The 56,229-nt window shown below is 63.3% G+C and carries 49 protein-coding genes, 1 pseudogene and 1 riboswitch (2 of these 51 cut by a window edge); of the genes and pseudogenes, 32 read left to right on the top strand and 18 right to left on the bottom strand.

The window, feature by feature from the left end; all coding sequences use genetic code 11:
• Positions 1–77 carry the beginning of a vanillin reductase gene (gene calA / locus ACLEJW_RS04570; RefSeq protein WP_440777050.1) on the bottom strand. 976 nt of this gene lie to the left of the window's left edge, so only the first 77 of its 1,053 coding nucleotides appear in the window; it begins with the start codon at positions 75–77; the stop codon falls past the left edge of the window.
• Between the two features lie 180 nt (positions 78–257).
• On the opposite strand from calA, the gene ACLEJW_RS04575 reads away from it, so the two are divergent.
• Positions 258–1,163, top strand: coding sequence for an AraC family transcriptional regulator (locus tag ACLEJW_RS04575; RefSeq protein ID WP_313455447.1), 906 nt, complete (start codon positions 258–260; stop codon positions 1,161–1,163).
• 6 nt (positions 1,164–1,169) lie between these two features.
• On the opposite strand, the gene thpR is transcribed toward ACLEJW_RS04575, so the two are convergent.
• Positions 1,170–1,718, bottom strand: a complete 549-nt coding sequence (thpR, locus tag ACLEJW_RS04580) for an RNA 2',3'-cyclic phosphodiesterase (RefSeq protein ID WP_313299553.1) — start codon at positions 1,716–1,718, stop codon at positions 1,170–1,172.
• Positions 1,719–1,875: 157 nt separating this feature from the next.
• Here thpR and lpxO point away from each other — a divergent pair, with 157 nt between their 5' ends.
• Both lpxO and ACLEJW_RS04590 read left to right on the top strand, forming a co-directional pair.
• Positions 1,876–2,775 (top strand): lipid A hydroxylase LpxO, encoded by a 900-nt coding sequence (gene lpxO, locus ACLEJW_RS04585; protein ID WP_145187108.1) that lies wholly within the window; start codon positions 1,876–1,878, stop codon positions 2,773–2,775.
• 17 nt (positions 2,776–2,792) lie between these two features.
• Positions 2,793–3,362 (top strand): GNAT family N-acetyltransferase, encoded by a 570-nt coding sequence (locus ACLEJW_RS04590; protein ID WP_313299531.1) that lies wholly within the window; start codon positions 2,793–2,795, stop codon positions 3,360–3,362.
• Positions 3,363–3,437: 75 nt separating this feature from the next.
• Here ACLEJW_RS04590 and ACLEJW_RS04595 read toward each other — a convergent pair whose 3' ends face one another.
• On the bottom strand, positions 3,438–4,184 hold the full coding sequence (locus tag ACLEJW_RS04595; protein WP_440777051.1) for an outer membrane beta-barrel protein: 747 nt from the start codon (positions 4,182–4,184) through the stop codon (positions 3,438–3,440).
• A 240-nt stretch (positions 4,185–4,424) separates the two neighbouring features.
• Between ACLEJW_RS04595 and ACLEJW_RS04600 the strand changes: the two genes are divergently transcribed.
• The 4 genes from ACLEJW_RS04600 (at position 4,425) to ACLEJW_RS04615 (ending at position 9,131) form a co-directional block, all read left to right on the top strand.
• Complete coding sequence (locus ACLEJW_RS04600; protein WP_440777052.1) at positions 4,425–5,591, top strand: DUF1624 domain-containing protein; 1,167 nt, start codon at positions 4,425–4,427, stop codon at positions 5,589–5,591.
• Between the two features lie 28 nt (positions 5,592–5,619).
• Positions 5,620–5,819: riboswitch (cobalamin riboswitch) on the top strand.
• Between the two features lie 147 nt (positions 5,820–5,966).
• Positions 5,967–6,980 (top strand): FecCD family ABC transporter permease, encoded by a 1,014-nt coding sequence (locus ACLEJW_RS04605; RefSeq protein WP_313299511.1) that lies wholly within the window; start codon positions 5,967–5,969, stop codon positions 6,978–6,980.
• Positions 6,977–7,765 carry an ABC transporter ATP-binding protein gene (locus ACLEJW_RS04610; protein WP_145187125.1) on the top strand — a complete coding sequence of 263 codons (789 nt, stop codon included), beginning with the start codon at positions 6,977–6,979 and terminating at the stop codon, positions 7,763–7,765. Before ACLEJW_RS04605 ends, ACLEJW_RS04610 begins: the two co-directional genes overlap by 4 nt.
• Before the next feature lie 16 nt (positions 7,766–7,781).
• On the top strand, positions 7,782–9,131 hold the full coding sequence (locus ACLEJW_RS04615; protein ID WP_313299501.1) for an OprD family porin: 1,350 nt from the start codon (positions 7,782–7,784) through the stop codon (positions 9,129–9,131).
• Here the strand turns inward: ACLEJW_RS04615 and ACLEJW_RS04620 are convergent.
• Positions 9,117–9,428 (bottom strand): hypothetical protein, encoded by a 312-nt coding sequence (locus ACLEJW_RS04620; RefSeq protein WP_440777053.1) that lies wholly within the window; start codon positions 9,426–9,428, stop codon positions 9,117–9,119. The two genes, ACLEJW_RS04615 and ACLEJW_RS04620, sit on opposite strands and share 15 nt — an antisense overlap.
• A gap of 105 nt (positions 9,429–9,533) precedes the next feature.
• Positions 9,534–10,034, bottom strand: coding sequence for a GNAT family N-acetyltransferase (locus tag ACLEJW_RS04625; RefSeq protein WP_145187134.1), 501 nt, complete (start codon positions 10,032–10,034; stop codon positions 9,534–9,536).
• 110 nt (positions 10,035–10,144) lie between these two features.
• On the opposite strand from ACLEJW_RS04625, the gene ACLEJW_RS04630 reads away from it, so the two are divergent.
• The 7 genes from ACLEJW_RS04630 to ACLEJW_RS04660 all read left to right on the top strand — a co-directional run bounded on the left by ACLEJW_RS04630 (position 10,145) and on the right by ACLEJW_RS04660 (position 17,670).
• Positions 10,145–10,624 (top strand): hypothetical protein, encoded by a 480-nt coding sequence (locus ACLEJW_RS04630; RefSeq protein ID WP_145187137.1) that lies wholly within the window; start codon positions 10,145–10,147, stop codon positions 10,622–10,624.
• A gap of 97 nt (positions 10,625–10,721) precedes the next feature.
• Positions 10,722–11,744, top strand: coding sequence for a UV DNA damage repair endonuclease UvsE (gene uvsE, locus ACLEJW_RS04635; protein WP_313299491.1), 1,023 nt, complete (start codon positions 10,722–10,724; stop codon positions 11,742–11,744).
• Positions 11,745–11,790: 46 nt separating this feature from the next.
• Positions 11,791–12,201 (top strand): DUF2946 family protein, encoded by a 411-nt coding sequence (locus ACLEJW_RS04640; RefSeq protein WP_440777054.1) that lies wholly within the window; start codon positions 11,791–11,793, stop codon positions 12,199–12,201.
• 69 nt (positions 12,202–12,270) lie between these two features.
• The gene (locus ACLEJW_RS04645) at positions 12,271–14,421 is read left to right on the top strand and encodes a TonB-dependent receptor (RefSeq protein ID WP_440777055.1); all 2,151 of its coding nucleotides are present in this window, start codon (positions 12,271–12,273) and stop codon (positions 14,419–14,421) included.
• 422 nt (positions 14,422–14,843) lie between these two features.
• The gene (locus ACLEJW_RS04650) at positions 14,844–16,178 is read left to right on the top strand and encodes an MFS transporter (protein WP_313299482.1); all 1,335 of its coding nucleotides are present in this window, start codon (positions 14,844–14,846) and stop codon (positions 16,176–16,178) included.
• Positions 16,179–16,375: 197 nt separating this feature from the next.
• Complete coding sequence (gene aroQ / locus ACLEJW_RS04655) at positions 16,376–16,825, top strand: type II 3-dehydroquinate dehydratase (RefSeq protein WP_145187156.1); 450 nt, start codon at positions 16,376–16,378, stop codon at positions 16,823–16,825.
• Positions 16,822–17,670: a shikimate dehydrogenase gene (locus tag ACLEJW_RS04660; RefSeq protein ID WP_145187159.1), complete on the top strand. Its 849-nt coding sequence runs from the start codon at positions 16,822–16,824 to the stop codon at positions 17,668–17,670. The genes aroQ and ACLEJW_RS04660 overlap by 4 nt, the downstream gene beginning before the upstream one ends.
• A gap of 15 nt (positions 17,671–17,685) precedes the next feature.
• Here the strand turns inward: ACLEJW_RS04660 and ACLEJW_RS04665 are convergent, their stop codons facing one another.
• The 5 genes from ACLEJW_RS04665 to ACLEJW_RS04685 all read right to left on the bottom strand — a co-directional run bounded on the left by ACLEJW_RS04665 (position 17,686) and on the right by ACLEJW_RS04685 (position 31,018).
• Entirely contained in the window at positions 17,686–18,237 is a 552-nt protein-coding gene (locus tag ACLEJW_RS04665; RefSeq protein WP_440777056.1) for a DUF4174 domain-containing protein, read from the bottom strand.
• Positions 18,238–18,432: 195 nt separating this feature from the next.
• Complete coding sequence (locus tag ACLEJW_RS04670; protein ID WP_440777057.1) at positions 18,433–22,965, bottom strand: NEL-type E3 ubiquitin ligase domain-containing protein; 4,533 nt, start codon at positions 22,963–22,965, stop codon at positions 18,433–18,435.
• Positions 22,966–23,055: 90 nt separating this feature from the next.
• The gene (locus ACLEJW_RS04675; RefSeq protein WP_440777058.1) at positions 23,056–27,600 is read right to left on the bottom strand and encodes an NEL-type E3 ubiquitin ligase domain-containing protein; all 4,545 of its coding nucleotides are present in this window, start codon (positions 27,598–27,600) and stop codon (positions 23,056–23,058) included.
• Positions 27,601–27,680: 80 nt separating this feature from the next.
• On the bottom strand, positions 27,681–30,041 hold the full coding sequence (locus ACLEJW_RS04680) for a DNA polymerase II (RefSeq protein ID WP_440777059.1): 2,361 nt from the start codon (positions 30,039–30,041) through the stop codon (positions 27,681–27,683).
• A 56-nt stretch (positions 30,042–30,097) separates the two neighbouring features.
• Positions 30,098–31,018 carry a LysR substrate-binding domain-containing protein gene (locus ACLEJW_RS04685; RefSeq protein WP_440777060.1) on the bottom strand — a complete coding sequence of 307 codons (921 nt, stop codon included), beginning with the start codon at positions 31,016–31,018 and terminating at the stop codon, positions 30,098–30,100.
• Between the two features lie 160 nt (positions 31,019–31,178).
• Between ACLEJW_RS04685 and ACLEJW_RS04690 the strand changes: the two genes are divergently transcribed.
• The 8 genes from ACLEJW_RS04690 (at position 31,179) to ACLEJW_RS04725 (ending at position 36,809) form a co-directional block, all read left to right on the top strand.
• The gene (locus ACLEJW_RS04690) at positions 31,179–31,955 is read left to right on the top strand and encodes a YqcI/YcgG family protein (protein WP_145187177.1); all 777 of its coding nucleotides are present in this window, start codon (positions 31,179–31,181) and stop codon (positions 31,953–31,955) included.
• A 2-nt stretch (positions 31,956–31,957) separates the two neighbouring features.
• A complete protein-coding gene (locus tag ACLEJW_RS04695; protein WP_145187180.1) occupies positions 31,958–32,584 on the top strand; it encodes a LysE family translocator in 627 nt (208 codons plus the stop codon).
• A gap of 39 nt (positions 32,585–32,623) precedes the next feature.
• Positions 32,624–33,718, top strand: a complete 1,095-nt coding sequence (locus tag ACLEJW_RS04700; protein ID WP_313455479.1) for a hypothetical protein — start codon at positions 32,624–32,626, stop codon at positions 33,716–33,718.
• Positions 33,719–33,886: 168 nt separating this feature from the next.
• Complete coding sequence (locus ACLEJW_RS04705; RefSeq protein ID WP_145187186.1) at positions 33,887–34,567, top strand: sel1 repeat family protein; 681 nt, start codon at positions 33,887–33,889, stop codon at positions 34,565–34,567.
• A 97-nt stretch (positions 34,568–34,664) separates the two neighbouring features.
• On the top strand, positions 34,665–35,363 hold the full coding sequence (locus tag ACLEJW_RS04710) for an AzlC family ABC transporter permease (protein WP_440777061.1): 699 nt from the start codon (positions 34,665–34,667) through the stop codon (positions 35,361–35,363).
• Positions 35,363–35,677, top strand: a complete 315-nt coding sequence (locus ACLEJW_RS04715) for an AzlD domain-containing protein (protein ID WP_145187192.1) — start codon at positions 35,363–35,365, stop codon at positions 35,675–35,677. The genes ACLEJW_RS04710 and ACLEJW_RS04715 overlap by 1 nt, the downstream gene beginning before the upstream one ends.
• Positions 35,674–36,507 carry an AraC family transcriptional regulator gene (locus ACLEJW_RS04720; RefSeq protein ID WP_440777062.1) on the top strand — a complete coding sequence of 278 codons (834 nt, stop codon included), beginning with the start codon at positions 35,674–35,676 and terminating at the stop codon, positions 36,505–36,507. Before ACLEJW_RS04715 ends, ACLEJW_RS04720 begins: the two co-directional genes overlap by 4 nt.
• A 74-nt stretch (positions 36,508–36,581) precedes the next feature.
• Positions 36,582–36,809, top strand: coding sequence for a hypothetical protein (locus ACLEJW_RS04725; RefSeq protein WP_145187198.1), 228 nt, complete (start codon positions 36,582–36,584; stop codon positions 36,807–36,809).
• Between the two features lie 44 nt (positions 36,810–36,853).
• On the opposite strand, the gene ACLEJW_RS04730 is transcribed toward ACLEJW_RS04725, so the two are convergent.
• The 5 genes from ACLEJW_RS04730 to ACLEJW_RS04750 all read right to left on the bottom strand — a co-directional run bounded on the left by ACLEJW_RS04730 (position 36,854) and on the right by ACLEJW_RS04750 (position 42,296).
• The gene (locus tag ACLEJW_RS04730; RefSeq protein WP_145187201.1) at positions 36,854–37,342 is read right to left on the bottom strand and encodes a copper chaperone PCu(A)C; all 489 of its coding nucleotides are present in this window, start codon (positions 37,340–37,342) and stop codon (positions 36,854–36,856) included.
• Positions 37,342–37,950 carry an SCO family protein gene (locus ACLEJW_RS04735; protein WP_145187204.1) on the bottom strand — a complete coding sequence of 203 codons (609 nt, stop codon included), beginning with the start codon at positions 37,948–37,950 and terminating at the stop codon, positions 37,342–37,344. The genes ACLEJW_RS04730 and ACLEJW_RS04735 overlap by 1 nt, the downstream gene beginning before the upstream one ends.
• A 195-nt stretch (positions 37,951–38,145) precedes the next feature.
• Positions 38,146–38,730, bottom strand: coding sequence for a Fe-S biogenesis protein NfuA (gene nfuA / locus ACLEJW_RS04740; protein WP_138217419.1), 585 nt, complete (start codon positions 38,728–38,730; stop codon positions 38,146–38,148).
• Positions 38,731–38,788: 58 nt separating this feature from the next.
• Positions 38,789–39,820 (bottom strand): acyltransferase family protein, encoded by a 1,032-nt coding sequence (locus ACLEJW_RS04745; RefSeq protein ID WP_313303127.1) that lies wholly within the window; start codon positions 39,818–39,820, stop codon positions 38,789–38,791.
• Between the two features lie 175 nt (positions 39,821–39,995).
• The gene (locus tag ACLEJW_RS04750) at positions 39,996–42,296 is read right to left on the bottom strand and encodes a fatty acid cis/trans isomerase (RefSeq protein ID WP_145187211.1); all 2,301 of its coding nucleotides are present in this window, start codon (positions 42,294–42,296) and stop codon (positions 39,996–39,998) included.
• A gap of 180 nt (positions 42,297–42,476) precedes the next feature.
• Between ACLEJW_RS04750 and metH the strand changes: the two genes are divergently transcribed.
• Together metH and ACLEJW_RS04760 are read left to right on the top strand one after the other, a co-directional pair.
• The gene (gene metH, locus ACLEJW_RS04755; protein ID WP_313303067.1) at positions 42,477–46,184 is read left to right on the top strand and encodes a methionine synthase; all 3,708 of its coding nucleotides are present in this window, start codon (positions 42,477–42,479) and stop codon (positions 46,182–46,184) included.
• 76 nt (positions 46,185–46,260) lie between these two features.
• The gene (locus tag ACLEJW_RS04760) at positions 46,261–46,479 is read left to right on the top strand and encodes a DUF2970 domain-containing protein (RefSeq protein ID WP_145187217.1); all 219 of its coding nucleotides are present in this window, start codon (positions 46,261–46,263) and stop codon (positions 46,477–46,479) included.
• A gap of 270 nt (positions 46,480–46,749) precedes the next feature.
• Here ACLEJW_RS04760 and ACLEJW_RS04765 read toward each other — a convergent pair whose 3' ends face one another.
• On the bottom strand, positions 46,750–47,826 hold the full coding sequence (locus tag ACLEJW_RS04765) for an ABC transporter substrate-binding protein (RefSeq protein ID WP_313303064.1): 1,077 nt from the start codon (positions 47,824–47,826) through the stop codon (positions 46,750–46,752).
• A 213-nt stretch (positions 47,827–48,039) separates the two neighbouring features.
• On the opposite strand from ACLEJW_RS04765, the gene ACLEJW_RS04770 reads away from it, so the two are divergent.
• The 6 genes and pseudogenes from ACLEJW_RS04770 (at position 48,040) to ACLEJW_RS04795 (ending at position 54,255) form a co-directional block, all read left to right on the top strand.
• A complete protein-coding gene (locus ACLEJW_RS04770; RefSeq protein WP_145187224.1) occupies positions 48,040–49,692 on the top strand; it encodes a nitrite/sulfite reductase in 1,653 nt (550 codons plus the stop codon).
• On the top strand, positions 49,676–50,170 hold the full coding sequence (locus ACLEJW_RS04775) for a DUF934 domain-containing protein (protein WP_145187228.1): 495 nt from the start codon (positions 49,676–49,678) through the stop codon (positions 50,168–50,170). The genes ACLEJW_RS04770 and ACLEJW_RS04775 overlap by 17 nt, the downstream gene beginning before the upstream one ends.
• A gap of 214 nt (positions 50,171–50,384) precedes the next feature.
• A complete protein-coding gene (gene dkgB, locus ACLEJW_RS04780) occupies positions 50,385–51,188 on the top strand; it encodes a 2,5-didehydrogluconate reductase DkgB (RefSeq protein ID WP_440777063.1) in 804 nt (267 codons plus the stop codon).
• 4 nt (positions 51,189–51,192) lie between these two features.
• A pseudogene (locus ACLEJW_RS04785) lies at positions 51,193–52,360 on the top strand (MFS transporter).
• Between the two features lie 359 nt (positions 52,361–52,719).
• Positions 52,720–52,905, top strand: a complete 186-nt coding sequence (locus tag ACLEJW_RS04790) for a hypothetical protein (protein ID WP_440777064.1) — start codon at positions 52,720–52,722, stop codon at positions 52,903–52,905.
• Between the two features lie 132 nt (positions 52,906–53,037).
• Positions 53,038–54,255 carry an amidohydrolase family protein gene (locus ACLEJW_RS04795; protein WP_440777065.1) on the top strand — a complete coding sequence of 406 codons (1,218 nt, stop codon included), beginning with the start codon at positions 53,038–53,040 and terminating at the stop codon, positions 54,253–54,255.
• On the opposite strand, the gene ACLEJW_RS04800 is transcribed toward ACLEJW_RS04795, so the two are convergent.
• Positions 54,252–54,617: a hypothetical protein gene (locus ACLEJW_RS04800; protein WP_440777066.1), complete on the bottom strand. Its 366-nt coding sequence runs from the start codon at positions 54,615–54,617 to the stop codon at positions 54,252–54,254. The genes ACLEJW_RS04795 and ACLEJW_RS04800 overlap by 4 nt on opposite strands.
• A 210-nt stretch (positions 54,618–54,827) precedes the next feature.
• Here ACLEJW_RS04800 and ACLEJW_RS04805 point away from each other — a divergent pair, with 210 nt between their 5' ends.
• Positions 54,828–55,067, top strand: coding sequence for a hypothetical protein (locus ACLEJW_RS04805; RefSeq protein WP_145187246.1), 240 nt, complete (start codon positions 54,828–54,830; stop codon positions 55,065–55,067).
• Here ACLEJW_RS04805 and ACLEJW_RS04810 read toward each other — a convergent pair.
• Positions 55,061–55,387: a hypothetical protein gene (locus ACLEJW_RS04810; protein ID WP_313302167.1), complete on the bottom strand. Its 327-nt coding sequence runs from the start codon at positions 55,385–55,387 to the stop codon at positions 55,061–55,063. The two genes, ACLEJW_RS04805 and ACLEJW_RS04810, sit on opposite strands and share 7 nt — an antisense overlap.
• A gap of 234 nt (positions 55,388–55,621) precedes the next feature.
• Between ACLEJW_RS04810 and ACLEJW_RS04815 the strand changes: the two genes are divergently transcribed.
• On the top strand, positions 55,622–56,229 hold the 5' portion of the coding sequence (locus tag ACLEJW_RS04815; protein WP_440777067.1) for an OBAP family protein. 184 nt of this gene lie beyond the right edge of the window; only the first 608 of its 792 coding nucleotides appear in the window; its start codon is at positions 55,622–55,624; the stop codon falls past the right edge of the window.

Raw genomic sequence — 56,229 nt, forward strand, 5'->3', positions numbered from 1 at the left:
GGCGCACGGCGCTCGAACTTCATGGGCGCCAGGGGGCTGGTCGGGGTTTGCGCGGCGTAACCGATAGCAGTGTACATACGGGACCTCTCGATGAAGTGAAACGGTTCAGTGAGGCCATTTTGCCCTTCAAGCCTGTGACCCGCCACGGCTGATTCTCCGACATGCATGCCTGATCGTCCGAACCTTGCGCCCAGCCTCTGGCGCTGGCCAGCCATTCTGCGATGATGCCACTGTCTGATTCTCTGTCCTGGTACACCATGCAACTGACCCGTCACGTCGATGCCAACGCCCCGCTGTGCGCGCTCATCCGCCGCCTTGCCGAACGCCCGGGGTTCGTCCCAACCCACCTGCCTCAGGTGCAAGTGCTGAGTTGGGACCACTATGTAGCCAGCAGCCCGCAAATCTACGAGCCGAGCCTGATGATCCTGGCGCAGGGCAGCAAGCTGGCGCGCCTGGGGCCGCGCACCCTGGAGTACGGTGCGGGGCATTACCTGGTGCAGGCCCTGTCGGTGCCGTTCATGTGCGAAACCTTCGCCACCGCCGATGTACCGCTGCTGGGTGTGGCAGTGGACATCGACCGTGGTGTGCTGGGCGAATTGGTGCAGAGCATGGGCCTGGCCCCCGATGCTGTGGTACAGGCGCAGACGCCACAGTCGATGACCTCGGCGGCGCTGGATGCGCCGATGCGCGCATCGGTCGAGCGCCTGCTGCAGTGCCTGCAAGACCCGGTGGACGCCAAAGTCCTGGGGCCGGCGCGCGTACGTGAAGTGCTCTACACCGCACTGCGCGGAACGCAAGCTGGGGCGCTGCGCGCGCTGGTCGAGCAGCAGGGTCACTTTGCACGAATTGGCGCGGCACTCATGCACCTGCGCGAGCATTACGCCGAACCCTTGAGCGTCGAGGCCCTGGCAGCGTGTGCGAACATGAGTGTCTCGACCTTCCATGAGCACTTCAAGCGCTGCACCGACATGGCGCCAATGCAGTATGTCAAGCGCCTGCGCCTGCTCAAGGCCCAACAGATGCTGATCGGCGAAGGCTTGGGCGTGGCGCAGACGGCGCATCGAGTGGGCTACCAGAGCACCTCGCAGTTCAGCCGCGAGTACAAGCGCCAGTTCGCGCGCAGCCCCGGCGACGAACTGTCGTACCAGAGCCTGCCGGTGTGAGCCGCCTCAGGCGTCGCCCAGCGGCCATTGCGCCAGTGGCCAATACCGCCCTTTGCGCGATTCGTAAAGGGTGAACACCCGGGCATCGAGGAAGAATTCCGGCGCTACCCCCGCTTCGGGCGCCTGGTGGCGGAAGTCGCGCGACAAGGTCAGGTGCGGGCGATACTCGCGGCCCTGCTCGCCAAAGCCCATCGGCAGCAGTGCCTGTTGCAAGGCGTAGACCAACTGGCGCAGGGCAGCTGGCGTTTCCTGCGGCTCCAGCGCCAGCACGCCGGCGCGTTGCCAGCTGTTCAACCGGTCGAGCACCAGGCGAAGTGGCGCTTGCGGGCGCGTGAGGGTATCGACTGCGGCGCAAATCGCCGGTACCTGCGCGGCGTCTACGTCCCCCAGAAACAGCAAGGTCAGGTGGAAGTTTTCGCTAGGCACCGGCTTGCCGCTGCGCAGGTTCAGACCACGCCGCCAGTGGGCGATGGCGCGGCGCTGGCTATCGCTGACCGGCAAGGCGAAGAACAGCCGTTTGAACGGGGCGCCACTGGCGCGGATGGCCTGGATCATAGGAACTCCATTGCGTGAAACGTTTGCGCTCGCTAGCCGGTGATGCGCTCAAATCGCCCCGGCTCAACGTAACAATATGTACAAACTGCCCCCATGATTGTTTATGCTGGCGGGCTTACGCCATGGCGCATGGCCATTTTTCGACAAGTAAACGTCCATGAAAATTGCACTCGTACTGATCTTCGTTCTCTCGATCGCCTACGTTCACCTGCGCGGTCGGGTACGCCACAAGTTGACCCGCCAGCTGGGCGATCACTCAAGCTTCCTGGCGCCGGTCAACAGCTTTCTGTACCTGTTTTCCAAACACCCGGCCAAGCCCTACTTGCCCGTCGAGGCCTTCCCCGAGCTGCAGCCGCTCCAGGAGCACTGGCAGGAAATTCGCGCCGAAGCGCAGCAGTTGCTGCACGTCGGCGAGATCAAGAAATCCGACAACTACGACGACGTGGGTTTCAACTCGTTCTTCAAGACCGGCTGGAAGCGCTTTTACCTGAAGTGGTACGGCGAGAGCCACCCCTCGGCGATGACCCTGTGCCCGCGCACCACCGAGCTGCTGCAAGGCATCGGCACGGTCAAGGCGGCGATGTTCGCCACCTTGCCGCCGGGGGCCAAGCTGGTGCGCCACCGTGACCCATACGCAGGGTCGTACCGTTTCCATCTTGGCCTGGACACGCCCAATGACGATGGCTGCTATATCGACGTGGACGGCGAAAAGTATTCATGGCGCGATGGCGAGGGTGTGGTGTTCGATGAAACCTACATTCACTATGCGGCCAACACCACCGAGCACAATCGCATCATCCTGTTCTGCGACATCGAGCGTCCGCTCAAGTACCGCTGGGCCACCGCTTTCAACCGCTGGTTCAGCCGCAATGTCATGGCCGCCGCAGCAGCGCCCAACGACGCCGGCGACAAGACCGGTGCGATCAATCGGCTATTCACCCGCATCTACCGCATACGCGAACGCGGCAAGGCGTTGAAGAAGCGCAATCGCATGCGTTACTACCTGGAAAAGTGGCTGGTGGTAGCGGCATTGATAGTGCTGTTCATCTACATCTGATGGTTCGAGGAAGCGCCATGATCGACGTTCGCCCCATGACGCCCGATGACTTCGAGCGTTTCTGGCCCACCTTGCAGGCAGTCGTCCAGGCCCGCGAAACCTACGCGCTCGATCCCGAGCTCGACTTCGCCCAGGCGCGCCGGCTGTGGCTTGAACTGCCGCTGCACACGCTGGTAGCCGAAGAGGACGGTGAGCTGCTGGGCTCGTACTACCTCAAGGCCAATGCGGCGGGACCCGGGGCCCATGTCGGCAACTGTGGCTATATGGTCTGCGCCGCTGCCCAGGGCCGCGGGGTGGCACGGCTGATGTGCGAACACTCACAGAAACTGGCACGCCAGGAAGGCTTCCTGGCGCTGCAGTTCAACAGCGTGGTCGCCAGCAACGAAGTCGCCGTGGCGCTGTGGAACAAGCTGGGCTTCGAGACGGTGGGTCGGCTGCCCAAGGCCTATCGCCACGCCCGCCTGGGCCTGGTCGACTGTCTGGTGATGTACAAATGGCTTGCCGATGCGCCGGTGGTGGAGACGCCTGCGTTGCTGATCGGGCGCAACAATATCGAAGCGCGGGTTTCGCGCCGCCGCGGGCGCTAGGACGTGTAGCAGCGGCCTGGCCTGCCCCGCCGCCGTGCGAGACGAGCGGAGGGGCAGTGCCTCAGGCATCCAGCATCAGAACGCCATGCCGACTTTGAAGCCAAACTCGTCACGCTTGAGCTTGGTATTGTCGGCTACCGGCGAATCTTCATCGAGCTTGTATTCGGTCCGGGTGTAGTAGACGCCGGCCTGCAGCGGCAACGCGCCTTGCTGGTTCATCAGCAGGGTCACTTCGGCATACGGGTTGGTACGGTCTTTCAGGTCCACCGTATCGCTGCCGAAATCGTCGACCTTGAGGCGGGCGCGGCCATCGATGGTGTGACGTGCGCCGACTTCAACGCGCAGGGTCGAGGCGTCGAACTGATGGTTGTAGCCCAGCGCCGCCTTGGCGAACGGCGACTTGTAGGTCAGCTTGGTATCCAGGTCGTTGATCTCTGGCTCGAAACGCGTCCAGCTGTAGCCGCCACCCACGGTGACGTCGACGAAATTACGCGCATCCAGCGCCGCACGCCAGCCCAGGTCCAGGTCGGCTTGCGCTTCCTTGAGCTTGTCGTCGTTTTTCTTGCCGTACTTGGCTTCTGCGCCAATCTGGTAGATGAACCCGGACTCGGCAGTCATCTTGTTGCTGAAGGTGGCGAACAGACCGCCCTGGCCCAGATGCTCCTTATCCGACTCACTGCCGCCTTCGAACTTGAACTTATTGTAAGCACCCAGCAGACCAACGCTGAACAGCGGGTCGGTGCTTGGCGCGGCCTGGGCGAGGATTGGCGAGCTGACCAGAGCGAGCAGGCCGGCGTGACGCAGCAGGTTGCGAGCGAACATACGAATACAGTCTCCATGACAGTAAGACAAATGACTAACGAGCGCTTCGAGGCGAACCTCGGCGAAAAAGTTCGGTTAAATTCACGATAAATTCACGAAATTTTCATTAGCTGCCCAGCGGCGCGCCGCTGGGTCGGAGGTTTCGTGCTTGATCAAGCTAGGAAAGGGCTACCAACAATGAAACAAAAGTTATAAGATAACGTTTCATTTGACATCAATTCCTGCCTGCGACCCACTTCCATGACCAGCGCCTCAGCGACTCCCACCCTGCTCCACCAGCGCCTGCAAAGCATCGACGCCCTGCGCGGACTGGTGATCGTGTTCATGTTGCTCGATCACGTACGCGAAACCTTCTTCCTGCATCGCCAGGTTGGCGACCCGATGGCGATAGATGCCACCGACCCCACGCTGTTTTTCAGCCGCACGCTGGCGCACCTGTGCGCTCCGGTGTTCGTCCTGCTGACCGGGCTGTCGGCCTGGTTGTACGGCGAGAAGTACCAGGGCCGCAGCGATGTCTCGGCGTTTCTGTTCAAGCGCGGGCTGTTCCTGGTGGTGCTGGAATTTACCTTGGTGAATTTTGCCTGGACGTTCCAGCTGCCACCGAGCGTGGTGTACATGCAGGTGATCTGGGCCATTGGCGTCAGCATGATCGCGTTGTCAGTGCTGGTGTGGCTGCCGCGCACGGCATTGCTGGTGCTCGGCGCGCTGATCATCGCCGGGCATAACCTGCTCGACGGCGTGCATTTCGGCTTGGATTCGGCCATGCATGTGCCATGGGCGATCCTGCATGACCGCGGCTGGTTGCAGGTTTCCGAAGGCCTGCGCCTACGCACCTCCTACCCAGTGTTGCCGTGGATCGGCGTAATCGCCCTGGGTTACGCCCTTGGCCCATGGTTCGCCCGGGGCAGCCAGCCGGCCCAGCGCCAGCATCGGCTGTTGCTGGCCGGGTTGCTGGCGTTGTGCGGTTTCGTCGCACTGCGCCTGTACAACGGCTACGGCGAAGCGCCCTGGAGCGGCTACCCGAGCATCACGCAAACGCTGATGAGCTTTTTCAATATCACCAAATACCCGCCATCGCTGCTGTTCCTGGCACTCACCCTGGGTTGCGGCCTGCTGCTGCTGCGTGGTTTCGAGCGCGCGGGCGCGGCGCGCTGGATCAGCGTGCTGGCGGTGTTCGGCGCCGCACCGATGTTCTTCTACTTGCTGCACCTGTACGTGCTCAAACTGCTGTACCTGGCGTGCGTGGCGCTGTTTGGCCTCAATCAAGGTGCCTATTTCGGCTTTGAGGGCATTGGCGCGGTCTGGTTGGCAGCAGTCGCGCTAGCGGCCGCGCTATACCTGCCGGTGCGCTGGTTCGCCCAGCTCAAGGGCCGTCGCCGCGACATCGCCTGGCTCAAGTACTTCTGATTTAGCGTTTTGCCCCGGCGAGCGGATGGTCTACCATGCGGCCGCCGGTTTCCATCACGGAATCAAAAGGGAATCCCAGGCCCGCCCCAGGCGCGCCAATCGGAACTGCCCCCGCAACTGTAGGTGCCGAGCCTGCTCCATCGATGCCACTGGGTCTATTGCCCTGGGAAGGCCGGAGCCGGGCGAGGACGCACCAGTCAGGAGACCTGCCGGCCTACATTCACCAACCGGCGGGGTGTCCGGGATGGTCATCGGTGTGCCGCTGCGCCAGCAGCGGCGTGGCGATGCCTGTCCGTGCGTTCCTCCCCAGAACTGCCCGATAGGAGATCGCCCGAACATGTCTTCGCAACTCGCCCCCGTTCCAGCGGCGCGCCCATGAGAGCGCTGCTCTACAGCCTGCTTGCCGTGCTGGCGTTACTGGCGGCCGTGCTGGCCGGCACCGCCATTGGCGAAACCCGACTGGCGCCCAGCGTGGTTTACCAGGTGCTGGCCAATCACCTGTGGCAGGCCGGTTACCCGGTCGACCCCATTGATGCCGGGATCGTCTGGAACTACCGCCTGACCCGTTCGCTGGTGGCCGCAGCCTGTGGCGCGGGCCTGGCGATCTGCGGGGTGATTCTGCAGGCGCTCTTGCGCAATCCGTTGGCCGAACCTTACTTGCTGGGTTTGTCGGCCGGGGCCTCGACGGGCGCGGTGCTGGTCGGCCTGCTGGGCCTGGGCAGCTTCGCCCTGAGCATGTCAGGCGGCGCCTTCATCGGGGCCCTGGCGGCCTTCGCCCTGGTACTGGTCCTGGCGCGCGCCGCCGGCTCTGGTGCCAACAACGCGCAGGTGATCCTTGCCGGTATCGCCGGCTCGCAGTTGTTCAACGCCCTTACCGCCTTTCTCATCACCAAGTCGGCCACTGCCGAGCAGGCCCGGGGCATTCTGTTCTGGCTGCTGGGCAACCTCAGCGGGGTGCGCTGGCCATCGGTGTGGTTGGCGCTGCCAGTGGCAGTGCTGGGCTTGCTGGTGTGCCTGTGGCATCGCCGGGCGCTGGACGCCTTTACCTTCGGCAGTGACTCGGCAGCCTCGCTAGGCATTGCCGTGCGCCGCACGCAATTGCTGTTGATCAGCTGCGCAGCGCTGGTCACGGCGGTGATGGTGTCGATCGTCGGCGCCATCGGCTTCGTCGGCCTGGTCATTCCGCATGCCCTGCGGCTGTTGCTCGGCCCCGGCCATAACCGTCTGCTGCCCGCCAGTGCACTGGGCGGGGCGTTGTTTCTGATCGCCGCCGACAGCCTGTCGCGTACGTTGATCCCTGGCCAGGTGATCCCGGTGGGCGTGGTCACGGCGCTGCTCGGCGCGCCGGTGTTCGCCCTGATCCTGATCAGCCGCCGGGGGTGCCCATGACCGTCATGCAGCACCTGCAACCTGCACCACTGGCCTGTCGCGGCTTGAGCCTGCAACTGGCCGGCAATAGCGTGCTGTGCAACGTCGAGCTGAGCCTGATGCCCGGGGAAACCCTGGCCATCGTCGGCCCCAATGGCTCGGGCAAGTCGTCGTTGCTGAAACTGCTGGCCGGCTTGCGCAGCCCCAGTGCTGGCAGCATCCAGCTGCTCGGCCAGTCCCTGGCAGGCCTGCCGCGCCGGCGCGTGGCGCAGGCCCTGGCGCTGGTCGAGCAGCACGCCGACACCCTCGATGCGATCAGCGTTTACGATGCCGTCGCGTTGGGCCGCACGCCGTGGTTATCGGCCCTGGCGCCGTTCTCACGGGAAGACCGCGCCATCGTCGAGCAAGCCCTGCTTGACCTGGATGCCGAGCACCTACGAGCCCGTCTGTGGAGCTCGCTGTCCGGCGGCGAGCGCCAGCGCGTGCACATCGCCCGCGCCCTGGCCCAGCGCCCCCAGGTGCTGTTGCTCGATGAGCCGACCAACCATCTGGACATCCAACATCAGCTGAGCCTGCTGCAACAGGTACAGGCACTGGCAGTGACCACGCTGGTGGCGCTGCACGATCTGAACCAAGCGCTGACCTGCGACCGCGTCGCCGTGCTCGACAAAGGCCACCTGGTCGCGCTCGGTACGCCGCACCAGGTGCTGACGCCCGAGCGCCTGCTGAGCACGTTCGGTGTGCATGCCCATTATCTGACCGACCCGTACGACGGCGCGCGCATCCTGCGTTTCCGCGCCCCCTGAACAGGAACCCCACACCATGCCGTTGCGCCCCGCCCTCTTGCTGTTAGCCGTTCCACTCAGTGGCCTGGCGCCACTGGCCTGCGCGGACTCAGCGCAGTCACAGAGCAATGGACTGGTAGAAGACAGCAGCTGGAGCCTGTTGAACCGTACGGTGTTCGACCAGCGCGACTACCGCCATGGTGGCCGCAATGGCAGCGCGCGCAACGCCTACAAACCGCGCAGCGAGCGCAACGGCATGGCCGAGGAATGGGGTTACGGGCTGATGGGCACGCTGCAGTCCGGCTTCACCCAGGGGCTGATCGGGGTAGGCGTCGATGCCCACGCCTACCTTGGCCTGCGTCTGGACAGCGGTGGCGGGCGCGCTGGCAAGGCACGGCTGTTGGCATTGGATAACGAAGGGCATCCCAAGCGTGAATACAGCCGCGCGGGCGCGGCGTTGAAATTGCGCCTGTCCAACACGGTGCTGTCCTACGGCGAACAACGGATCAAGACACCGGTGTTCAGTTCATCTGATAGCCGTCTGCTGCCAGAAACCTTTACCGGGGTATTTCTCACCAGCAACGAAGTCGACAAACTCAAGCTGGTCGCCGGCCATTTCACCGAAAATACCGACCGTAACGCTTCCAGCCACGACCAGGGGTTCGTGGTGAACTATTCCGACGCTCGCCAAGGCGACAGCTTCGATCTCGCCGGCCTGGCCTGGAGCCCGAGCGCGGCGTTCAGCGCCAGCCTGTACAGCTCGCGCTATGCCGACACCTGGAATCAGCACTACCTGGGCAGCACCTTCAGCCACGCCCTGGACGAGACGCAGAGCCTGAGCCTGGACCTGAATCTGTATCGCACCACCGACACCGGCAAGGCGCTGTCCGGACGCATCGACAACACCACCTGGAGCCTGATCTCACGCTATACCCATGGGCCTCACGGGTTCAGCCTGGGGTGGCAGCAGGTCGATGGCAACACGCCGTTCGATTACGCGTCGCGCGGGGCGATCTACCTGGGCAACGCCGTGCAGTTGTCCGACTTCAATGCGCCGAACGAGAAATCCTGGCAAGCTCGCTACGACCTCGACATGGGCGGCTACGGCGTGCCGGGGCTGAGCCTGAGCGCCCTGTACGTACGCGGTTTCGCCATCGACGGCAGCCATGTCGATCCTGCTGGCGGCTACGCCTACTTGGGTTATGGCAAGGGTGGCAAGCACTGGGAGCGCGACTTCGAAGCCCGCTATGTGGTGCAAAGCGGCAAGGCCAAGGGCACCACGTTCTCGCTGCGCCACAACCTGCACCGGGGCAACACGGCGCAGGCGGAGCTGGATTCGGACCAGCTGCGCCTGGCCGTGGAATGGCCGCTGTCAGGCGCTTTCTGACAGCCCCCAGGCTTGACGCTCATGCTCGGTAAGCGTGGACAGCACGTCGATCAAGGCGTTGTGCAGCTCTGCGCTGACATTCTGATGCACCCGGTAGTTGCTCAGCAGATAGCGTTTCACCGTCTTCGGCCAGCTGCCGTCCTGGTGCGCCGCCAGGATGATGCCCTTGGCATCCTGGTAGCTGGCGGACGGCCTGACCTTGGTCAGCAGTTTTTCGAAATCGACATAGGTCCATTCGTCCCTGCGGCTCTCGAACGCGTCGAGCAGGTCGAGTTTGTACAGCGCAAGATGTGCCATGGGCAGCTTTCCTCCGTCATCGTGAAAACTGCGACGGTAAGCAAATCGTCCGGCCAATGAAATGAACATGACGGCTACGCAGCATGCCCCTGGGTAGGATATTTCCTAGGGCAACAACAGCTGGTGCATGTGCGTGGTGCGCCATATCGGGTCATCCTCGACATCGACCACGGTGAAGCCCTGGCGCTCCCAGAACACAATGGCCCCCGGCAGGAACGGATGGGTATGCAAGTACAGGCATTCGACCGACGCGGCCCGGGCATGCTCGCGCAGCGCCGTGACCAATGCCGCTGCCAGGCCATGGCGACGGTATTCGGGCAGGACGAACAGGCGCACCACCTCGACCACGCGGCGGCCGCGGTAATCCAATTGGGCAAAGCGGTGGTCGTAGGGGCGATAGCCGATACCTGCGATCAAGCGCCCGCGATCGCGCGCTTCGAGGAAACAGCCCGCGCCGTCCAGGTAGGTCTGGGCGAAATGGGCCAGGTCCTCTGGCAAGGGCGAATCGGCTAGCGGCGCAAACAGCGCGCGACGGGCAGCGTCGATGAACGCCACGACTTCATCGACGTCATCGCGGCTGGGGGGTTGGATGGTCCAGTGAGGCATGGCCGACGCACCTGCTATGAATGGCCGCTTTTTCTACTGCACAGGCAAGCTGCTGGCAAGCCGACACCGCTATAATCACGACCTTCTGAAGCACGCGCCCAAGGCCCCCCATGCCCCGCATTCCGATGTTGCTGCTCCCTTTGCTGCTGACTGCCGCCCTCGCCGGCTGCGAGCAGAAGCCCAGCCGCGAGCAACAGATTCTCGCCAACCTGCCCTTGCAGGAGGCGTACGAGCACAATATCCAGCGCATGGCCGCGCTGCTCACCCGCACCCACCCTCAACTCGATCAGGCCACCATTGACGCGGTGCTGCGCAAGCACCTGACGGTCGAAGACCAGCGTCAGGACCTGTTCAAGCTGTACAGCGAAAAGAACTTCAGCGATGCCGAGTTCGCCACCATCGTGGCTGCCACCCACGATCCGGCCAAGGCCAAGGCGCTGGAGCAGACCGAGCAAGGCCAGCAACTGAGCGACAAGCTCACCGCGCTGATGCGCGAAAGCGCACGCGATACGCAGGTCCAGGCGAAGGCCGAGCAACGCATGCAGCAGGTCGAGGACGAATTGCAGGCTCTGGAGCGACCGCAGCCCTGAGCGGACCGGAGGCGATCAGCGTCGCCAGGCAACGGTTTGCAGTGATCGATTTGCCCGCTGCCCGGTCCAAGCCACATCGTTCACCTGGAGACTGACCATGGCCCGCCTGGGTTTCGCCTGTATGTACCGCCACCCCCAGCGCAGCCTTGAGGTCAAGGCGCTGGAGGCCTTCGAGCGCACGTTCAATCCGCGCACCACGACCCTGCGCTGGGTATCCGGCGCCACTCAGGAGGCAGCCCGGGCCAAGCTGCTGGAACTGGTACAACACAACCTCGACGCGCAACTGCGGCTGCTGGCCTATGTTGCCGATTTGCCGCCGATGTTGCGCATGCTGCGCCTGAGCAGCGACCTGCTGCCGCTCTACAGCCACCCCAGCGCCACCGCGTTGTACCAGGACAGCGCGTTCCAGGCCTTGATGGCCGAGCGCTTCGCCGCCATCGGTGCCCTGGCCCGCGAGCGCGACATCCGCCTGTCGTTTCACCCCGGCCAATACTGCGTGCTCGGCTCGGACCGCCCCGAGGTGGTGGAAAACAGCCTGGCCGAGTTCGAATACCACGCCGACATGATCCGCATGATGGGCTACGGCCAGCGTTTTCAGGACTTCAAGTGCAACATCCACATCGCGGGACGCCTGGGCGCCGAGGGTGTGCGCCACGTATGGCCGCGGCTGTCGCAAGTGGCACGCAACGTGATCACCTTCGAGAATGACGAAAAAACCTACGGCGTGGACGACTGCCTGGGCCTGGCCGACCTCGCCCCGGTGGTGCTGGACATCCATCACTGCTGGATCCACGAAGGCGACTACATCGACCCCGCCGACCCGCGCGTGGCGCGCATCATCGACAGCTGGCGCGGCGTGCGCCCGACCATGCATTACTCTCAGCCGCCGGAGCACCTGCAAGCGCTCGGCTTCAGCGCCGAGCGCAAATTGACCATCCCTGCCTTGCTCGAACAGGTCAACAAACGCGATCTGTATGCCCACAGTGCGCAGATGTGGAACGACTGGACCAACCGGTACGCGCTGCAGTTTCTCGAGCGCTTCGACATCATGTTCGAGGCCAAGGACAAGAACCTCGCCACGCTGGACTTCTACCACCGCTATCTGCAGTCACCGAGCTGAGCGCGACGACTATCCGGGCGCGCCTGCCAGTGGTAGATTCGCCGCCATGAAGATCACCCGGCACACCCGCATACTGACGGCCTGGACGCTCTATGCGAGCGTTCTGTTCAGCCTGTTGCTGTGCGGCCTGCACCACGGCCAGATGGGCGGCTTGCGCCTGGCCGGCCTGGAAGGTGGTTTCTGCTCGATCAACAGTGAGCACGGCGTGGCCATCGACCTCGATGGCGCCGGCGGCGACCAGCATCTGGCCCAGCTCGACTGCCCGGTGTGTTCCTCGTTTGCCCTGGCAGTGCCGCTGAGCCAAGGTGCATGGGCCTACGCCATGCTACGCGCGCCGGGCACCACGCCCATCGTGGTGCGCAGCTGGGCGCAGCCTCCGCCGCGTCACCAACGCCCCGCCCTTACACCCCGCGCGCCACCCTCGCCTCTTTACGCACGTATTGCCCTTATCGCCTGACCTCATGATGGGCGCGCCTGTTCGCGCGCCTGCGGTCAGCCATGATTCTTGCGTGGAAGAAACTTCAGCATGCTGCACAAAACCTCCTTGGTGCTTTTGATGGGCACCTGCACATTTGCCTGCGCGCACGACCTTGCCGTCGAACTCGACGCCACCCGCATCGATGCCGAGCGTGAGGCAGCCACTGGCGTACAATTGGACGAACCGATCCGCACCGGCTCGCGACTGGGCCTGAGCGCGCGCGAGACGCCTGCGTCGGTGAGCGTTGCCGACCGACGCCTGATCGAGGCCCGCGATGCCAACGACAGCCAGGACGTGATCAACGCCATGACTGGCATCAACGCCTCGGCCAACCCCGGCTATGGCGGCTTCGTCAGCTACCGCGGCTTTACCCAGAATCAGGTCACCCAACTGTTCAACGGCATCAACCTGGGTTACAGCAGCGCCACCCGGCCAGTGGACGCCTGGATGCTCGACCGGGTCGAGCTGCTGGGCGGGCCGTCCTCGTTCCTGCATGGCGCAGGCGCGGTGGGCGGGTCGATCAACTACATCACCAAGAGCGCCACGCGCGACCAGCAGACCGTCGATGCCCGCGTGCGCTACGCAAGCTTCGATGAACGTGAGCTGGCCGTGGGCGTCAACCAGGCGTTGGCCAGCGACCCGGCCGTTGCCCAGCATTTCATGCGCCTGGATTTCAGCCGCAGCCAAGGCAACGGCTATGTCGATCGCAATGCGCGCAAGACCGACAGCCTGGCGTTGTCGCTGCTCAGCGACCTTTCGCCCAACCTCACGCACACCCTGGCGATCGAATATCAGCAAGACCGTGAGGATAGCCCCTACTGGGGCGCTCCGATCTTGCCGGGGCACAGCGCCATGAAGATCGACAAGCATCGGCGCTTCGAGAACTACAACGTCGCCGACGGACGCTACGAGCAACGGGTGCGCTGGCTGCGCTCGATGTTGGACTACCAGGTCGATGGCGCCACGACTGTGCACAACACCTTGTACCACTACAGCGCCCAGCGTGATTACCGCAACGTCGAGCGCTACAGCTACACACAGGCTGGCAACGTACTGCGCGCCAGCCCTTACCTGCAACGTCATCAGCATAGCGTGCTGGGGGATCGCCTGGAGCTGCGCCATGACCAGCAACTGCTGGGCCTGGCCAGCCAGTGGGCGCTGGGCCTGGACTATTCGCACATGCGCCAGAGCGTCTACCCCACCGCCGGCAATTGGAGCGATGAAGTCGATCCCGAGCAGTTCGACCCTGGCAGCTTCTACACCATCGCCGGGGTCGACAGGGGCCTGACCAAGCAGCGCCGGCATGTTACCGACAACCGTGCGGCGTTCGCCGAAAACCGCCTGCAACTGAGCGAGCGGCTGGCCTTGCTGACGGCCTTGCGTTATGACTACCTGGACATGCACGTGCGCAACTACGGCGCGGTCAGCGCAAGTTCTCCGGCGCGCTTCGAGCGCCGCTGGGAGCCGCTGTCGGGGCGTGTGGGCCTGACCTACGCGCTGACGCCTGCAGCCACCCTGTATGCCCAGTACAGCACCGCCGCGGACCTTCCGGCAGGCTCCCTGGCGGCGGCGACCTACGCCAACGTTGGCCAGTTCGACCTGTCCAAGGGCGAGCAATGGGAACTCGGCAGCAAGTTCGACTTCTGGCAAGGACGCGGCGCCGCCACCGTCGCGCTGTACCAGATCGTGCGCAAGGATTTTGCCGTGCGCGATTCCGGCAACCCCAATCTGACGGTACAGGCCGGGCAGCAGACCTCGCGCGGCGTCGAGCTGTCCGGACGATTGCAGCTCACCGCCAAGCTGCTCGCCGAAGGCAACTACGCCTATGTCGATGCGCAGTACGACACCTTCAACGAAGCGGTCAACGGCGTGTCGGTGTCACGCAAGGGCAATGCGCCGGTCAATGTTCCGTCCCAGGTCGCCAACCTGTGGCTGAGCTACGATTTCACCTCGGCTTGGGCGGGGGGTGTGGATGCACGCTATGTCGGCGCGGTCTACGCCGACAACGCCAACACCCTCAAAGCGCCGGGCTACACGCTGTTCGGTGCCTTCGTCCGCTACCGAGTGGATGAGCACATCAGCGTGACTGGACGGGTACGCAACCTTACCGATCAGGTCTACGCCAAGCAGGCTTATGGGCAGCAGTACTACATGGGCCCACCCCGCACGCTGGAAGTCGCAATGGACATGCGCTTCTGAAGCCGTGTCGGTGCCTGCCGGCGCAGCAGGCACCGACGTTGGGTGTACCCTGTTCAGCCAACTGCTGTCCATGCATGGAATTTCAAGTTGGGGGAGCAACTGACTTCATCGATTCCTGCAGCCAACGCTTTTCCTGTGAGCGCGGGCCGCTCCCACAATAAAATCGCTAATGGGTCTAATAAATCGGCAAAACGGTTGCTCCCACAAAAATCTCTGCACTCCAGCCATTCAGCAAGACCGCGCCATCGCGCCACGGCCGAAGATGGGAGGTCAAGCGTTGGCGGCTCTATCAGGCATCTTGAGGTCGCCCTCGACGAAGCGCGCCACGCCCTGCACCGGTTAACTGGTTGCCGATAACAACGATGGCGCGCCTGAGCGCGCCACATTCTTCCAGGCTGCCCATGGAACCGGAGAGCTTCCGTATGTCCGCATCGCATGAGGTATCACCCGCCACCCTGCGCAGGGTCATCGCCGCTTCAGCCATTGGCAACTTCGTCGAGTGGTTCGACTTTGCCGTATATGGTTTTCTCGCCACCTTGATCGCCAGCCAGTTCTTCGCCAGCGGCGATCCCAGCGTGGCTTTGCTCAAGACGTTCGCTGTGTTCGCCGTAGCCTTCGCCCTGCGTCCCCTGGGAGGCGTGGTGTTTGGCGCCTTGGGTGATCGCCTGGGGCGCAAGCGCATCCTGTCTTTGACGATCCTGTTGATGGCTGGCTCCACCACCCTGATCGGTCTGCTGCCGACCTACGCCAGCATTGGCCTGGCGGCACCGGTGTTGCTGACCTTGGCGCGCTGCCTGCAAGGCTTCTCCGCCGGTGGCGAGTACGCCGGGGCCTGTGCCTATCTGATGGAGCACGCGCCGCGCGACAAACGCGCGTTCTACGGCAGTTTCGTACCGGTTTCGACCTTTTCTGCCTTTGCCTGCGCGGCAGTGATCGCTTACGGGCTGGAGGCCAGCCTGTCCGCCGAAGCGATGGCCGCCTGGGGCTGGCGCATTCCGTTTCTGGTGGCTGCGCCGCTGGGGCTGGTGGGCCTGTACCTGCGCTGGCGCATGGAGGAAACCCCGGCGTTTCGCCAAGCCCTGGCCCAAGGCAAGGAGCATGAACACTCCCCGCTCAAAGCGACCCTGCGCAATCATGGCCGGGCGATTCGCAACCTGGGCATGTTCATCTCGCTGACGGCCTTGTCGTTTTATATGTTCACCACCTATTTTGCGACCTACCTGCAACTGGTGGGCAACCTGACCCGCGCCCAGTCCCTGCTGGTGACCACCGTGGCGCTGCTGTTCGCCGCCGTGGGCTGTCCACTGGCGGGTGCTTTCTCCGACCGGGTCGGGCGGCGCAAAACCATCGGCTTCACCTGCCTGTGGGTAATGGTCTGCGTCTTTCCAGCCTATTGGCTGGCCAGTTCCGGCTCGATGACAGGTGCTTTACTGGGCGTCATTCTGCTGGCGGTGGGGGCATTGAGCAGCGGTGTGGTGACCGCGGCCTTGCTGTCCGAGAGCTTCCCGACCCGCACCCGCTACACCGCATCGGCCATTACCTACAACGTGGCCTACACCTTGTTTGGCGGGACCGCGCCGTTGGTGGCAACTTGGCTGATCAGCCAGACTGGCAGCAGCCTGGCACCGGCGTTCTATCTGGTGGCGATCGCCCTGGTGGCGCTGGTAGGCGGCCTGGCACTGCCGGAAACATCACGCATCTCCTTGCACGATGACGCACCTGACGAGACTAACCCAGTAGCGCGCCCCTCCCACTGACAGCCGCAAGCTGCAAGCTACAAGTAAAAGCGCGTTCGCGTTTAGCCTGGCGCTTGTAGCTTGCCGCACTGCCGGCCTTCGAGCCGTAGCGGTTCGGTAATCGCCCACTTTGCTGCCTCTGCGACACCCTGGCCGATTGACTCAATTAACCACCCAGTACAAACATAGGGCATTCAACAACAACAAAGTGATGCCCCATGACACCCCTCATCCTTGTGCTCAACGGCCCTAATCTGAACATGCTGGGCAGCCGTGAGCCCACGCAATACGGTCATGAAACCCTTGCCGACATCGCCCAGGACTGCGCCAAGACGGCGCGCGCCCTCGGCTTGGGCCTCGAGTTCCGCCAGACCAACCACGAAGGCGAACTGATCGATTGGGTCCATGCCGCGCGCGGCCGCTGCGCGGGTATCGTGATCAATCCGGGAGCGTGGACGCACACTTCCGTAGCCATTCGGGATGCCTTGCTGGCCAGCGAGGTGCCGGTCATCGAGGTGCACCTTTCGAACGTGCACAAGCGCGAGCCCTTTCGCCATCTGTCCTTCGTGTCTTCCATCGCCGTCGGTGTCATCTGCGGGCTGGGCAGCCACGGTTATCGCATGGCCTTGAGTCATTTCGCCGAACTGCTGATGGAGCCCTGCCCATGAGTCGATCGGCGATTCTCGCTGGCCTGATCGGCCGCGGTATTCAGTTGTCACGCACCCCCGCCCTGCATGAGCACGAAGGCGATGCCCAGCAATTGCGTTACCTGTACCGATTGATCGACGCCGACCAACTCGACCTGCCGGACAGCGCCTTGGCGCAATTACTCGACGCCGCCCAGCACACAGGTTTCACCGGGCTCAACATCACCTATCCGTTCAAGCAGGCGATCCTGCCGCTGCTCGATGAACTGTCAAACGAGGCGCGCGGCATCGGTGCGGTCAACACGGTCGTCCTCAAGGATGGCAAGCGCATAGGCCACAATACCGACTGCCTGGGCTTCGCCGAGGGTCTGCGACGCGGCCTACCAGGCGCCACCCGGCGCCATGTCGTGCAGTTGGGCGCGGGCGGTGCAGGCTCGGCGGTGGCGCACGCGCTCTTGAGCGAAGGGGTCGAGCGCCTGGTGCTGTTCGAAGTGGATCAGGCACGTGCCCAAGCACTGGTCGCCAACCTCACCCGTCAGTTCGGCCCCGGGCGGGCGGTGCTGGGCACGGCGCTGGCCGATGAAGTAGCCGCCGCCGACGGTCTGGTCAACACCACGCCAGTGGGCATGGCCAAGCTGCCCGGCACGCCGCTGCCCGTGCACCTGCTGCATGCACGGCTATGGGTGGCAGAGATCATTTACTTTCCGCTGCAGACCGAACTGCTTGGCGCCGCCCGCGCGCTGGGCTGCCGCACCCTCGACGGCAGCCACATGGCGGTGTTCCAGGCGGTGAAAGCGTTCGAGCTGTTCAGTGGCAGGCAGGCCGACGCCGAGCGCATGCAGGCGCATTTCGCCCGCCTGTCCTGAAGCATCTGACGCCGATCAGTCTTCCAGTGGCTTGGGCGGCGCCGCAGGTTTGGCCGGCTTGCCAGGCTTGCTGTCCTTGGCCCTGGGCTCTGGCGTGGCGGCTACCGGTTCCGGAGCGACCGCTGCTTTCTCCGAGGCCGGCAGCTCATCGACGGCCTTGAGGATGGCCTGCGGATCGATCTTCTCGCCGGAGTCATCATCCTTGAGCACATGCCGCTCACCATCCATGCCGACCAGAATGACTTTGGTGCCTTTGCTGGCGCCGAGCTTGAGCTCACGAATCAACGCCATGGTGGTCTGCTGCTCGAGGTTCTTGTCGTCGCGTTTACCGACCATCTGCGCGACGCTATAGAGCACCAGCTTGCGCTCCTTGAAAGCGGCCTGGGTGGCGGAGTCTTCGAGCGCCTCGTTCAACCCGCGCAGGGTTGGGTCGGCACTGCTGGGCGCGATCACCACCAGGGGACGGGCTTTGCCCACCTCCTTGGCCAGCGGTGCATCACTGTCGGCGGCCCACAGTGGGCCTGCGAGGGCGAGCAAGGTGGCGAGGGTCAGCGACCGAACGAGCATGCGTATCTCCTTATTCTCTCGATAAAGCAAAAGACTACAGATCATGGAGAAAGATCCGACGTGCGAGCCTAATGCACCGTTGCCCGGGAGGCTTGTAATAGAAGGTAACCTGTCATTTCAGCGAGCCCCCCGGCAACAGCCAGATCGACACCGGCTGTTACCTTGAGCATAGTCCAAACTCAGGCACAGCAGGGCCTAGGGCTGACCTATCCCCGCCGCTTGGGCGCTTGTCTCGCTGAGCAGAGGCAGGGTCAGCGTACGCATCAAGTGACGTCGGGCTTGCTCTCGTTCATCACCGATGGCGTTCATACCTTGGGTGTAATCAGCTTCATCGGTGGCTTGTGCCTGGCGGGTCAACTGCTCCAGGCGCTCGTGAAACGGTGCGTCGAGCGCCTCGAAGCGCTCGCGGTAAGCGCTTTGCAGATGGTCCTGCCAGAAGGTGCGGCTGATCAACGAATCAGCCAGATTGGCCGGGGTCTCATCGACGATCAGGGCCTGACGAGCACCGGCGATGCGCTGCGCGTTTACCCCAGAGACGGCCTCGAACAACATGTCTTGCGGCTGTGCGGGCAAGTCGAACTCGTCACGCAAAGCCAATCGGTAAGCCAAGCCCACTTCCACTTGGTCCGGGTCGCCACCGCTGGCCTGGCGCGCCTGGATGTCGGCCAGCACCCATTGATCGAGGCGGTCCAGACGCCACAGCTGACGGCCCAGGTGCAGCAACGCGGCCTGACTGTCACCGGCCACGGCGTCGGCGCGGGCGCGCCACACCAGCATGTGCAATTCGAGGTTGCTCAAGCACAGCGCTGCGCCGTCCTGGCAATGCAGGGTCTCGGTCGCTTGGCTGAGTAATTCCTCGGCCAAGGTGGGATGGTCGATCATCGCACCCATCATTGCGAACACACGATTGGCCAGCGCCTGCGGCCGCTGCTGGAATTCAGCTGCAGTTTGCAGCAGCTGCAGCATGTTGAAAAAGTCGCCGCTACCGGGCAGCGCCTCGACTTCATCCCACGTCGACGATTGCAGGCCGCGTTCCGTGCTGTCGGCAGCATCCAACCAAGCCTGGCGAGACGCCGCACCCTGCTGCGCAAGCGCGCCAAGCTCGGGAATGGCGTTGGCTTGCATGAACACGTGAAGCCGTTCGGCTTCAGCTGCAGTCAGCGGATTGTTCTCCAGCATCACTGAACTGCTGATCCAGATGGGCGAACGGTAGAAATGCATGGGCAAATGGCTGATCTGGTTATCGCGCAAGTCCGCCACCAACAGCTCCAGGCGGTCCAGCAGCCCCGGGGGAATGCTGTCTAGACCGGTTGCCCGAAGGTGCAGGCGGCGCAAACGCTCCAGGCGGTACAGCGGGAAGGTTCGCGCCAGTGGGTTATGCGACAGGTTGATGTATTCCAGGCGCTCGCAGTTACCCAACAGCGATGCCTGTTCGGCATCCAGCACGATCGCGTTGCGATACAGATCCAGCCGGGTCAGACGCTGCATCTGCAGCAGCCCAGGGGGCAAGCGCGTCAGCTGATTGTTTGAGAGTTCCAGGGTCTCCAGGTTGGGGAAGGCCTGCAGGAATTCCAGCGGAATATCGCCCAGGTTCATGTCCAGCAACGACAGTTCGCGCACATGGGCAAAGCTGGCGGCGGGCGGCAGGCTGGGCAGGCTGCCAAGGTCCATTGCCCAGACGCTGAGCCGGTAACCCTCCGGTAACTGCGGATGATCAGCGCCAACCGTGGCACGCCGCTGCCAGCAGTTGATCAAGGTTTCGCGAAAGTAGCGGCGCTCGGCGCGTTGCGACGCATCGCCGCTGTTGGCCGTCCATTGGTGCAGGTGGATATCCAGCGCTTCGAGCTCGCGCGCCAGACGAGCAACGGTTCGCTCGACCGACTGCCCCCCATTGTGCACATCATTGACCCACGCCATGACCTGAGCATCGTTGAAACCTGGGTACAGCATACGCACCACCGCGAACAGCGCTGCCGGCCTGCCGCGCCGGGCACCACGGCCACTGAGCGGATAGCCGATGCGACCGTCGGGCAAGCGCCGTGGCGGTTGCCACCAGCCCCTCGATGGTCGCACTGCAAGGAGCTGCTCGACCTGCGCACGGTTGCCCCGCAAGCGCTCGGTCAGCCATTGGCGCAGGCCAGGCGCGCCAGGCCGGCGGATACCCAGGCGAGCCCGATGCCGCTCGTCCAGGCCGTGGGCCAGGGCGTCGAACACATCACCGGCCTCGCCCAGCGCGCGACCCCGAGCGTCATACAACTGAAAGCGCCCATGCTGGTGCACCACATCGTAGGATTCGACGCTGCCAGGCTCACCGTAACTGGCCAGCTCGACGCCGTGGGGAGCGTCCTCGAGCAAACGCCAACGGCGCCCAGTGCTCCACTGGGCGACCTGATCGCCCAGCGCCAATGCCAGCCGCGCCGTGTCAGCCGGCTGCGTTGTCTCGATGAAAAAACCCTCCACCGCGCGCGCCAGGCGAATGCGTCGGGCCATCGAGCGCGCCTGCTGGGCCAGGCGCAACGGTACCCGCCCCGCCTCCAGCAGCCCTCGCTGGGTGCCGGCTGATGCAACCAGCTCGGCAGCGCCGAGCCGATGCAGTGTGGGAAACTGCCGGCGCAGTGTCGCAAGTGCTGGCGTATCAGTTAGCTGCAGCGCGTCGTAGCTCAGCTGAAAAAGGCTGCGACGCTGGGCCCTGATATCCTCGGCGATCGAGCGCCCAGACAGCCCGTGGCTGCCACGTAGATGCTCGGCCCATTGCTGCAGCAGCGTGTCGGTGACCGGTTCGTCGTCCTCGAGCGCCGCGAGCACACCGTCGATGCGCTGATTGAGCAGCGCGCGCATCATGCTGTCGGTCAGCTCCGCGCCTGGTGGTTGCAGATTGACGTGCAACGCGCGCAAATGTTCGGCGTCGAGCCCCAGGCCAAGCAGCACCTGCTCGATACGCTCAGGCAGCAGGTCTTGAAACCCGCTGCCCAGGCGGCGAAACAACTGTGCGGTTTCAGACCATGTGCCCGGCTGCTCGAACCACAGGCGCCAGGCCCCAGCGTTATTGTGGTGAAACCGCGGCCAATAGCCCTGCTCGCCCTGTAGCTGCCAATGGCCGTCGCTGGCGCGTTGCGCCACCGGATAGTGACGGCCTTCCAACGCAATCCAGTTGCGCTCCCCGTGATGCAAGACGCCCAGGGCATCTTCACGAGCCGCGGCTGCAGGTGTCTGCCGATAGCCCTGGGCAAGCTGTGGGTCGACCAGCCGGACCGAGCCGTCTTCCAGGTAGGCCGGGATCAAGCTATCGACCCAGGGCGAGCGGGCCCACATACCCCGTGCCAAGGACACGCCAGCTGCTGTGGCGCCCATCCAGGCAAGGTCGCCGGCGACGTTGAGCAGATGATCCAACGCCTCACTGCTGTCCCCTTCCCGCCAGGCTTTGGCCCCGTGGTAAACCTCGCTGAGCAACTGCGTGGCAGACACCGCCAGCAACGCCACGCCCAACACCGGGATGAATAGGCCCGCCAAGTTGAGCAGGGTCCAGCCCTCGGCAGCCAGGCGCTGATCGTGCGCCAGGCGCACCGCTTGATCCACCCGGGCGGTGGGCACAGCGATCATCGCTGCATCGTCCTTGAGCTGATCGATGCGGGCATCGGCCAGGCGGGCGAACAACGGCTGCCGATAAGCGCTCATGTGCTCGTCCAGAGCGATGTTCGCCAGGTCCGACACATCGGCGTAGCCGCTCTGCACCGCGCCAAAGAAGCCCTGGCTGTGCCGGCGTCGAACGAAGCGGCTGAAGAACCGCTGATAGTCCGCGTTACGCAGGCGTTTGCCCAGTGCATTGGCGAAGTGGCGCAGATCGGCATGGGCACTCCAGGCGCCTTGGGCATCGCCCGGAATGTACGCCAGCACGCGCCAACTGGTGGTGCGCAGCACGCCTTCGTCCAGTACGTCGAGGATGACGATCTGCTCCAGGTCCACCCCAAGCAATGCCAGGCGCTTGGCCACCACCGGTCTCGCCTCCAGATGCAAGGGCTCATGCAGCTGACACAACCGGCTGATCAATTGAAGCTCGGCGTCGGTCAACGTTCCTTGCAGCCTGGCCAGGTGGGCATCGGCCAGCATCGTGTGGCGGTAGGCGCGCTCCATTAGCGAGGCTACGCTGGGGCGCTCGGCGCTCGGGGCTGCTCGCAGGCGTTGCTCCAGGCAGTGCTGGTAGGCGCCGCCCAAGTCCAGCGCGCGGCAAAGCGTGGCAAATTGCGTGGCCGGCAACGGCTTGGCCAGCGGCGTGCGCGGGTTCAGCAGGCGATTACCCTTGGGTTGCCCGCCAGCTAGGGTTTCGTCTTCAGCGAAATTACGCAGCGCGGCTTCCAGCAGTGGCATCTCGCGGTAGACCACTTCGGTCAAGTGGGCGCCGACTGGCTGGGAGTTGATGACCGGTTGTCGATACCCGGCCAGAAATTTCCAATGCTGGCTGGCAACCGCCTGGCCCTGCTGCGCGGCGAGCGCTTGTTCCAGCCGGGGCTTGGCGAACGCCTCGATGCTCGGCAGGTCGGCCAAGGCGGCGTTGACTCGCTGACGAAAGTACTGGCTGAGCTTGAGCGCATCGGTCAGGGCAGCCACCTGATGGGGGCTGCCTGCCCGCAGCCAGGCAGGCAAGCGCTGCGCGATCAGATCGTCCTGAAACATCTGCTCCAGGTCCAGCGGACCGGGCAGTCGAGCCTGTGCAAGGGTGGGAGTGGCCATGAGGCGTCTCTTGTGCATGAGGAGACGCCAGCGTAGGAACCGGCCTCGGGCAAGCGGCGCTAGATACCTAGCACCTAAGGGTGCTAGCCGTCACAGGGTCAATGCGTCCGCTTGCGGCGCGCTGATGGACAGCGCGTCGAGCGTGATCTGCAGCATCAGCGCGTGTTCGGCGTGGCGTTGCTCGGTGTATACCTGGGTGATCTGCTCCAGCCGTTGCGCTTCTGGCTGTTCACGGTCTTCCTCGAGCGCGTCAAGGCGCTGTCGAAACGGCGCGTTACCCGCCTCCAGCCGCTCAGCCTGACTGATACTCAAGTAACTGCGCCAGAACTCGCGGGCCACCAGCGACTCGGCCAGGCGCTCATCAGTCTCACGTTCGAGGACTTGCGCACGGGCCAGCGCAGCACGCTCGTCGCTGACCCCTGACACACCCCGGTACAGCATGGCGGTGGTCTGCAGCGGCAAGTCCAGTTCGGTGCGCAGTGCGGTTCGATACGCCAGCATCACCTCGATCTGATCGGGATCGCTGCCCGCCTGGCGGCGCTCCTGAATATCCAGCAGCGCAAGGCGATCGACTTCGTCCAGGCGCCACAACTGCCGACCCAGGCGTAGCAATGCCTGCTCACGCTGGCCCGCCGCCGCGCCGTGTTCGGCGCGCCAAACCAGCACTTGCAACTCCAGGTCGGCGAAACGCAGCGCGACGCTGTCCTGGCAGGTCAATTGGTGGGCACTGCTGAACAACGAAGCGCGCAACGTGCCATCCTCATGCATGACCTTGAGCATGTCCATCACGCGTCTTGCCAGGGCAAGCGGACCACGCGGTTGGCGATACTCGGCAGTACTCAGCAGACCTTCGAGCAAGTCGAAGAACGCCTCTGAACCTTCCACGGCTTCCATTTCATCCCAATAGGCCCCCAGTTCAACGCGCGCCTGCTGGCCGATGCTGTCCATCCAGCGCAGCCGTTGCGGCACCACCTGCGAAGCGCCGCCTGGCGCAGGGTGGCGTGCCCGCAATGCCAGCTGCAGGCGCTGCGCCTGCGCGGCTGTCAACGGGTTGCCACGCAATTGCACATCACCGCCGACCCACAACGGCGAGGCGTAAAAATCCTCAGGCAGTTGCGTGATCAGATTACTGCGAATATCCAGCCTGCGCAGGCGGGGGTGCGCGACGACACCGTGGGGCAGTTGGTCAAGTTCGGTATGGGCCAGGTGCAGCTCGTCCAACCGGCCCAGTGCACTGACGGAAAAGCCGCGACCGAGCGGGTTGTACGCCAGATTGATGTAGTTGAGCTGTTCGCAGCAGGCCAGGATGGTCGACTGCGCAGGGTCGAGCACGATCTGGTTGTTGGACAGGTCCAGGCATTCCAGGCGACGCATCTGCAGCAGCGGTTGGGGAATGCGCGTGAGTTGGTTATTCGGCAACTCGAGGATGCGCACATTGGCGAACGCCCGCCAGAAGCTGTCGGGCACCGATTCGATGCCCATGCTGCGCATCGACACCACCAGCACGTGGTCGAAGCTGACATTCGCTGGCAATTCAGGCAGCGCCCCGGGCTGGGCGCCGTACAAGCTCCAGCGGTAACTGGCACTGAATACCGAGGCATGGGCGTCGCCGCCGGCGCGGCGCTGCCAACAGGCGCGCATGGCTTCCCGGAAAAACCGCCGCGCATCCCGCTGGGCGTCGTCGCTGGCCGAGCGCACCCAGCCGTTGAGGCGATCGTTCAAGGCCTGGTACTGGCGCTCCAGACGCGCCAGTTCGTGGGCGACGTTCAGCCCGGCGCCAGAGGTTTGTTCGAGCCAGGTGAACAGTTGCACGTCGGTAAAGCTGGGGTACAGATCGCGCAGACGCGCCAGGGCCGAGCGCGGCAGCCTGCCGCCCCACGCGCCCGCTGGCCCCCTGCCGCTAAGCGGATAGCCCAAGCGCCCATCGGCCATGCGCAGCACAGGCCGCATGGCCCCAGCCGCTGCCCGTGCCGACGGATGCAGCAGGCGCTCCACCTCTGCCGTGTGTGCTTCGGCCTGGCGGGTGATTGCCGAACGCAGCCCCACGGCAAACGGGGAACCCAGATCCAGCGCCTGGCGCAGGGGTTGGTCGAAAGCGCCAGCCAGCACACTGAACAGCTCGCCTGGCGCAGCAACGGCCTGGCCGCTTGCCTCGAGCAGCTGATAAAGGCCGTTGCGGTGCAGCAGGTCGAAGGCGCGCCCCTGGCCCAGGTTTGCCGCCAGCAGCGGCCCTTGCAGGTTGGCCTCGAATAGCCGCAGCCGTGGCACCGCCTGGCTGCCGGCGAGGTGGTCGAGCATGCCCAGGGCCAGGCGCGCATGGTCAGCCGTTTGCGGCACATCCAGGTACAACGCCTCCCGCGCGCGGACGATCCGCGTGCGGGTCACGCAAGCCCTGGCAGCTTCTGCCAGACGCAGCGCAACTCGCCCACTGGCGTGCAAACGCTGACGTTCGCCGGCGCTGGCTGTGCGCAACAAGTATTGGGCATCCAGGTGGTGCAAGCCTGGGAAAATCCGGCGCAGCGTGGTGATCTCAGGCGTCTCGGTATCCTGGATGGCCTCGTACACCTGCTGGAACAGCACTCGTCGATTCTGCATCACGTGCTGGACCAAGCGCTCTCCTGCAAGCTGCGCTGCGCCCGGCAAGCGCTGGGCATGCGCGAGCAACATGGTGTCCGCGACCGCCCCGCCGCGCCGCAGGTTGGCAAGCAAGCGGTCGATTCGGCGGCTGAGTTGGCTGCGAATCACGCTGTCGATCAAGCCGGCAGACGGGGCCTGGCTGAAGACATGAAGCGCACGCAGCTGATCGGCGCTCAGCTCATGCATGTTCAGCACCTGATGGATCTGCCGTGCATCGAGGTCTGCAAATCGTCCGCCCAGGCGTCGGAACATACGCGGTACATCGTCCCATTCGGCAGGTTGTTCGCTCCACCCCCGCCAGGCGCCGGCACCGTTATGCCGTAATCGTGGAGCATGCCCAGCGATGGGCAACAGCTGCCAAGGCTCGTCGTGCACAGGCTCGCGCACGGGATAGAACTGGCCTTCCATTTCAATCCAGGCTTCAGGACCCAGGCGGTGCACGCCGAGCGCATCACGCCTGGCGCCTGGCCCTGGCGGGCTGCCGCGGTACGGACTCAGATCGCCGTCCCACAACGCCTGGCTACCATCCTCCAGCTGTGCAGGCACCAGACTGTCTACCGCCCAGGCGCGTGCCCAGACTCGCTGTGCTGCGGCGAGGCCTGCGGCCGTCGCGCCCATGACTGCCACGTCTTTGGCTACATGCCCCAGATGCACCAGCGCCTGGCGACTGGCGCCCGCATGCCAGGCATCGACCGCCTGAAACGTCTGCTGCAGCACTTGCCAGGCCGTGACCGCCAGCATCACGCTGCCTAGCGCCGGGACAAACAGGCTTGCCATCCCCAGCAACGTCCAGCCTTCGGCGATCAGGCGCTGCTCGTGGGCGGCCTGCACGGCGCGGTCGAGCCGGGCAATCGGCATCAACAGGGTCGCCGCGTCATCTTTGAGCTGGTCAATGCGCGCCTGGGCCAGGGATTCGAACAACGGCGCGGGGTAGTCGCGCAGGCTTTCATCCAGGTCGATGTTGGCCCAAACGGGCAGATCAGCATAGCCTGCCAGCACCTGGGCGAAAAACGCCTGGCTGTCGCGCCTGCGCACGAAGCGGCTGAAGAAGCGCTGGTAGTCTGGTTGGCGAAGGCGCTGACCGAGCACCTTGCGCACGAATTTCAGCAGGTCGTCATGGGCATGCCAGGGCCCCTGCGGATCGCCCGGAATGTAAACCAGCACCCGCTTGGACGAGCTGTACAGCGGTGCGAAGGTTTCGTTGCGTACATCGAGCACCACGATTTGTTGCAGGTCGCATCCCAGCACCTGCAACTGGCGGGCGATCACCCGATGACCGTCGAGGCGTCCTGGCTTGCCCTGGCGCCACAGATCGATGACCAGTTGCAGTTCCGCATCGCTCAAAATCCGCTGATAGCGCGCCCTGAACGCGTCGACCAGCATGCTGCTGCCGGCCAGAGCGCCAAGCCACACCTTGACGTTGGCCGGCACCGCCGCAGGCAACAGCACGCTGTCCAGGTGCTGCTGGTAAGCGCCGCCCAGATCCAGCTCGCGGCACAGTTGTGCGAAGGCCTTGGCGCTGATGCCCGGGACCTCACGATTGGCGTCGTCGCGCAGGCCCGCATGGGCAGGCAAGCCGCCCGCGCCGGCCTGCCAGGCGGTGAAGTTGCGCACTGCGGCTTCCACCAATGGCACCTGGTAGTACACCTCTTCGGTCAGCGGCACGTGGATGGGCGCATAGCTCGACAGCGGTATCTTGTAGGCGTTGCGAAACCATAACTGGCGCAGCGGTACGGCGATGGCGTAGCGTTCGATCAACGCTGCCTGCAACCTGCCCTCGACGAAGCGATCGATTGGTTCGATGGCCGCCCATCGAGCGCGCAGACGCAGGCGCGCATCGACGCACTGCTGCAGCGCCGCATGGAGCACGTCAACGCGGGCCGGGCTCCAATCGTGCACCCAGGTGGGTAAGCGTTGGGCGAGCAGATGGTCTTGATAACCCTGCTCGGTGGCGCGCGTCCGCGCGTTGCTGATCGGTGATTCAGAGGCGGATGTCATGTGAGCTAACCTGCGCGTGGCGAAAAGCGCGAAGCTAGGGTCTGGCCGCATACCGAGGCAGCTAACCGGCTAACACCTGCCTAGAACAACAGCATCTGGCGATCGATCAACGCTGTGAAATCGTCGCCGACGAAGGGCAGGATCGCGTCGGCGATGGGTTTCAATTGCCGCTCCAGGTAGTGTTCGTAGTCGATTGGCGATGGCTGATGCTCCAGCGGCTCCGGGCCTGCTGTTGTCATCACGTAGCTGATCGAGCCGCGGCGCTGGTACTGGCGCGGGCGACCAAGCCGATCGTTGTGCTCGTCGGCAAGGCGCGCTGCGCGTACATGCGGCGGCACGTTGCGCTGGTAATCGGCAAGCGGGCGGCGCAGGCGCTTGCGATAGACCAGCAGCTCGTCGAGCTCACCGGCCAGGGTCTGGCGCACATAGTCACACACATACTCGCGGTACGGCTGACCGCGGAAAATCCGTCCGTACAGTTCCTGCTGGAAGCGCCGAGCCAGCGGCGACCAGTCGGTGCGCACCGATTCTAGGCCCTTGTAGACCATGTCCTCGCTGCCATCGGCGCGTTGCACAAGCCCCGCGTAGCGTTTCTTGCTGCCCTCTTCGGTGCCGCGGATGGTGGGCATCAGAAAGCGTCGGTAATGCACCTCCAATTGCAGTTCCAGGGCGCTGACCAGGCCCAAGGTAGCTTGCAGGTGCGCCTGCCACCACTGGTTGACCTGCGCCACCAGCGCCTGGCCGATGCGCGCTGCGTCCGCTTCGTCGTGGCTGCTCTTGAGCCAGACAAAGGTCGAATCGGTGTCGCCGTAGATCACTTGGAAACCTTGCGCCTCGATCAGCGCGCGGGTCTGGCGCATGATCTGATGCCCGCGCAGGGTGATCGACGACGCCAGGCGCGGGTCGAAGAAGCGACAGCCGCTTGAGCCAAGCACGCCGTAGAAGGCATTCATGATGATCTTCAAGGCTTGGGAAAGCGGTGCATTGCCTTCGCGCTTGGCCGCTTCGCGGCCCTGCCAGACGCGCTCGACGATCGCCGGGAGGCAGTGCTGGGTGCGCGAGAAGCGCGCGCCGCGAAAACCCTCTACCGAATGCTCGTCATCCGCCTGGCGTAAGCCTTCGACCAACCCCACTGGGTCGATCAGAAAGGTACGGATGATCGACGGATACAGGCTCTTGTAGTCCAGCACCAGCACCGAATCGTAAAGCCCTGGTCGCGAGTCCATGACGAAACCGCCGGGGCTGGCCTCATCGGCACGGCTGCCCAGGCTTGGCGCTACGAAGCCCAAACGGTGCATGTGCGGAATATACAGGTGGCAGAACGCGGCCACCGACCCGCCGCTGCGATCCACCGCCAGCCCTGTCACCGAGGCGCGCTCCATGAGGAAGTCGAGCAGCCGGGTATGGGCGAATATGCGCGTGACCAGCTCGCAGTCCTTGAGGTTGTAGCGGGCCAGCGCCGGCTTGTCCTCGGCGAACCGGCGGTTGATCTCGTCCATGCGCTGATACGGGTTATCGATGGCCTTGCCCTCCCCCAGCAAGGTCTGCGACACATTTTCCAGGCTGAACGAGGGAAAGCTCCAGGTCGCCGCGCGCAAGGCCTCGACGCCATCGATCAGCAGCCGACCCGGAGCGTCCACGAACACGTGGCCACCGCCAGCGTGCCGGCGCAGGTTAAGCGGCGCGCCGTTACGCCCGAGCGTCAGCGGTACCTGCAGGGCCTGGGCATGTTCGTGCAGCAAGCGCAGGTCGAACTGGATCACGTTCCAGCCGATGATCGCATCTGGATCGTGCTCGGCCATCCACTGGTTCAGGCACAGCAGCAGATCCGCGCGGCTCGCGCAGTAATGCAAGGCGAAGTCGACCGCGTCGGCACAGCCGTTGGCAGGCCCCAGCATGTACACCTGGCGCTGCCCGCAGCCCTCGACGGCAATGCTGTAAAGCTCGCCGCGTTCGCTGGTTTCGATGTCCAGCGAGGCCAGGCGCAAGGTTGGGCGGTAACCGGGCGAGGGCTTGAGCTGCGCCTCGCAATACACCCCGTGCTCATCGAGGCGGCCGACGAACTGCACAGGCGCGGTGATGAAGCGCTCCATCAAGTAGCGGTCCGGCGGGCGAATATCCGCCTCGAGTACTTCGATGCCAGCGGTGCGCAGGCGTTGTTCAAGCTGCATCAACTGGCGATGCTGACGGGTGTAGAGGCCGAGCATCGGGCGCTGATCGAAGTCCTTCAGGCGCAGCGGCTTGAGGTATGCACCTGATTCGCTGGCCAGCAGCAACCGTGCATGCTCGGCCTGGGCCTGGGCAATGAACGCCACCGACTCCTGGGGCGCCAGGCGCAACAGGCGCGGCCCAGCGTCGGTGGCCAGCCAGAACTCCACGCACGTGCCGTCGGGCGTGTCGTACCAATGCCGGGTCAGGATAAAACCCTGCTGCAACTCCACCGCGTCGACCTCTGCTAAATAAGAGGATTCTACGCTAGCGCGCCAGCAACGGATGATCAGCCGTACAGATAGTCGATGTCCTTGTAGGCCAGCGCGGGTACCTCGCTGAGCAGAAAGTCGCGCAGCTTGTGCATCTGTCTGGCCTTGGGGCTGTTCTTCAGCCAGGTCATGTAGTAGCCGTCGCCGGTCGACACGGCATGCTTGAATGGCGTCACCAGGCGCCCAGCGCCCAGGTCGGCGGTGGCCAGCACCAGGTCGACCACCGAGATCCCCAGGCCTTGCTGGGCCGCCGAAATGCCCTGGTCGAGGGTATCGAACACCTGGCCCTGGTCGATGCTGATGTCCAGCGCGTCCATGCGGGCCAGCCAGCGCCGCCAGTCGCGCCGGTCCGGCGAAGGATGGAGGAACTCACAATCGCGCAAATCGGCCAGTGCCGGCTGTGCCTGCGCCATGTAGTCGGGATGGCACACCGGGATCAGCCACTCATCGAACAACTTGACGCTTTCCACGTCGGCAGGGAAAACCCCATTGCCCAGCAGGATGGCGCAGTCGTAGGGCTCGGAGTAGAAGTCCACCGAATCGATGTCCATCCATACGCTGGACAGCTGCACCCTGCAGTTGTCTTCGAGCTTCTTGAAACCATCGAGCGCGCGCAGCAGCCAGCGTACGGTCAAGGTCGACGGGGCCTTCAGGCGCAGCCCGTAGCGATCCTGGCGCAGCAGCGCGCAGGCGTTCTCGATGATCTTGAAACCGACCTTGAGCTCCTGCGCCAGCAGGCGACCGTGTTCAGTCAGGCTCAGCTTGGGGCCACGGCGTTCGAACAGATCGCAGCCAAACATCGCCTCGAGGGTTTTGATGTGATGGCTGACCGCGCCCTGGGTCAAGGCCAACTCTTCAGCAGCGCGAGTGAAGGAGCCATAACGCGACGCCACTTCAAAAGCGCGCAGGGCATGCAACGCTTGAATCCGTTCCGACATGATGCCCTCCAAGCATGAGTGAGACTAATAGTAGGTCATAGTTCCACGCGTTTTACAACGTCAGGAGCCTCTCAGAAAATGCAGTTAACTAACAAAGATAATTACGCAACCTGCCTGCATATGAGCTGAATGCTCACTTACTTCTACACCTGGGGAAATCATGTTTACGGGTTATGGAAACTGCTATCGCCTGGACGCGCTAGAGCTGGCCGCTGAACATGTGCGCACTACCGACCATTGGACGCACCACACCATTCAACATTTTCGTGCAGTACTTGCCAACCCTGACTTTCCCTGCCTGTTCGGGCGCAAGGCAGTGGCCGGCGCATCCTGCCACATTCTTTTCGCGCGTGCCGAACAACTGGCCGATGACATTGCCCAGGGCCTGGCCGAATACGTCCGGACCGTCACCCCGCTGCCGGTCAAGCAACGCATCGGCAGTCCACTGGTGGTGTTTCTCGAAACCGCTGCCCACAGCACGCTGGCCGAACAGCAGGCGCTTGCCTGGAAGGTACTGCGCGGGGTGCATGCGCGCGACCCGCACCCTTGGCCGCAGGCCATTCCCACTGACCCGCACGACAGCAACTGGTCGTTCTGTTATGCCGGCATGGCGTTGTTCATCAACATGAATTTCCCTGGCCATCGGCAGATGAAGAGCCGCAACTTGGGTGCACACATTACGTTCGTCATCAATCCGCGGGAGAACTTTGACGAAGTGGCCAACGCCGCTACCGAGAGTGGGCAACGCATCCGCGCCCGCATCCGTGACCGGGTACGGCATTACAACGACGGCGTCATGCCGGAAACCCTGGGCTTTTTTGGCCAGGACGACAACTTCGAATGGAAGCAATACCAATTGCAGGAAGCAGGCTCGCTCAATCCGTCGCGCTGCCCCTTTCATGCCCATGCGACAACCGACACCCTGACCGAGAATTGACCGTGAATACCGCACTGACCCTCACTTATGCCCTCACCGTCCTGCTGCTGATCGCCACCCCCGGGCCGGTGGTCGCGCTGATCGTCAACACCGCAGCCAAGTCCGGCTCGCGCAAGGCCATCTTCACCGCAGTCGGCACCAATTGGGCATCACTGGTGCTGATCGGCGCCGCGGCCTGGGTCATCCTGACCAGCGCCGCCATCGACAAGGCCTGGCTCAGCGGCATGAGCCTGCTGGGCTGCCTGTTCATCGGCTATATCGCCGTAGGGACGCTGCGCGAGTGCCTGCAAGCCCCGGCCGGCGAGGTTGCCGAGCAGCCTGGCAAGGCCGGCCGTGGTGGCCTGTGGCAAGGCTTCATGGTGGGGATATCCAACCCCAAGGACATCATTTTCTTCATCGCCTTCTTTCCGCAGTTCATCCAGATCACCGAATCGTTCAGCAAAAGCATGGTGGTGCTGTCGCTGCTGTGGGTGCTGATCGATTTCGCCGTCCTCAGCCTGTACATCTTCGCCATTGGCAAGATCGCTTCGCAGCGCAGCAATCGCATGATTTCCCTGGCCTCCGGCATCGCCCTGCTGCTGATCGCCGCCGGCGGCCTGGCCTACAACCTCAAGGAGCTGGCCGGCTGAGCGCGGCCAAGCTTGCACGCCTGATCCACAGGAGCGCCCATGACATCGTCCGTTTGCACTACGCACGCTTTGGGCCCCTCCTCGCCACTGCATGAGGATTACCAGCGCTTCCTGCAGCTGGGCCAACGCCGTGCACCGCACAACCTGCAAGTGAACGAGCGCGGCTATCGCTCCGGCACCATCAATACCGATGCCTTGGGCCTGCGCTACAGTCACCTTGCCGGCCAGCGCTTCTGCGCCGCCGAGGCCGATGCAGCACGCCGGGTGAACCTGCTGGTCGGCGGATCCACTGCCCTGGGCATAGGCGCCAGTTGCGATGAACACACAGTGGCCTCGCAGCTCTCGCTGCTGACCGGCGAGGTCTGGCTGAGCCTGGCCGGATGTGGACTCAATGCCAGCCAGGAACTGCTGCTGTTCCTGACCCACCAGCACCGCTTCGATGACGTCGGCCATGTGGTGCTACTGAGCGGGGTGAACACCCTCGCCCATGAAGCACTCGGCGAGGTGCTCGCCGGCCCGCACGATCCACGGTATGCCAAGGCCCACCGGGCGTACCTGAACAGTTTCAACGAAGGCATGCCCGCTACCGGCCCTGCTGTGCGGGAGTCTCTATGGCAGCGCCTGGGCCATGCCCTGGCACCGCGCCGCGATCAGCCTGTGCCCGATTGGCCGTTATCGGCCCCAACTCAACGCCTGGCTCGCGCGGCCGATTGCATTGGTCGGACCTTGCGCCAGTGGGACCGCCTGCTGGCCGACAGCCACACGACCCTCACGTTCATCTTGCAGCCCTTGCTGCCTTGGTGCCGCGACCATCTGCCAGCCGGCGAGCGAGCGATGCTGGCGGCGCGTTCGCAACAACCGGCCAATTTCGAACGTCTGCTCGAGGGTACCTTCGCCAGCCACCTGCAGATGGATTTCTTTCGGCGGATCAAAAGCCAGGCGCAGCCCGTGCCCTGCTACGACATGAACAGCATGCTCAGCAGCGCGCTGGCATTCGATGCAGAGCTGTTCGTCGATCGCTTGCACATGAATGACCTGGGGTATCACGCATTGGCCCAGGTGATCACCGCCAAACTGGGTCTGACCCAGGATCAACACGGGCAACGCAAGGCGCCGCCGATCAAGCTCGTCTGACCAATGCACGCTGGGGTTTCGGTTTAGGCCCGGCCATGGCTAGAATACCCCGTCGTTCCGATCCGCCTGAGGCGTACGTGAAGTTGTGATCTATCATCGAACCGCTCACCCGCACCTGGCAGCCTGCCGGTGCCATTCATTGCTCGGGGCGTGCCTGTGAGCCGCTTCATGTTGGCGTCCGCGCTGGTCATCGCCGCGGCTCCGCTGAGCGCCAGCGCGCTCGACGTACGCATCGATCCGCATGCCGACCTGCTGTACCGCCAGGCCCTGCCCTTGCTCGAACAAGCCGACAATCAGGATGACGACAGTCTGTTGCGCACCTCCGCCGCCGGTGATCCGGAACTCAATCGCCAAGGCCAGGCGATGGCGCGGACATTACCCACGGCCGTGGCCTTGCTGAAAAAGTCAGTCGAGCTGGGCCATCCGGTGGCCCAGTATCGCCTGGCACTGTATTACGCGACCTACCTGCCCGCAGCGCAGATCCCCGATGCCGCCTGCCCGTTGCTGGAGTCCAGCCTCAAGCAAGGCTTTGCTCCACCGGCGACGGCGATCGCGACCTTGTGTCCGCCCTACAACGCCAGCCCGGCCTACCGTGAGGCCCTCGAGGCGGTGCCGGGGATGGCCACACTGTACGCATCCTACTACCCGCAACCCGCCGCACGCCTGGCCTGCAACCGCAGCCAGCCGCAGGGATTGCAGATGCAATGGGGTCGTCAGCGGGACTATCAGGCCGAAGTTTATCGCCTGCTGGGCGACCTGGACCCACAGCACCGGCAATCCTTGCTGCAGAAAGCCGTGGAAATCAACGGCTGCGCTGCTGCGCAACAGCGCCTGACCAGCCAGCGCTAACTCACACGGGCCGGCGGCAAGTAGCAAGATCGTTCAAGCCATTCATCCTTGCGCTCTGGCATGCTGCTCAACCCAGTAGAAACGTGCCATCGCCATCATGCCCAGCAGTCCCGTCATCGCCCGCCAGGCTTTCCTGCATGGCGCCCTTGCTATCCTGCCTTTGTCCGTAGCCGTCGCGCCCTGGGGCCTGCTGGCTGGCTCCATGGCCATCGAAGCCGACCTGAGCCCGTTGCAGGGCCAAGGGTTGTCGGCCATTGTTTTCGCCGGCGCGGCGCAACTGGTGGCCATCGGCATGCTCAAGAGTGGCGCCAGCCTGTTGTCGATCCTGCTCACTACCTTGCTGCTGACCTCGCAGCACCTGCTCTATGGGCTGTCCATGCGCCCGGTACTGTCGAACCAGCCACTGCGCTGGCGGCTGGGCTTGGGCTTCCTGTTGACGGACGAATTCTTCGCCTTGACCAGCCATTACGATGCGCAGCAGTTCAACCGCTGGTACGCGCTGGGCGTTGGCCTCACGTTCTACGTCGCCTGGAACCTGTTCACGGTGGCCGGCATCGTGCTGGGTCAGAATATTCCGCACCTGGACCAACTGGGCCTGGACTTCTCCATCGTCGCCACCTTCGTTGCGCTGATCGCACCGCTGGTGCGCAACCGACCAACCCTGGTGTGTGTCGCAATGTCGCTGGGCTGCTCAGTGTTGTTCACCTACTGGCATTGGGAAACCGCCCTGGTCGCTGCCGGCCTGCTGGGCATGGCGGCAGGCTTCATCTGCCAGAAACTCGCTGGAGGCCGCTGATGATCTGGCTGCTGATTATCGCCATGGGTGTGGTGGTTTTCCTCAATCGCTACGCCTTTCTCGAACCGCGTCTGCCGCTGCGCCTGAGCTCGAATGCCAGGCAGTTCCTCGGCTTTGCAGTGCCGGGCATGCTGACGGCTATCTGTGGCCCGATCGTGTTCATGCCCGACCACCACCTGAACCTGAGCCCATTCAACCCTTACCTGCTAGGGGCAATGGCAGCCATTGCCCTGGTACTGTTGACCCGCAGCGTGTTGCTCAGCATGCTGGTGAGCATGTTGATCTTCTTCGTATTGCGCAGTTGCCTGGCATGAGCACCCATCTGCGCGAGCAGGCCCACCTTTGGCAGGCGCCAGCGCTTGGCGACGTCGAGATGCTGCATGCGCGCTACCTGCAACAACGCTTCGCCCCGCACGTGCACGAGGGCTATGTGTTCACCGTGATCGAGTCGGGCGCGCAACGCTTCTGGCACCGCGGCAGCGAGCATCTGGCACCGGTAGGCAGCATGGTGTTGATCAACCCGGACGAACTGCATACCGGCGCCACGGCCCATGAAGCCGGGTGGCGCTACCGCGGTTTCTATCCGGAGCATGAACGTGTGACCGGCGTGCTGGACGAACTCGGCCTGAGCCGCCACGGCATGCCGCGCTTCCACGACAGCGTCATCCTCGACCCGGCTCTGGCGCTAGCCTTCAGCCAGTTGCACCAGCTTTCAGAGGCTGGCGCCAGCGCGCTCGAGCAACAGACGGCCTGGCGCCAGGCGGTTTTGGCGCTGGTGCAGCGCCATGGCCATTGCGCCGAACCCGCAGCGCCCGGCAAGGAACCGCTGGCCGTCAAGCGCGCGCGGGAACTGCTCGAGAGCCAATTGGCGGACCCGCCGTCGCTGGAGGCCTTGGCCGCGGCGGTCAACTTGTCACCCTTTCACTTCGCTCGCGTATTCCGCCAGGCAACCGGCCTGCCCCCGCATGCCTGGCTCAAGCAACGCCGCCTGGCACGGGCACGCGAGCTGCTCAGAGGTGGATCAGCTGCGGCTGACGTGGCCTTCACCCTGGGTTTTGCCGACCAGAGCCATTTTAGCCGGCAGTTCAAGCAAGCTTATGGGGTGACCCCAGGGGTCTACCGCAACGCTTGCTTGCACAGCTAGCGCCTGCGTCGTCAGGCCCCAGGCAGGCGCGCCCGCGGCTGCTACACTGACAGGGCTAACCGGAGGATCCCATCATGTCCGAACGAGAGCTCACCACCCTCATCACGCTGATGAACCAGCGCCAGGCCTGTTTGAGCAGTGCCTGCAAACAGATCGCCGACTGGATCGACCGCCAGGGCGATGTGCCCGCCGCCGGTAAGATCCGCGCCAGTCTCAAGGCCCTGGAAGCCGATGAGGCTCAGGTGCGCAGGACGCTGACCCAGCTCACCCTCGACAGGCCGCTGCCGCGCTTTCGCAGTTGAGTGCAGTGGCATGAAAAAGGGCCGCTGGTGCGGCCTTTGGTAGATCAGTGATTCATGTGCATGTGTTCATGACTGGCGCCCGCCTCGGCATTGAGCGGTCGTACCTGGGCCTGTACTTGCACCGTTTCCTTGGCGCCCTGGGCATCTTCGATGGTCAGGGTCAGCGGCACTTCGTCGCCCTCCTTGACCTGTTCGGTCAGGCCCATGAGCATCACGTGATAGCCATTCGGATCGAGGGTCACGGCCTTGCCAGCCGGCAGCTCGAGCGCCTTGACCTGCTGCATGCCCATCACATCGCCGTTCATGGTCATCTGGTGCACTTGCACGGTTTTGGCGATCGGCGATGCGACGTCGACCAGCTTGCTGTCGGTGCTGGCGGTGAGGATCATGAATGCCCCAGTGGAAGGCTGCTGCGGCACGCTGGCGCGTACCCAGGCACCGCTGACGGTGGTCTGCGCCAACGCCGGCAGGGCCAGGCCCAACAGGGCAACGGCGGCCAGGCCGCGCTTGATCGGATGCAGTATAGAAGCCATTAGCAAATCTCCATCAGGGTGGCGAGGTCTTCGGCGCATTCCTTGGCGGTCAACGAGTGACCCAGGCTCAGGCGCAGCGTGCCGCGGGTATCGTAGACGTAGCTGGTGGACGAGTGAGAAATGGTGTAGGTGTCACCTGCTGGTACCTTCTCGTAGAACACCTTGAACTCACGAGCGACCGCGTCGATTTCTTCAGGAGTACCGGTCAATGCGGTGAACGACGGGTCGAAAGCCTTGACATAGGCATCGAGCACTTCGGGCGTGTCGCGTTCCGGGTCCAGGGTGATGAATACCACCTGGAATATTTCGCGGTCGCGGCCCCGCAGCAGTTTCTTGATCTGCGCCGCACGCGCCAGCGTGGTCGGGCACACTGCCGGACACTGCGTGAAGCCGAAGAAGATCATCGGCATGGAGCCGTAGAAGCTCGACAAGGTGCGCACATTGCCTTGCGGGTCCTTGAGGCTGAACTTGCGCCCCAGGATCTCGTTGCTCATGTTCTTGCCGTACTTGAACTCAAGCCCGCGAGCTGGATTGCAGCCGGCCAGCAGGCCCAGCCCGAGCACGCCCATCCCGGCAACGACCGCGCGCCGGGTCAGTAGATCAGTCATAAACCATCCTTTACAGGGAAGGTGCCGACCCTCGGGGCGGGTCGGTCGAAAAACCGGGGCATTCTGGCATGACGCTCCGGGGGCTTCTACCCGGCGGAGGCTCGATGGGCACGCAGCCCCGTAAACATGGGCTGCGGCCTGTTGTCGCAGGGGTTGAAACCGTAACACTTTGTTGCTAAGGCTTGCCGGCCAGCATCAGTAGTAGGCGTTCTCTTTCTGCGTGTGGTCCGTCACGTCGCGCACGCCCTTGAGCTCCGGGATACGCTCGAGCAACGTACGTTCGATGCCGTCCTTGAGGGTGACGTCTGCCTGGCCGCAGCCTTGGCAACCACCGCCGAACTGCAGCACGGCAATGCCGTCGTCGACCACATCGACCAGGCTCACCTGACCACCGTGGCTGGCCAGCCCCGGGTTGATCTCGGTCTGCAGGTAATAGTTGATGCGCTCGTTGATCGGGCTGTCTTCGTTGACCATCGGCACCTTGGCGTTCGGCGCCTTGATGGTCAGCTGACCGCCCATGCGATCGGTGGCGTAGTCGACCAGCGCGTCTTCCAAAAATGGCACGCTGACTGCGTCCAGGTAGGCGGTGAAGCTCTTCAACCCTACAGGTTCGTCGTCAGGCTTTTCTTCGCCCGGCTTGCAGTAGGCAATGCAGGTCTCGGCGTACTGGGTGCCCGGCTGGGTAATGAAAATTCGAATGCCGATGCCAGGCGTGTTCTGCTTGGACAGCAGATCGGCCAGGTAATCATGGGCGGCGTCAGTAATGGTTATAGCGCTCATGGAAGTTCCTCACAGACTTGCGGCCAAGTGTACGCCAACCTGGCCGTTCGACAAAGTCCTAGTATTTGACTCGGGATAGTGCCAGGCCCTGGGAACGCTCACGCGGCGCGGTCAGCCAAGCGTGCAGGCGCCGGTACACACCACGCTCCAACCACTGGTAGCTGAACCAGGACATGAGGGCGATGGACGGCACGCACAGGGCGAACACCCAGTACGGATTCAGGTGCAGGCGCTGGCTGGCGAACCAGCCGGCGTAGAGCACCAGCACGTGGATCAGGTAGACGGAATAGGAGCAGTCGCCCAAGGCCTTGAGCACATGATTGCCCTTGAAATAAGGCTCCAGTGCGATGAACGCCAGCACGATCATTGCGCTTGGCAGCCCCCAGTGCAGCAGGCGCTGGGACGCATCCAGGTGATAGATGGCGAAACTGGCGGCGCCCAGCAAGGCCAACGGCAGGCACAGCCCTTCGCGAATCAGCCCGCGGCGGTAGATGACCCCCAGCCCGATGCCCAGCAGAAACTCGTAGATGATGCCGTTGTTGTAGAAATGGCTGAGCACGGTGCGCCCCAGCACCTCACTGACCAATAGCAAGGCAACGGTGACCAGCAGCAGGTGGTGGCGCTGGCGCACCATGAATGCCAAGCCGAACAACAGGTAGAAGAACATCTCGAAATTCAGTGTCCAACCGACGTTCAGGGTCGGGTACAAGCCATAGCCACCGGGGTTTTCTGCGGGGATGAACAGCAGTGACAGCAGCAGATGATGCCAGTCGAACACCTGATGCGGCATCGATTGGCTGAAGCCAAGCAGCAACGCTGCCATCATCGCGGTGTAGAACCAATAGGCGGGCACAATGCGCAGTACCCTATTGAGCAGGAACTGGCTCGGCTCGATGGGTTTGTCACGGGTCGAGAGGTAGATCACCAGCCCGCTGATGACGAAAAAGATATCGACGCCGACGGCGCCCCGATCAGTCAGCAGTTGGCCCACCGGGCCGGTGGCATGGAAATCGAAAAAAATCTGCATGAAGTGATGGCAGACCACCACCCAGGCGGCGAACGCGCGCAGCGCTTGGAGCGAATACAGCATGGAGTACCCTGCAATTGCCGGTGCATTGAGGCGCTGAGCGAGTGCCTAGGCAGGCGCCTTGCGCGCACGCGCGGCGCAAGAACCGCGAGGGCCGCAACGCAGCCCCCCTTGGCAATCGATCAGGACCACCCAGCACGTCCGACCGCAACGTATCCAGAAAGGTCAGCTGGCCCGATCAGAGGTTCTCGTAGCGATTCATGTCCAGCACCCCGGACTCGACCGGCTCGGTTTCCTTGATGAAGGTGTTCAGGTCATGGAAGTACTGCCAGAACTGCGGGTGACTGCGGCGCACGCCCCACCGCATGACGATGCGTTCGAACTTGTCGGCGTCGTCCTTGGCATGCTCCATGTCCTCGACGAATTCCGGCACATCGCTGGCGGGTATGTTGAACATGAAATTCGGATAGCTGCTCAGCACGCCGGGGTACAGTGTCAAGGTATCCAGCCCCGGTTGGTAGCGATAATCCTCACCGAGCAAGAAGGCCACATTGCTGTGCGCGCGGTTGCGCAGCAGGCTGTAGACCTGGCGCTGCCCGCCCTCGCCCTCGATGCGCAGCATGGTTGCCTCGGGCAGTTGCTTGATGACCTTCAGGCCGGCAGCCGGACGCGACACCAAGCGGCTTAGAGACTGCTCGACGTTGCGGAACTGTTCGTTCATCTGTGGTCGTGAGCAGTAGGCACCCTTGCAGCGGTTGATCGGGTCTGGGGCAACGTTGAGGCTGGCGGTGCGCTGCAACAACTTGAGCCCGAAATCGCGTTCGGGGTTGCGCGGGTCGAGCGTGATGCCGCTGGGGGTGTCGCTGTCGATGTCTTCATAGTCCAGCCACATCTTCATCTTGCCACTGTTCTGGTACCAACTGCCCAGCACGTCCGAGCGTTGTTCAGCCGGCATCAGGCGCAGGAAATTGACCTCCGCCCCATTTCGAATAAGGTCGAAGTACAGGCGCGTCTGCAACTGGTGCGAGACGTTGCCGAAGACATCGAAATTGACCGCGAGCTGATAGTAGGTGCGCTCGAGCAACGGATAGTCGAACAGCCACATGGTCAACGGCACATCGCCGACTAGGCCTTTGGTCACCGAGGCGCTGTCGAAATGGCGGAAGATGCTCAGCAAGGCGTTGTCATTGCCGGCCCATAGCGTCTCCCAACCGGGCGCCGGCATGTGCGCATAGGCGTCGCGGCGCAGCTCTTCATAGGCGTTGCGCTTGTCGCGGTAGGCATGCCAGAGGCTCAGCACACTGCCCACATCGTCGATCTGGCCCGGCATCGCCAGCAGTGGCGTGGCTTTGCCGCGGTAGTTGGCATCGGTCACGTAGCGGTCGTAGGCAGGCTCCTGGAACAGCGCCCAGAAATTATCGCGGATCACGTCGGTGGCGATCTGCCCGCGGCACACCGGCCCACGGATGAACGTGCGCACGAAGTACTCGGCGTTATCGAGCATGAACTGATAACGCGCCACCGCAGGGATCGCTTCGAATGTTTCGAACGGGTTGGCCCGGTGCCGCGGCCCATAGCCGGGCAGCGCCGTGGCATGCCAGTCGCCGGCGTAGAACAGCTGCTTGACCCGCTTGAGCTTCTGCGGCCCCATCGGGTAGGTGATATGGGTCTTGTGCACGATCACGCCCTGCACCGGCACCAGCCGATAGTAGAAATCGGTGCCAGGGGGGTCGTTGGGACGGCGGGTGGCGATCAGGTCGACCGGTTTGCCGCTCGGCGTGCGCGAGCGGACCCACTGGAAGAAGTGCCCCTGCTCGCCGCCGACAAAGTGGATGTGGGCCAGGAACAGATGTTCATACAGCCAACGGCCAACCAACGCCTCGGTGGAACCAGGGCGATTGAGCAGCTCTTCCCATTCGGCGATCTGCTTGGCCTCGACGGCGCTCGGCTGAATCGGCTGGTACTCGACCGGCGCACCGGCGGCCAACCAATCGCGCAGGGTGGCGTATTCATGGTCGCTCAGGCCGGTCACCGCCAGCGGCATCCCCTCCTTGGGGTGGGCCCCGGCGTAGGCGTCGAATTCGTGGGGCAGCGGGCACATGTTGTTGCGTGCAATGCCCAGGACGATCTCGTCAGGCAATTTGGCGTTGGGCGTCAGCGGGGTCTTGTGCCCCAGCTCGAGCATGCGCGCCATCAATGCCGCCTGGCTGCCCTGGTTGTCGAGTACCGAATAAAAGCCTTTGTCACGCCACTGCGCTTCGGTCTGCGCGTCGTAGAACAAGCGCGTCGGCGCCACTGCCTTGCTGCGCTCACCCTGATACACCGGCACCTTGCTGGCGCCACGAACTGCGCCCTCGGGGCTGTCCAGCTTGAGCTGGCAAGCAGCATCGTTGCAGGCATGGCAGGCTACGCATTTCTCGGTGAAGATCGGCTGGATATCCCGGGTATAGGAGATGGCCGGGCTCGCCAGAGGGGCTTGTGCAGACGCCACGCCACTGATTAACAGCGCGAAGACGCTGACAAGATTACGAAGCACCATGTGCGAGAAGTCCTGAGAGTTGAAAAAAAACCTGACGATATGCCGTCGTGTTAGCGAGCCCTGGCTATCGACGCCCAGCCAACATGAACAGAATTCATGCATATGGCCAGTGCACCTAAAAACCGCGCAGCTTTGTTATGATTCGGCACCTTCTGATATTCGCCCGACCAGGTAGTTCCTATGTCCGACCGCAGCGCTCGTCTCCAAGCACTCCAGCACGCACTCAATGAGCGCATACTGATCCTCGACGGCGGCATGGGCACTATGATCCAAAGCTATCGCCTGGAGGAACACGACTATCGTGGCACGCGCTTCGCCGATTGGCCAAGCGATGTGAAAGGCAACAACGACCTGCTGCTGCTAAGCCGTCCGGACGTGATCGCGGCGATCGAGAAAGCCTACCTCGACGCCGGTGCCGACATCCTCGAGACCAACACCTTCAACGCCACGCAGATATCCCAGGCCGACTATGGCATGGAATCGCTGGTCTACGAGCTGAATGTCGAGGGCGCACGCATCGCCCGCCAGGTGGCCGATGCGAAAACGCTGGAAACGCCGGACAAGCCGCGCTTCGTTGCCGGGGTGCTCGGCCCGACCAGCCGCACCTGCTCGATCTCCCCCGACGTCAACGACCCAGGCTATCGCAACGTCACCTTCGACGAGTTGGTGGAAAACTACATCGAAGCGACCCGCGGCCTGATCGAAGGCGGCGCCGACCTGCTGCTGATCGAGACCATCTTCGACACCCTCAATGCCAAGGCGGCGATCTTTGCCGTGCAGCAGGTGTTCGAGGACGAGGGTATCGAGCTGCCGATCATGATCTCCGGCACCATCACCGACGCCTCCGGGCGCACCCTGTCGGGTCAGACTACCGAGGCATTCTGGAACTCGGTGCGTCATGCCAACCCGATTTCGGTGGGCTTGAACTGTGCGCTCGGCGCCAAGGACCTGCGCCCGTACCTTGAGGAGTTGGCGACCAAGGCCGACACCCATGTCTCCGCGCACCCGAACGCCGGCTTGCCGAATGCCTTCGGCGAATATGACGAAACCCCGGCCGAAATGGCCGCTGTGGTCGAGGAGTTCGCCGCCAGCGGCTTTCTGAACATCATCGGTGGTTGCTGCGGCACCACCCCCGGGCACATCCAGGCCATTGCCGAAGCGGTGGCCAAATACCCGCCGCGACCGATTCCGCAGATCGCCAAGGCCTGCCGCCTGTCGGGCCTCGAGCCGTTCACCATCGATCGCCAGTCGCTGTTCGTCAACGTCGGCGAGCGCACCAACATCACAGGTTCCGCCAAGTTTGCCCGGCTGATCCGCGAAGAAAACTACACCGAAGCCCTGGAAGTGGCGCTGCAGCAGGTCGAGGCCGGCGCCCAGGTGATCGACATCAACATGGACGAAGGGATGCTCGATTCCCAGGCGGCCATGGTGCGCTTCCTCAACCTGATTGCCGGTGAACCGGATATTTCCCGCGTGCCGATCATGATCGACTCGTCGAAGTGGGAGGTCATCGAAGCGGGGCTCAAGTGCATCCAGGGCAAGGGCATCGTCAACTCGATCTCCATGAAGGAAGGCGTCGAGCAGTTCAAGCATCATGCCCGCCTGTGCAAGCGCTACGGCGCAGCGGTGGTGGTCATGGCGTTCGACGAGGTCGGCCAGGCCGACACCGCCGCGCGCAAGAAGGAAATCTGCCAGCGCAGCTACGACATTCTGGTCAACGAGGTAGGATTCCCGCCTGAAGACATCATCTTCGACCCGAACATCTTCGCCGTGGCCACTGGCATCGAGGAGCACAACAACTATGCCGTCGACTTCATCGAGGCCTGCGCCTACATTCGTGACCACTTGCCCCACGCCTTGACCTCCGGGGGCGTGTCCAACGTGTCGTTCTCGTTCCGGGGCAACAACCCGGTGCGCGAAGCCATCCACTCGGTGTTCCTCTACCACGCGATCCAGAATGGCCTGACCATGGGCATCGTCAACGCCGGCCAGCTGGAGATCTATGACGAGATCCCGGCGGCGCTGCGCGAAAAGGTCGAGGACGTGGTGCTCAACCGCACCCCTCACGGCACCGACGCCTTGCTGGCGATCGCTGACGACTACAAAGGCGGTGGCGCCACCAAGGAAGTTGAAAACGAAGAATGGCGCTCGCTGCCTGTCGAGAAGCGCCTGGAGCACGCACTGGTCAAAGGTATCACCGCATTTATCGTCGAAGACACCGAGGCCTGCCGCCAGCAATGCGCACGCCCGATCGAAGTCATCGAAGGCCCGTTGATGAATGGCATGAACGTGGTGGGCGATCTGTTCGGCGCCGGCAAGATGTTCCTGCCGCAGGTGGTCAAGTCGGCGCGGGTGATGAAGCAGGCGGTAGCCCATCTGATTCCGTTCATCGAGGCCGAGAAAGGCGACAAACCCGAAGCCAAGGGCAAGATCCTGATGGCGACGGTCAAGGGCGACGTGCACGACATCGGCAAGAACATCGTGGGCGTGGTGCTGGGCTGTAACGGTTACGACATCGTCGATCTGGGCGTAATGGTGCCGGCCGAAAAGATTCTGCAAACCGCCCGCGAGCAGAACTGCGACATCATCGGCTTGTCTGGCTTGATCACGCCGTCGCTCGACGAAATGGTGCATGTCGCCCGCGAAATGCAGCGTCAGGATTTCCACCTGCCGCTGATGATCGGCGGCGCGACGACGTCCAAGGCGCACACCGCAGTCAAGATCGAGCCTAAATACAGCAACGATGCAGTCATCTACGTGACCGATGCCTCCCGCGCGGTGGGCGTGGCGACCCAGTTGCTGTCCAAGGAGCTCAAGCCAGGCTTCGTCGAGAAAACTCGCCAGGACTATGTCGAGGTGCGCGAGCGTACCGCCAACCGCAGCGCGCGCACCGAGCGCCTGAGCTACGCCCAGGCCGTGGCGAGCAAGCCGCAGTACGACTGGGCCAACTACCAGCCGGCCGTGCCCTCCTTTACTGGCGTCAAGGTGCTGGACGACATCGACCTGCGTAAATTGGCCGAGTACATCGACTGGACACCGTTTTTCATCTCCTGGGACCTGGCAGGCAAGTTCCCACGCATCCTGACCGACGAGGTAGTGGGCGAAGCCGCCACCGCGCTGTATCAGGATGCCCGTGAAATGCTCGACAAACTGATCGATGAAAAGCTGATCAGCGCCCGCGCGGTGTTCGGCTTCTGGCCGGCCAACCAAGTCGCCGATGACGACATCGAAGTCTACGCCCAGGATGGCCAAGCGCTGGCCACCCTGCATCACCTGCGCCAGCAAACCATCAAGCCTGATGGCAAGCCGAACCTGTCCCTGGCCGATTTCGTGGCGCCGAAGGCCAGCGGCGTCACCGACTATGTCGGTGGCTTCATCACCACCGCCGGTATCGGCGCCGAGGAAGTGGCCAAGGCCTATCAAGACAAAGGCGACGACTATAGCTCGATCATGGTCAAGGCGCTGGCCGATCGTCTGGCCGAGGCGTGCGCCGAGTGGCTGCACGAGCAAGTGCGCAAAGAGTATTGGGGCTACGCCCGCGACGAGCAGTTGGACAACGAGGCGCTGATCAAGGAGCAGTACAGCGGTATCCGCCCTGCCCCAGGCTATCCGGCGTGCCCGGATCACACCGAAAAAGAAACCCTGTTCCGCCTGCTCGACGGCACGGGTATTGGCCAGACGGGCCCGAGCGGCGTGTTCCTGACCGAACACTTCGCCATGTTCCCGGCTGCAGCGGTCAGCGGTTGGTATTTCGCTCATCCACAAGCGCAGTATTTTGCCGTGGGCAAGGTCGACAAGGACCAGATCGAACGCTACAGCGCCCGCAAAGGTCAGGACATCAGCGTCAGCGAGCGCTGGTTGGCGCCGAATCTGGGCTACGACAGCTGAATGGCTGAGGCCTGCTCAGCCAGGGCGTGAATTGCCTATACTGCTCCTGACCACCTGCAAGTGCTCAGGAGCGACCATGGACGACCCCGACCAAGGCAAACCGCCGACCTTCTGGCAGATGCTGCACAGCGTACTGGCTGCCGCCCTGGGCGTGCAGAGCGGCAAGAACCGCGCCCGGGACTTCGGTCATGGCAAGGCCAGCCACTTCATCGCCATGGGCACGCTGTTCACCTTGGTGTTCATTGCCGTGTTGATCGGCTTGGCGCAGCTGGCCCTGCACCTGACGGCGCGCTGACAAATTGCCTGGCAAACGAAAACGCCCACCGCAAGGGTAGGCGCATGGATTGCTGCAGGGTTCGGCTCAGGTCACTGATGGCTGACCCAATACACTGCCGTAACCACCACCAGGACGATCAGGCACAGGATCGCCCAGGCATCGACGCTGCTGTCAGCTTTGCGGACCTTGGTTGAGTTTCCCATTGCATTGCCTCTTGTAGTGGTTATGGGAATGCACTTCACAACCCGTAGTTAAGACGAGCAATGCCCTTCTCTCAAGCAAGGTCTTTCAATAGTCGACGGGTGACGTGAGAAACGGATACTGGTAGTCGGCCGGGCGTCCCTGGGCACTGTAGCGCCGGAAATCGACGCCATAGTCTTCGCGTTCCAGCAAAGCCAGCCAGCGCCGTGCGGTGGCCTGATCGATCGACTGCAGCACCGGCATGACGTGCTCGCGCTTACCGTCGCGATTGATTTCGACACCGTTGGCATCGTCGTGCAACAGCACCATGGCCCAACCGCCCAGGGTGGTGTGTCCGCCCATCAACACCCCCAGGCGACCATCGATACGCGCGCGCAGGGCCTCGGCTGAACTGTTGATGGCACTGAATACCACATCGCGACCTGGCCGGCGCCCTGCTTCTTCGAACGCCTGCATGGCCCCGAACGCCATCTGATCGTTCGCCGCCCACACCAGACGGATGTCGGGGTAGCGCTGCAGCAGCTGCTGCGCCTGCTCATAAGCTCGTTCGCGACTCCAGCCGCCATACACCACCTGGCGCAGGCGCACTTGCGGGTGATCGGCCAGCGCCCGGCGCATGCCCTCTTCGCGCAATTGCGAGGCCGGCGTGGTCTTGACGCCGGAGAATGCCACCAGGTCGATCGGCTCGTTATCACGTGGCAGCAACGCAACCATTTCCTTGAGCATGCGCAAGCCAGCCTGCTGGTCATTGGCGGTCAAGGTGCCGAGCAGCTGCCCATAGGTACCGGGCTGGGCCTGGATGCTGCCGGCCTGGCTGGGGGTCAGGCCATTGTTGACCAGGAACAGCTTCACCCCCGTGCCCTGGGCCAGGCGCATGATCTGCGGCGCGACGTACTGCTCATTGACCAGCACCAGGTAGTCTGGCGGCTGCGGCCCGTTGAGCAGCGCCCGGGCTTGGCTCATCGCCAGCAGCGGATCACGCTGGCTGTACTCCACGCGCAGGGTCATGCCCAACTCGTCGGCAGCAGCGTGCATGAAGCGCGAATAGCTGGTCCAGAAGATTTCGTCGGACTGTCCAGGATTGAGGAACACCACCGAGGCGGCCTGGGCGCTGAGTGCCAACGGCAGACTCAGGCACAAGCTTTGGCACAGCGCCTTGAGCATGCGAAAACACCCTTGCGACAAAGCGCTGAGTATAAACCCCTGTAAACATGGGGTAACAAATGCCAGTCAATCTCACTTAGTTCGTTTGGTTCTTTTCATATGCAAAAACATCACTTTAGCGCATAAACCCAACCTGCTATCGTTCCCCGGCTCCGAACCGGAGTGCGCGGCCGTGCGCGCGAATAGCTGCATGCAGCCTGAGACAGGACTTTTATGTACGTATACGACGAGTACGATCAGCGGATCATCGAGGACCGCGTCAAGCAGTTCCGTGATCAGACCCGCCGCTACCTGGCCGGTGAGCTGAGCGAAGAAGAATTCCGCCCTCTGCGCTTGCAGAATGGCCTTTACATCCAGCGTTTCGCGCCGATGCTGCGGGTTGCCGTGCCCTACGGCCAGCTGAACGCGCGCCAGGTCCGCACCCTGGCCAAGATCGCCCGCGACTACGACAAGGGCTATGCCCACATTTCCACCCGCCAGAACGTGCAGTTCAACTGGCCGGCCCTGGAAGATATCCCCGACATCCTTGCCGAGCTGGCCACCGTGCAGATGCACGCGATCCAAACTAGCGGCAACTGCCTGCGCAACACCACCACCGACCAGTTCGCCGGCGTGGCCGCAGATGAAATCGTCGATCCGCGCCCGTGGTGTGAAATTGTCCGCCAGTGGACCACATTCCACCCTGAATTCGCCTACCTGCCGCGCAAGTTCAAAATCGCCATCAACGGCTCGAAAGAAGACCGCGCAGCCATCGAAGTGCACGACATCGGCCTGGAGCCGGTGCGCAACGCTGCAGGCGAGCTGGGCTTCCGCGTGTTGGTCGGCGGTGGCCTGGGCCGCACGCCGGTGGTCGGTTCGTTCATCAACGAGTTCCTGCCCTGGCAGGACCTGATCAGCTACCTGGACGCCATTCTGCGCGTGTACAACCGTTACGGTCGTCGTGACAACAAGTACAAGGCGCGGATCAAGATCCTGGTCAAGGCGTTGACGCCTGAAGTGTTCGCCGAGAAGGTCGAGGCCGAGATGGTCCACCTGCGCGGCGGCGCGACCACCCTGACCGAAGCCGAGGTCGAGCGCGTCTCGCGTCACTTCGTCGACCCGCAGTACCTGGCCCTGGAAAACGTCGACTACAGCGCCCAGGACGCCGAATTCCCAGGCTTCGCCCGCTGGCGCTCGCGTAACACCCGCGCCCACAAGCGCCCTGGCTATGTGGCCGTGACCCTTTCGCTCAAGCCGACCGGCGTGGCGCCTGGCGACCTCACCGACAAGCAACTCGATGCCGTGGCCGACCTCGCCGAGCGCTACAGCTTCGGCTACCTGCGCACCTCCCACGAACAGAACATCATCCTTGCCGATGTCGAGCAGCGCCAACTGCACGCCCTGTGGATGGAGCTGCGCGAAGGCGGCTTCGCCACCCCGAACATTGGTTTGCTGACCGATATCATCTGCTGCCCGGGCGGCGACTACTGCTCGCTGGCCAACGCCAAGTCGATCCCGATCGCCGAATCCATCCAGCGCCGGTTCGATGACCTGGACTACCTGTTCGACATCGGTGAGATCGACCTGAACATCTCGGGCTGCATGAACGCCTGCGGTCACCACCACGTCGGCCATATTGGCATTCTCGGGGTGGACAAGAAGGGTGAGGAGTTCTACCAGGTTTCGCTCGGTGGCAACGCCGCACGCGACGCCAGCCTGGGCAAGATCCTCGGGCCGTCGTTCGCCCAGGATGACATGGCCGATGTGATCGAGAAGCTGATCGCCGTGTACGTCGAGCGACGCACCGAGGAAGAGCGCTTCATCGACACCTACCAGCGTATTGGCATCGACCCCTTCAAGGAACGCGTCTATGCAGCGAATCATTAAGCACAACCAGATCGTCGACGAAACCTGGCACCTGCTGCCCAAGGAAACCTCGTTCGACGAGCTGACCAACTGCGACGACTACATCGTCCCGCTGCAAATGTGGCGTGACCATGCTCATGTGCTCAAAGCGCGTGACGGCGGTCTGGGCGTATGGCTGGACAGCGATGAGCAAGCCGAGGAAATCGGTGACGACGTGCAGCACTTTCAGGTCATCGCCCTGAACTTCCCCGCGTTCACTGACGGCCGCAGCTACTCCAACGCCCGCCTGTTGCGTGACCGCTACGGCTTCAAGGGCGAGTTGCGCGCCATCGGCGACGTACTGCGTGACCAGCTGTTCTACATGGCCCGTTGCGGCTTCGACGCTTTCGCCGTGCGTGCCGACAAGGACCCGGAAGATGCCCTGCTGGGCCTGCAAGACTTCTCGGTTACCTACCAGGCCGCCACCGACGAACCGCTGCCGCTGTTCCGCCGCCGCTGATCTTCAGCTGCGCTCCCACGGCCCGCCCTTCGGCGGGCCGTTGCGTTTAGGTGCACTCACTCACCGTCATTGTTGCTTTGCGGTCAAATGACTTTGGCGCCGCGCCGGATTAATCAAACCCGCCGAAACCCTCACACTCACTCCCACTCGAAGATCAAGCGGCCGCTGGGCCACGCCCGGCGCGTTTCTTCATTCATTCAACGGGAGCACCCTCATGAGCATTCCATCCTTCGGCCTCGGCACTTTCCGCCTCACCGGGCAAACTGTCATCGACTCGGTCAAGGCTGCCCTGGAGCTGGGTTATCGCGCCATCGACACGGCGCAGATCTACAAGAACGAAGCCGACGTCGGCCAGGCCATCGCCGAAAGCCAGGTGCCGCGTGATGAGCTGTTCATCACCACCAAGATCTGGGTGGACAATTATGCAGCTGACAAGCTGATCCCCAGCCTGCGCGAAAGCCTGGATAAATTGCGCACCGAGCATGTCGACCTGCTGCTGATCCACTGGCCGGCACCTGGCAACGGTGTCGAGCTGAGCGAATACATGCAGGCGCTGGCCGAAGCCAAGCAACAGGGCCTGACGCGCCAGATCGGCGTGTCGAACTTCAATATCGAATTGACCCGCCAGGCGATTGCCGTGGTGGGTGAAGGTGAGATCGCCACCAACCAGATCGAGCTGAGCCCGTACCTGCAAAATGCCAAGCTGAGCGCGTTTCTTGAGGATCACGGCATCACCGTGACCTCGTACATGACCCTGGCCTATGGCAAGGTACTGAAGGACCCGCTGCTCGCCGAGATTGCCGCCAAGCACAAGGCCACCGTCGCGCAAGTCGCCCTGGCCTGGGCGTTGCAACTGGGTTATGCCGTCATCCCCTCCTCGACCAAGCGCGAGAACCTGGCCAGCAACCTGCTCGCCCAAGGCTTACGCTTGGATGCCGAGGACATGGCGCGAATCGCCACGCTGGAACGCAACGGGCGTGAAGTGAGCCCCGCCAACTTGGCGCCTGTTTGGGATTGACATCATGACCCAGCAGATCCTCAACCCCAGGCGCGTGCTGATCGCACTGGCCATCGGCGCCTTCGGCATCGGCACCACCGAGTTCACCCCCATGGGCCTGTTGCCGGTGATTGCCGATGGCGTGGGTGTGAGCATTCCCAGTGCCGGCTTGCTGATCACCGCCTACGCCATTGGCGTGATGGTCGGCGCACCGATCATGACGCTGTTGTTCAGCCGTTTCGGCAAGCGCGCGGCGCTGATGGCGTTGATGGCGATCTTTACCCTGGGCAACCTGCTCTCGGCGCTGTCACCGGACTACTACTCGCTGCTCGCTGCGCGCTTGGTCACCAGCCTCAATCACGGCGCGTTCTTCGGCCTTGGCGCAGTGGTCGCCGCCAGTGTCGTGCCCAAGGATAAACAGGCCAGCGCAGTAGCGACCATGTTCATGGGTTTGACCATCGCCAACATCGGCGGCGTGCCAGCAGCCACCTGGTTGGGCCAGCAAATCGGCTGGCGCATGGCATTTGCCGGCACGGCGATGCTGGGCCTGTTGGCGATGCTGGCGCTGTGGTACGCCCTGCCCAGGGGCGAACGCGGCAGCGTGCCACACGTACGCAAGGAGTTGGCGGTGATCGCCAGGTCCGACGTGTTGTTGGCGATGGCCACCACGGTGCTGGGCGCGGGCGCCATGTTCACCCTGTATACGTACGTGGCGCCGGTGTTGGCCGAGCTGGCCGCAGCGTCGGAGCGTTTCGTCACCTTGGGCCTGGTGTACCCTGGGCAACAGCCTGGGTGGGCGCCTGGCCGACTGGTCGCTCGATGGTGCAGCGCGGATCTGCCTCGCAGCTCTGGCTGTCATCATGCTGGCGATGCCGCTGGTATTGGGCAGTCATCTAGGCGCCGCCGTCGCGCTGCTGGTCTGGGGCGTGTTCACCTTTGCCGTGGTGCCTCCTCTGCAGATGCGCGTCATGACCGCCGCCGCCGATGCCCCTGGGCTGGCATCCTCGATCAATGTCGGGGCGTTCAATCTGGGCAACGCGGTTGGCGCTGCCCTGGGCGGCGCCGTCATCAGCCTGGATCTGGGTTACGCCGCCGTGCCCATGGCGGGCGGCGTACTTGCCGCGGCGGCGTTGCTGCTGGTGTGGCTAGGGGCTCGTCGACAAATGGCCCGGCCGCAGCCAGACAGGGCCTGACACTGCAGGCGCATGTAACCCTGGCCGACATGGGTTGTCAGGCGACGCAGGGAGGCGAAGAACGGATTCAATTGATACATAACGTGTCAGACATGGCTAAACAGCCGCGGCTGCCCCGCGCCGCCCTGCGCAACCCGTTGAGAACCGCAACCTCAAGTATTGCGGGCCATTCATGACCCTTGCCTGCTTACGAAATGAAATAGCTCGCTGCCGGATTTGTAGGGCGTTTCCCGTATAGATGTAGGCCGAATCTCGGCCAAGGGATCTTCCTGTATGAAACCTCAGTTTCCGTAGGATTTGATGCCTGATACGGTCCATTTTTCCTACAACGGCATGGATGCCAACGGCACGAGAGCATCATGGACCAATACAACGAATCCGGGCTGGCGCTGCGCAAACGTCTGCTCAATCTGCGCCAGGGACGGGACCGGTTGAACGCTGCCGGAGAACACACTGAGGCGGATCGATTAAGCCGCGAGATCGCGCGGATTGAAGCGGTGGTGGGCGCGCTGCCAGACGGTGCCAAGCCTCCGACCCTGCAATAGCGCCTGCAGCGCTTCTGATGACTTGGCCCAGAAGCGCTATCGGAAATGCCACTGCCATCGATCCTGATAATTAATTGGTGACAACGCCGGCAACTCCCTACCGTAGCGCGTAACCAACGCTTGGGAGCAGCCATGAACGACCGTGAGTTCATCAACGCCATCGATGCAGATGGCCACCCGCTGAACATTGCCGTGAGCCACGGCCGAATTACCCATCTCGGCCCACAGCGCGCCGGATACCCGGCCGCCGAAGTTGTCGACCTAGCGGGGCTGCTGGCCCTGCCCGGCTTCGTCGACGGTCATATCCACCTGGACAAAAGTTTCGTGGGCGACCGTTGGCATCCGCATCAGCCTGTTGCCAGCCTGCGCGAGCGCCTGGCCGTGGAAAAGCGCGAGCTCGCCAGCGCTGCACCGATCGCCGAACGGGCTGAGGCCCTGATGCGCCAGGCCGCCGCGTTCGGCACGGTGGCAATGCGCTGCCACGTCGATGTCGACGCGACTACGGGCTTGCACAACCTGCGCGCCATCTTGCAGGCACGGGAAACGTTCAAAGACCTGCTCGACATTGAGTTGGTGGCCTTTCCCCAGGCCGGCGTGATGACCTGTCCTGGCACCGCCGAGGTGCTGGAAGCCGCCGTGCGCGAAGGCGTGCAAGTGATTGGCGGGATCGACCCGACGATGCTCGACGGCGACGCCGAAGGCCAGCTCGATGTGGTGTTCGGTATCGCCGAGCGCCATGGCGTGAAAGTGGACATCCACCTGCACGAACCCGGCGAGCTGTGCCTTGCTCAGCTTCGGCGCATCGCCGACCGGACTACGGCCCTGGGCATGCAGGGGCTGGTGGCGGTCAGTCACGCCTATGGTCTGGGCGATGTGCCTGACGCTGCGCTAGATCAGGCTGCTGTCTCGCTCGCCGATGCAGGTATCTCGATCATGACCAATGCCCCCGGCGATCGCGCCTTCCCACCGGTGCTGCGCCTGCGCGCCAGCGGCGTACAGGTGTTTACCGGCAACGACAACATTCAGGACGCCTGGTGGCCGTTCGGCAATGGCGACATGCTGCAACGGGCGATGCTGGTGAGCTACCGCTCTGGCTTCAACACCGATGCAGCACTGCGGGTGGCCTTGGAGATGGCGACCGTGGCAGCGGCGCAGGTCATGGGCAAACAGGATTACGGGCTCAAGGTTGGCAGCGAGGCCAGCTTCGTGCTGTTCAGAGCGCCGAACGCCGTCGCCGCAGTGGCTGGCGCGCTGCACGAACGTTGGGTGGTGCGCCACGGAGCGGTCTGGGGCCGCCCTGAGCAGCTACCGTTCGACGCAGCGCCGCTCGTTGCTGCTCGGCAACGTTAGCCTCGAATACGCTGCCACTGCTGCCAGACAAACGCCAGCGCACTGCTCGACCAGGCCAGCCAAGCCAACGCCACTTGCCAGTGGTTGAGCACCGCCAAGGGCTGGCCCATGAAAAAGAGTGTCGATATCAGCGACAGCAGTAACGCGACGCCGGCCAACGGCACCCGCAGCAGGGCGGTCAACCAGCGCGGCAGCCAGCGCGCAAGCACGGTAAGAAAGCCCAGCAGCAGCGAAATGACGATCAGCAACAGCGGCACGCTGATGAGCGCCATCGCCGGTTCAGCTTCTCCACCATCTTCTCCCGGCACGTAAAAACTCGCATACCACACCGGGTAACACAGCACATGGGTGAAGATGATCACGGCAATTGGCGCCAGTGGGAAAATCAATATGCTGAGCAGCGTGTGTCGAGTGTTCAAGCGCGCATCCTTGGCCTACGGACAGTCTCGCCGACTTTACCAGAGCCGTGGCGCCGGATGACACGGCGCGCCAGTGAATCGTCTCGATGAGTCATGTTGATGCATCCACGCCTAGGACTAATACTTAGGTCCATGTCTGGGGAGGCGTGAATCATGCAAACACGATTTGTCATCGTTCCGGCTGTACCGATCGAAAAGGACTGCTTCAAGCCAATTGCTCGCAGCTACGCTGCAGCAGTCACGGCAGGGTTCGATATCTACGACAACCTTGAAAAACTCCGCTTGAAGCCTAGCTATTCCACCCGGTCACTGGCAGAAGCTGCGCGCTCGGAGCTCACTGAGCGGTGCCGAACACCTGACGAACTCTTCCCGTTTCTACGACTGGATTATTGACCTCCAGTGCCCTGCAGATCCGCATACCACTGCGCGTAGGGCGTATTGGCAGCGCGCCGTCGGTTGTAATCAGGGGCACCGTCCTGCCACCAGACAGGTCCACGTTCGCCGAGCGCCACCTTGGCAGCATCGACGCGCGCGCGTGCCGCGGCCAATTGCGCCGCATCAGCAGCGCGCTTGGCCTGTTTGACCGCGCGGCGTGCGTCCATCAGGTCGTGTACCAGCCGTTCTCGCTCTGCCTCGCCCAGTGACGGATCGGTGCAACGCCACAGCTGCCCTTTGACCACAAAGTAGCGACCGTCTGGGGTTTTCGGATACACGGACCCACCTCCATCAACCTGATCTGTTTACGAAGAAAATATCGACATGGTGTTCACTTTTTTTTCACGCAAGCTCTGGCAGCCTTAAGTCATCCCTACGTGTGATAGAGCCTTGCCCGTCTAGCAGCGGGCTTTCTTTTGCCTGCGATTTATACACGCGGCCCATTCGTCCGTTGAACTGCCTGCTTGTCCGGCCAGTGTTGTCCCTACGGAACAACATTCAGAGCCATTGCCATGCGATACGTACCCGCCCTCACCCTCCCACTGGCCTGCAGCTTGCTCTGGGCCTGCTCCGCGAAAACGACTGAGTCGCCCGTTCAGACCCCCGGCAGAGCTGAAACCGCCACTACCCGATTGCTGGATGCAGGGGCTGCGGCGCTGCAGTCCAAGCCACCCATCGACGCCATCAATACCTACCTGGACGGTTTTCACTTCTACAACGGGCACCCCGAGATCCAGATGGAGGCACACCACTACTGCTCGATCCTCAACGAAGACGTGATCCAGTGCGTCATCTTCGATGGCAATACCGAGCAAGCAAAGCTCATGGGCGTCGAGTACATCATCGACCAGAAACTGTTCGCCGCTCTACCGGCCAAGGAAAAAGCCATGTGGCACAGCCACGGCTACGAAGTGTCATCGGGGCAGTTGGTCGCCCCGGGCATTCCACAGGTGGCCGAACATGCACTGATGAAACGACTGGCGCACACCTACGGCAAGACTTGGCACACCTGGCATACCGACCAGGACAAGGCCCTGCCGATTGGGGTGCCCCAGTTGATGATGGGCTTTACCGCCGATGGCCAAGCCGATCCAAAGATGGTCGAGCAACGCAATCGGCG

It is taken from the genome of Pseudomonas sp. SMSB3 (assembly GCF_052041965.1).
Classification (GTDB): domain Bacteria; phylum Pseudomonadota; class Gammaproteobacteria; order Pseudomonadales; family Pseudomonadaceae; genus Aquipseudomonas.

What these genes read in the sequence shown, in the direction of transcription:
- ACLEJW_RS04715 (WP_145187192.1), top strand. Translation starts at nt 35,363, where the DNA reads ATGATCTGGCTGCTGATTATCGCCATGGGTGTGGTGGTTTTCCTCAAT.
- ACLEJW_RS04645 (WP_440777055.1), top strand. Translation starts at nt 12,271, where the DNA reads ATGCTGCACAAAACCTCCTTGGTGCTTTTGATGGGCACCTGCACATTT.
- ACLEJW_RS04720 (WP_440777062.1), top strand. Translation starts at nt 35,674, where the DNA reads ATGAGCACCCATCTGCGCGAGCAGGCCCACCTTTGGCAGGCGCCAGCG.
- ACLEJW_RS04690 (WP_145187177.1), top strand. Translation starts at nt 31,179, where the DNA reads ATGTTTACGGGTTATGGAAACTGCTATCGCCTGGACGCGCTAGAGCTG.
- ACLEJW_RS04730 (WP_145187201.1), bottom strand. Translation starts at nt 37,342, where the DNA reads ATGGCTTCTATACTGCATCCGATCAAGCGCGGCCTGGCCGCCGTTGCC.
- ACLEJW_RS04805 (WP_145187246.1), top strand. Translation starts at nt 54,828, where the DNA reads ATGCAAACACGATTTGTCATCGTTCCGGCTGTACCGATCGAAAAGGAC.
- ACLEJW_RS04630 (WP_145187137.1), top strand. Translation starts at nt 10,145, where the DNA reads ATGCCCCGCATTCCGATGTTGCTGCTCCCTTTGCTGCTGACTGCCGCC.
- ACLEJW_RS04605 (WP_313299511.1), top strand. Translation starts at nt 5,967, where the DNA reads ATGAGAGCGCTGCTCTACAGCCTGCTTGCCGTGCTGGCGTTACTGGCG.
- lpxO (WP_145187108.1), top strand. Translation starts at nt 1,876, where the DNA reads ATGAAAATTGCACTCGTACTGATCTTCGTTCTCTCGATCGCCTACGTT.
- ACLEJW_RS04790 (WP_440777064.1), top strand. Translation starts at nt 52,720, where the DNA reads ATGGACCAATACAACGAATCCGGGCTGGCGCTGCGCAAACGTCTGCTC.
- ACLEJW_RS04760 (WP_145187217.1), top strand. Translation starts at nt 46,261, where the DNA reads ATGGACGACCCCGACCAAGGCAAACCGCCGACCTTCTGGCAGATGCTG.
- ACLEJW_RS04770 (WP_145187224.1), top strand. Translation starts at nt 48,040, where the DNA reads ATGTACGTATACGACGAGTACGATCAGCGGATCATCGAGGACCGCGTC.
- ACLEJW_RS04660 (WP_145187159.1), top strand. Translation starts at nt 16,822, where the DNA reads ATGAGTCGATCGGCGATTCTCGCTGGCCTGATCGGCCGCGGTATTCAG.
- thpR (WP_313299553.1), bottom strand. Translation starts at nt 1,718, where the DNA reads ATGATCCAGGCCATCCGCGCCAGTGGCGCCCCGTTCAAACGGCTGTTC.
- aroQ (WP_145187156.1), top strand. Translation starts at nt 16,376, where the DNA reads ATGACACCCCTCATCCTTGTGCTCAACGGCCCTAATCTGAACATGCTG.
- ACLEJW_RS04745 (WP_313303127.1), bottom strand. Translation starts at nt 39,820, where the DNA reads ATGCTGTATTCGCTCCAAGCGCTGCGCGCGTTCGCCGCCTGGGTGGTG.
- ACLEJW_RS04765 (WP_313303064.1), bottom strand. Translation starts at nt 47,826, where the DNA reads ATGCTCAAGGCGCTGTGCCAAAGCTTGTGCCTGAGTCTGCCGTTGGCA.
- ACLEJW_RS04610 (WP_145187125.1), top strand. Translation starts at nt 6,977, where the DNA reads ATGACCGTCATGCAGCACCTGCAACCTGCACCACTGGCCTGTCGCGGC.
- ACLEJW_RS04795 (WP_440777065.1), top strand. Translation starts at nt 53,038, where the DNA reads ATGAACGACCGTGAGTTCATCAACGCCATCGATGCAGATGGCCACCCG.
- ACLEJW_RS04700 (WP_313455479.1), top strand. Translation starts at nt 32,624, where the DNA reads ATGACATCGTCCGTTTGCACTACGCACGCTTTGGGCCCCTCCTCGCCA.
- ACLEJW_RS04685 (WP_440777060.1), bottom strand. Translation starts at nt 31,018, where the DNA reads ATGTCGGAACGGATTCAAGCGTTGCATGCCCTGCGCGCTTTTGAAGTG.
- ACLEJW_RS04575 (WP_313455447.1), top strand. Translation starts at nt 258, where the DNA reads ATGCAACTGACCCGTCACGTCGATGCCAACGCCCCGCTGTGCGCGCTC.
- ACLEJW_RS04665 (WP_440777056.1), bottom strand. Translation starts at nt 18,237, where the DNA reads ATGCTCGTTCGGTCGCTGACCCTCGCCACCTTGCTCGCCCTCGCAGGC.
- ACLEJW_RS04640 (WP_440777054.1), top strand. Translation starts at nt 11,791, where the DNA reads ATGAAGATCACCCGGCACACCCGCATACTGACGGCCTGGACGCTCTAT.
- nfuA (WP_138217419.1), bottom strand. Translation starts at nt 38,730, where the DNA reads ATGAGCGCTATAACCATTACTGACGCCGCCCATGATTACCTGGCCGAT.
- ACLEJW_RS04590 (WP_313299531.1), top strand. Translation starts at nt 2,793, where the DNA reads ATGATCGACGTTCGCCCCATGACGCCCGATGACTTCGAGCGTTTCTGG.
- dkgB (WP_440777063.1), top strand. Translation starts at nt 50,385, where the DNA reads ATGAGCATTCCATCCTTCGGCCTCGGCACTTTCCGCCTCACCGGGCAA.
- ACLEJW_RS04615 (WP_313299501.1), top strand. Translation starts at nt 7,782, where the DNA reads ATGCCGTTGCGCCCCGCCCTCTTGCTGTTAGCCGTTCCACTCAGTGGC.
- ACLEJW_RS04725 (WP_145187198.1), top strand. Translation starts at nt 36,582, where the DNA reads ATGTCCGAACGAGAGCTCACCACCCTCATCACGCTGATGAACCAGCGC.
- ACLEJW_RS04750 (WP_145187211.1), bottom strand. Translation starts at nt 42,296, where the DNA reads ATGGTGCTTCGTAATCTTGTCAGCGTCTTCGCGCTGTTAATCAGTGGC.
- ACLEJW_RS04595 (WP_440777051.1), bottom strand. Translation starts at nt 4,184, where the DNA reads ATGTTCGCTCGCAACCTGCTGCGTCACGCCGGCCTGCTCGCTCTGGTC.
- ACLEJW_RS04625 (WP_145187134.1), bottom strand. Translation starts at nt 10,034, where the DNA reads ATGCCTCACTGGACCATCCAACCCCCCAGCCGCGATGACGTCGATGAA.
- ACLEJW_RS04650 (WP_313299482.1), top strand. Translation starts at nt 14,844, where the DNA reads ATGTCCGCATCGCATGAGGTATCACCCGCCACCCTGCGCAGGGTCATC.
- metH (WP_313303067.1), top strand. Translation starts at nt 42,477, where the DNA reads ATGTCCGACCGCAGCGCTCGTCTCCAAGCACTCCAGCACGCACTCAAT.
- ACLEJW_RS04710 (WP_440777061.1), top strand. Translation starts at nt 34,665, where the DNA reads ATGCCCAGCAGTCCCGTCATCGCCCGCCAGGCTTTCCTGCATGGCGCC.
- uvsE (WP_313299491.1), top strand. Translation starts at nt 10,722, where the DNA reads ATGGCCCGCCTGGGTTTCGCCTGTATGTACCGCCACCCCCAGCGCAGC.
- ACLEJW_RS04600 (WP_440777052.1), top strand. Translation starts at nt 4,425, where the DNA reads ATGACCAGCGCCTCAGCGACTCCCACCCTGCTCCACCAGCGCCTGCAA.
- ACLEJW_RS04735 (WP_145187204.1), bottom strand. Translation starts at nt 37,950, where the DNA reads ATGACTGATCTACTGACCCGGCGCGCGGTCGTTGCCGGGATGGGCGTG.
- ACLEJW_RS04675 (WP_440777058.1), bottom strand. Translation starts at nt 27,600, where the DNA reads ATGACATCCGCCTCTGAATCACCGATCAGCAACGCGCGGACGCGCGCC.
- ACLEJW_RS04775 (WP_145187228.1), top strand. Translation starts at nt 49,676, where the DNA reads ATGCAGCGAATCATTAAGCACAACCAGATCGTCGACGAAACCTGGCAC.
- ACLEJW_RS04670 (WP_440777057.1), bottom strand. Translation starts at nt 22,965, where the DNA reads ATGGCCACTCCCACCCTTGCACAGGCTCGACTGCCCGGTCCGCTGGAC.
- ACLEJW_RS04620 (WP_440777053.1), bottom strand. Translation starts at nt 9,428, where the DNA reads ATGGCACATCTTGCGCTGTACAAACTCGACCTGCTCGACGCGTTCGAG.
- ACLEJW_RS04705 (WP_145187186.1), top strand. Translation starts at nt 33,887, where the DNA reads ATGTTGGCGTCCGCGCTGGTCATCGCCGCGGCTCCGCTGAGCGCCAGC.